43 protein-coding genes and 1 other RNA gene (2 of these 44 running past the window's edge) are annotated in these 57671 nt (G+C 59.6%); 20 read left to right on the top strand and 24 right to left on the bottom strand.

From position 1 onward, the window contains the following. From CXU21_RS08290 to CXU21_RS12390, 4 genes are all read left to right on the top strand, one after another. Window positions 1-288 carry the 3' portion of an MmcQ/YjbR family DNA-binding protein gene (locus CXU21_RS08290; protein WP_180972731.1) on the top strand. It extends 414 nt beyond the left edge of the window, so only the last 288 of its 702 coding nucleotides appear in the window; its start codon lies beyond the left edge, outside the window; its stop codon occupies window positions 286-288. A gap of 138 nt (window positions 289-426) precedes the next feature. Next, complete coding sequence (locus tag CXU21_RS08295) at window positions 427-753, top strand: hypothetical protein (RefSeq protein WP_146017022.1); 327 nt, start codon at window positions 427-429, stop codon at window positions 751-753. Between the two features lie 78 nt (window positions 754-831). Beyond that, window positions 832-1161: a hypothetical protein gene (locus CXU21_RS08300; protein ID WP_102714885.1), complete on the top strand. Its 330-nt coding sequence runs from the start codon at window positions 832-834 to the stop codon at window positions 1159-1161. 55 nt (window positions 1162-1216) lie between these two features. Further along, window positions 1217-1393: a hypothetical protein gene (locus CXU21_RS12390; RefSeq protein WP_180972473.1), complete on the top strand. Its 177-nt coding sequence runs from the start codon at window positions 1217-1219 to the stop codon at window positions 1391-1393. Window positions 1394-1480: 87 nt separating this feature from the next. On the opposite strand, the gene CXU21_RS08305 is transcribed toward CXU21_RS12390, so the two are convergent. From CXU21_RS08305 to CXU21_RS08320, 4 genes are read right to left on the bottom strand one after another with little or no spacing between them, the layout of a single operon-like run. Then, window positions 1481-2344: an LpxI family protein gene (locus CXU21_RS08305; RefSeq protein ID WP_102725702.1), complete on the bottom strand. Its 864-nt coding sequence runs from the start codon at window positions 2342-2344 to the stop codon at window positions 1481-1483. A 32-nt stretch (window positions 2345-2376) separates the two neighbouring features. After that, window positions 2377-3645, bottom strand: a complete 1269-nt coding sequence (locus tag CXU21_RS08310) for a 2-oxo acid dehydrogenase subunit E2 (RefSeq protein WP_102725703.1) — start codon at window positions 3643-3645, stop codon at window positions 2377-2379. Window positions 3646-3663: 18 nt separating this feature from the next. After that, complete coding sequence (locus CXU21_RS08315; protein WP_102714891.1) at window positions 3664-4638, bottom strand: alpha-ketoacid dehydrogenase subunit beta; 975 nt, start codon at window positions 4636-4638, stop codon at window positions 3664-3666. A 21-nt stretch (window positions 4639-4659) separates the two neighbouring features. Next, the gene (locus tag CXU21_RS08320; protein ID WP_257997377.1) at window positions 4660-5661 is read right to left on the bottom strand and encodes a thiamine pyrophosphate-dependent dehydrogenase E1 component subunit alpha; all 1002 of its coding nucleotides are present in this window, start codon (window positions 5659-5661) and stop codon (window positions 4660-4662) included. Window positions 5662-5704: 43 nt separating this feature from the next. Here CXU21_RS08320 and CXU21_RS12585 point away from each other — a divergent pair, with 43 nt between their 5' ends. After that, the gene (locus CXU21_RS12585) at window positions 5705-5833 is read left to right on the top strand and encodes a hypothetical protein (RefSeq protein WP_257997378.1); all 129 of its coding nucleotides are present in this window, start codon (window positions 5705-5707) and stop codon (window positions 5831-5833) included. A gap of 24 nt (window positions 5834-5857) precedes the next feature. On the opposite strand, the gene CXU21_RS08325 is transcribed toward CXU21_RS12585, so the two are convergent. Further along, complete coding sequence (locus tag CXU21_RS08325) at window positions 5858-6670, bottom strand: MerR family transcriptional regulator (RefSeq protein WP_102725705.1); 813 nt, start codon at window positions 6668-6670, stop codon at window positions 5858-5860. Window positions 6671-6963: 293 nt separating this feature from the next. Between CXU21_RS08325 and CXU21_RS08330 the strand changes: the two genes are divergently transcribed. Both CXU21_RS08330 and CXU21_RS08335 read left to right on the top strand, forming a co-directional pair. Then, window positions 6964-8121, top strand: a complete 1158-nt coding sequence (locus tag CXU21_RS08330) for an efflux RND transporter periplasmic adaptor subunit (RefSeq protein ID WP_102725706.1) — start codon at window positions 6964-6966, stop codon at window positions 8119-8121. A gap of 6 nt (window positions 8122-8127) precedes the next feature. Then, window positions 8128-11232: an efflux RND transporter permease subunit gene (locus tag CXU21_RS08335; RefSeq protein WP_102725707.1), complete on the top strand. Its 3105-nt coding sequence runs from the start codon at window positions 8128-8130 to the stop codon at window positions 11230-11232. 197 nt (window positions 11233-11429) lie between these two features. Here the strand turns inward: CXU21_RS08335 and CXU21_RS08340 are convergent, their stop codons facing one another. Both CXU21_RS08340 and CXU21_RS08345 read right to left on the bottom strand, forming a co-directional pair. Then, window positions 11430-12101 (bottom strand): zinc metallopeptidase, encoded by a 672-nt coding sequence (locus CXU21_RS08340; RefSeq protein WP_102715973.1) that lies wholly within the window; start codon window positions 12099-12101, stop codon window positions 11430-11432. 202 nt (window positions 12102-12303) lie between these two features. After that, entirely contained in the window at window positions 12304-12762 is a 459-nt protein-coding gene (locus CXU21_RS08345) for a PepSY-like domain-containing protein (protein ID WP_102725708.1), read from the bottom strand. Window positions 12763-12839: 77 nt separating this feature from the next. Here CXU21_RS08345 and cobA point away from each other — a divergent pair, with 77 nt between their 5' ends. Further along, window positions 12840-14423, top strand: a complete 1584-nt coding sequence (gene cobA, locus CXU21_RS08350) for a uroporphyrinogen-III C-methyltransferase (protein ID WP_257997379.1) — start codon at window positions 12840-12842, stop codon at window positions 14421-14423. A 62-nt stretch (window positions 14424-14485) separates the two neighbouring features. Here the strand turns inward: cobA and CXU21_RS08355 are convergent, their stop codons facing one another. Beyond that, the gene (locus CXU21_RS08355; protein WP_102725709.1) at window positions 14486-14923 is read right to left on the bottom strand and encodes a hypothetical protein; all 438 of its coding nucleotides are present in this window, start codon (window positions 14921-14923) and stop codon (window positions 14486-14488) included. 242 nt (window positions 14924-15165) lie between these two features. Between CXU21_RS08355 and topB the strand changes: the two genes are divergently transcribed. Together topB and CXU21_RS08365 are read left to right on the top strand one after the other, a co-directional pair. Next, window positions 15166-17814: a DNA topoisomerase III gene (gene topB, locus CXU21_RS08360; RefSeq protein WP_102725710.1), complete on the top strand. Its 2649-nt coding sequence runs from the start codon at window positions 15166-15168 to the stop codon at window positions 17812-17814. A 149-nt stretch (window positions 17815-17963) separates the two neighbouring features. After that, entirely contained in the window at window positions 17964-19142 is a 1179-nt protein-coding gene (locus tag CXU21_RS08365) for a hypothetical protein (RefSeq protein WP_146017023.1), read from the top strand. A gap of 34 nt (window positions 19143-19176) precedes the next feature. Here the strand turns inward: CXU21_RS08365 and CXU21_RS08370 are convergent, their stop codons facing one another. The 3 genes from CXU21_RS08370 to acnA form a co-directional block, all read right to left on the bottom strand. Beyond that, window positions 19177-20040 (bottom strand): aldo/keto reductase, encoded by an 864-nt coding sequence (locus CXU21_RS08370; RefSeq protein WP_102725712.1) that lies wholly within the window; start codon window positions 20038-20040, stop codon window positions 19177-19179. Between the two features lie 94 nt (window positions 20041-20134). Next, window positions 20135-20800, bottom strand: coding sequence for a peptidoglycan recognition protein family protein (locus CXU21_RS08375; protein ID WP_102725713.1), 666 nt, complete (start codon window positions 20798-20800; stop codon window positions 20135-20137). A 188-nt stretch (window positions 20801-20988) separates the two neighbouring features. Next, window positions 20989-23742 carry an aconitate hydratase AcnA gene (gene acnA / locus CXU21_RS08380; protein WP_102725714.1) on the bottom strand — a complete coding sequence of 918 codons (2754 nt, stop codon included), beginning with the start codon at window positions 23740-23742 and terminating at the stop codon, window positions 20989-20991. A 318-nt stretch (window positions 23743-24060) separates the two neighbouring features. Here acnA and CXU21_RS08385 point away from each other — a divergent pair, with 318 nt between their 5' ends. From CXU21_RS08385 to CXU21_RS08395, 3 genes are all read left to right on the top strand, one after another. After that, window positions 24061-24267 (top strand): hypothetical protein, encoded by a 207-nt coding sequence (locus CXU21_RS08385; protein WP_102714921.1) that lies wholly within the window; start codon window positions 24061-24063, stop codon window positions 24265-24267. A gap of 68 nt (window positions 24268-24335) precedes the next feature. Further along, window positions 24336-24674, top strand: a complete 339-nt coding sequence (locus tag CXU21_RS08390) for a DUF2752 domain-containing protein (protein ID WP_180972732.1) — start codon at window positions 24336-24338, stop codon at window positions 24672-24674. Between the two features lie 233 nt (window positions 24675-24907). Continuing rightward, the gene (locus CXU21_RS08395) at window positions 24908-25357 is read left to right on the top strand and encodes a L,D-transpeptidase (RefSeq protein ID WP_180972733.1); all 450 of its coding nucleotides are present in this window, start codon (window positions 24908-24910) and stop codon (window positions 25355-25357) included. Window positions 25358-25862: 505 nt separating this feature from the next. Here CXU21_RS08395 and msrB read toward each other — a convergent pair. Then, on the bottom strand, window positions 25863-26975 hold the full coding sequence (msrB, locus tag CXU21_RS08400; protein ID WP_102725717.1) for a peptide-methionine (R)-S-oxide reductase MsrB: 1113 nt from the start codon (window positions 26973-26975) through the stop codon (window positions 25863-25865). Window positions 26976-27001: 26 nt separating this feature from the next. Then, a complete protein-coding gene (locus CXU21_RS08405) occupies window positions 27002-27607 on the bottom strand; it encodes a hypothetical protein (RefSeq protein WP_146017024.1) in 606 nt (201 codons plus the stop codon). Window positions 27608-27825: 218 nt separating this feature from the next. On the opposite strand from CXU21_RS08405, the gene CXU21_RS08410 reads away from it, so the two are divergent. Further along, window positions 27826-30018, top strand: a complete 2193-nt coding sequence (locus tag CXU21_RS08410; RefSeq protein WP_180972734.1) for a M60 family metallopeptidase — start codon at window positions 27826-27828, stop codon at window positions 30016-30018. A gap of 74 nt (window positions 30019-30092) precedes the next feature. Here CXU21_RS08410 and CXU21_RS08415 read toward each other — a convergent pair whose 3' ends face one another. Beyond that, window positions 30093-31208, bottom strand: a complete 1116-nt coding sequence (locus tag CXU21_RS08415) for an RtcB family protein (protein WP_102725914.1) — start codon at window positions 31206-31208, stop codon at window positions 30093-30095. A gap of 129 nt (window positions 31209-31337) precedes the next feature. Between CXU21_RS08415 and CXU21_RS08420 the strand changes: the two genes are divergently transcribed. Then, entirely contained in the window at window positions 31338-32255 is a 918-nt protein-coding gene (locus CXU21_RS08420) for a LysR family transcriptional regulator (protein WP_102725720.1), read from the top strand. Window positions 32256-32266: 11 nt separating this feature from the next. Here CXU21_RS08420 and CXU21_RS08425 read toward each other — a convergent pair whose 3' ends face one another. Both CXU21_RS08425 and CXU21_RS08430 read right to left on the bottom strand, forming a co-directional pair. Beyond that, window positions 32267-33499 (bottom strand): MFS transporter, encoded by a 1233-nt coding sequence (locus CXU21_RS08425; RefSeq protein WP_102725721.1) that lies wholly within the window; start codon window positions 33497-33499, stop codon window positions 32267-32269. Between the two features lie 101 nt (window positions 33500-33600). Further along, window positions 33601-34215 (bottom strand): hypothetical protein, encoded by a 615-nt coding sequence (locus tag CXU21_RS08430; RefSeq protein ID WP_146017025.1) that lies wholly within the window; start codon window positions 34213-34215, stop codon window positions 33601-33603. Window positions 34216-34548: 333 nt separating this feature from the next. Here CXU21_RS08430 and CXU21_RS08435 point away from each other — a divergent pair, with 333 nt between their 5' ends. Beyond that, entirely contained in the window at window positions 34549-35106 is a 558-nt protein-coding gene (locus CXU21_RS08435; protein WP_180972735.1) for a cob(I)yrinic acid a,c-diamide adenosyltransferase, read from the top strand. Window positions 35107-35185: 79 nt separating this feature from the next. Here the strand turns inward: CXU21_RS08435 and CXU21_RS08440 are convergent, their stop codons facing one another. Further along, window positions 35186-35563 (bottom strand): hypothetical protein, encoded by a 378-nt coding sequence (locus CXU21_RS08440; RefSeq protein ID WP_146017026.1) that lies wholly within the window; start codon window positions 35561-35563, stop codon window positions 35186-35188. Between the two features lie 434 nt (window positions 35564-35997). On the opposite strand from CXU21_RS08440, the gene CXU21_RS08445 reads away from it, so the two are divergent. Together CXU21_RS08445 and CXU21_RS08450 are read left to right on the top strand one after the other, a co-directional pair. Next, on the top strand, window positions 35998-42195 hold the full coding sequence (locus CXU21_RS08445; RefSeq protein ID WP_102725725.1) for an alpha-2-macroglobulin family protein: 6198 nt from the start codon (window positions 35998-36000) through the stop codon (window positions 42193-42195). A gap of 31 nt (window positions 42196-42226) precedes the next feature. Further along, complete coding sequence (locus tag CXU21_RS08450) at window positions 42227-44512, top strand: transglycosylase domain-containing protein (RefSeq protein WP_180972480.1); 2286 nt, start codon at window positions 42227-42229, stop codon at window positions 44510-44512. A gap of 19 nt (window positions 44513-44531) precedes the next feature. On the opposite strand, the gene CXU21_RS08455 is transcribed toward CXU21_RS08450, so the two are convergent. From CXU21_RS08455 to CXU21_RS08480, 6 genes are all read right to left on the bottom strand, one after another. Continuing rightward, window positions 44532-44870, bottom strand: a complete 339-nt coding sequence (locus CXU21_RS08455) for a cupin domain-containing protein (RefSeq protein WP_102714947.1) — start codon at window positions 44868-44870, stop codon at window positions 44532-44534. A 263-nt stretch (window positions 44871-45133) separates the two neighbouring features. After that, window positions 45134-47449, bottom strand: coding sequence for a ribonuclease R family protein (locus tag CXU21_RS08460; protein WP_180972736.1), 2316 nt, complete (start codon window positions 47447-47449; stop codon window positions 45134-45136). A 126-nt stretch (window positions 47450-47575) separates the two neighbouring features. Further along, window positions 47576-50089, bottom strand: a complete 2514-nt coding sequence (locus CXU21_RS08465; protein WP_102725727.1) for a U32 family peptidase — start codon at window positions 50087-50089, stop codon at window positions 47576-47578. 16 nt (window positions 50090-50105) lie between these two features. Beyond that, window positions 50106-51320, bottom strand: coding sequence for a bifunctional folylpolyglutamate synthase/dihydrofolate synthase (locus CXU21_RS08470; protein WP_180972737.1), 1215 nt, complete (start codon window positions 51318-51320; stop codon window positions 50106-50108). Window positions 51321-51384: 64 nt separating this feature from the next. Next, an RNA gene (gene ffs / locus CXU21_RS08475) (signal recognition particle sRNA small type) lies at window positions 51385-51478 on the bottom strand. Between the two features lie 51 nt (window positions 51479-51529). Then, window positions 51530-52546: a hypothetical protein gene (locus CXU21_RS08480; RefSeq protein WP_102725729.1), complete on the bottom strand. Its 1017-nt coding sequence runs from the start codon at window positions 52544-52546 to the stop codon at window positions 51530-51532. 165 nt (window positions 52547-52711) lie between these two features. On the opposite strand from CXU21_RS08480, the gene CXU21_RS08485 reads away from it, so the two are divergent. Then, on the top strand, window positions 52712-54133 hold the full coding sequence (locus tag CXU21_RS08485; protein ID WP_102725730.1) for a Gfo/Idh/MocA family protein: 1422 nt from the start codon (window positions 52712-52714) through the stop codon (window positions 54131-54133). Between the two features lie 127 nt (window positions 54134-54260). Next, entirely contained in the window at window positions 54261-55538 is a 1278-nt protein-coding gene (locus tag CXU21_RS08490; RefSeq protein ID WP_102725731.1) for an MBL fold metallo-hydrolase, read from the top strand. 64 nt (window positions 55539-55602) lie between these two features. Here the strand turns inward: CXU21_RS08490 and CXU21_RS08495 are convergent, their stop codons facing one another. Beyond that, on the bottom strand, window positions 55603-57671 hold the 3' portion of the coding sequence (locus CXU21_RS08495; RefSeq protein WP_102725732.1) for a DEAD/DEAH box helicase. It continues 619 nt past the right edge of the window; 2069 of the gene's 2688 nt are visible here — the last part of the coding sequence; its start codon lies beyond the right edge, outside the window; it ends in the stop codon at window positions 55603-55605.

Consider the following 57671-nt stretch of genomic DNA (forward strand, 5'->3'; position numbering starts at 1 on the left):
AAGTCGCCGGGGAGCGCCATCGTACGCCGGAAGGACACGGAAAAATGGTATGCCGTTTTCCTGGCCGTGCCGCGGTTGAAACTGGGCGGCAGTTCCAAGGAAAGGGTGGAGGTGCTGAATTTGCGGGTTTGCCCCGGCGAGCTTGACGGCCTTGTGGACCATCGCAGCCGTTTTCCGGCCTACCACATGAATAAGAAAAACTGGGTAAGCCTCTGTCTGGACGGCGCCGTTCCTTTTGAGGAACTGGCCGCGCGCCTGGAGACCAGCCGCCGGCTTGCCGGAAAGTGAGCGCCGCTGCCGGCGGTTTCCCGGACGGCTTATGTTTTCCGCACCCGGAATCCGTCTGGAATACGGCGGCGTGGCTTGCGGGTGGGAAGGCAGGACGGGGCTCTTGACCCGGAAGGGGGCCGGGCCTACAGTGGGGGCATGAACATTGAAGAAAAGGCGCTGTCCACATTCCGCACGGAACCCTGGCGCCACAACTGCGCCCAGGCCGTTTGCGCGGCCCTGGGAAGGGAGGATTTGCTGGAAGCCGTCTCCGCGTGCGGCACCGGAAGAGCTCCTGACGGAGTATGCGGCGCCTTATATGGAGCGCTTCTGTGCACGCCCGTGCAGTCAAGGGAGGAGCTGAAGCGGCGGTTTGTGGAAAAGCTGGGTTATTTCCATTGCAGGGAGCTGAAAAAAGAAGGCTGCGTTCCATGCCGGGACTGCGTTGCCTCCGCGGCGTTTATGGCTTTTGATTTGCAGGAGTGAACGCAGAATGACACGACTGTATTCATAGTTTTTCATGAAGAAAGAGTCTATTGGAATGAATCCAAATAGAACAACGTCATGAAAAAATTGATATATGCTATAGCAGCGGTAGCCGTTGCAGTTCCCGTCGTGGCCCTGGCCCAGAGCGCCTGTAACAGCGATTCCTGCACCAAGGGTGACAAGGACATGGCCGAAGCCAAGGACCACATGAAAAAGGGCGCCAAAGCCGCCAAGGACGCCGCTTCTGAAAAAATGAAGGAAGGCAAGGAAGCGGTGAAGGACGCTTACGAAAAGAGCAAGGAAGCCGTGAAGGATACTTACCAGGACAGCAAGGAAGCCGTAGACCATGCGGCGGACAGGGCTGCCGATAAGGCCGAAGCCATCGGCGACGCTGCGAAAAACGGTTAATTCAAACAATTAAAAAGCAAACCATTTAATTATTATGTGTGACTCCAAAGATCATATGAACCATATGCATGAAGGCTGTGGATGCTCGAAAGATGCCGCTTCCGGAAAGATGGAAGAAGGCAAGAAAGCAATGAAAGACGCCTACGAAAAAGGCAAGGAAGGCGTCAAGGATATGGCTTCCGGGGTAAGCGACAAGGCCAAGTCCATGATGGACAAGGACAAAAACGCTTAATTCCGGCGGTTGAATAAGCCGTTTTTTATTCCGCATCCCGTATGCGGAATGATTTCCCCTTGTCCGGGTTTCCGGGCGAGGGGATTTTTATGCAGGCCGGTCTGCCGGGGAAGGGCCGCCCTGTTCCGGGAGCTGGAGGGCGTGCAGGCTGATCTTGTGCTTTTTGCAGAGCTGCTCCACCCTGTCACGTTCCAGCAGGATGGTTTTTCCCGCTTCCAGGGCGATTTGCCTGATGCCGCATTCCGCGCACGTCTGGATGGTGACGGGGCCGATGGTGGGAATGTCAAAGCGCATGTCATGCCCCAGGCGGGCCACTTTGGCCAGCGTAGCGGGTTTGCCGTTGCCCAGCTCGCCGCCGCGGCGGATGCAGTTGTTGGTGCCTTCAATGGCTTCCACGGCCACCACGGTGCCATGGTGCACAATGACGGACTGCCCGATGTGGAGGCGCGTGATTTCCTTGGCCATCTGCATGCCGAAGACGGCGTCCTCCCATTGTTCGGGCGTGGGCCGCGGTCCGGCGATGTGGCCCGGCTGCGGCATGTGCTCTTCCATGTACGTGAAGGCGGGCAGGATGGTGAAGCCTTCCTTTTCCGCCTCCGTGATGACGGCCCCCAGCAGGGAATCCGCATTTTTCTCCGGCATGCGCATCAGTACGGAAAGGGCGCGCAGGTCCGGACGGAGGGAAAGAATATTCTTCGGGTTGATGCCTCCGGCCATGATGACGTTCTGCACGCCGTTCTTTTTCAGGAAGGAGAACGGCTTGCTGAGCTGCCCCACGCTGAACTCCTTGTAGACATCGCACAGGGGGATGACGGCGGGATTGGTCTCCCCCTTGAAGCCCACGGCCACAATGCGCAGCTCCGGCGTCCGGCGGCGCGCCCCCCGGACAATGTATTCCGGGTAGAGGCCGTCTCCGGCTACCAGGCCTAATACGGGCGGGTCTGTCGTCATGCGGCGTGAAGCGTGCGGGAACGTGGGGCTGGTTACAGGTATTCCGGGCGCTGGAGAAGTTCCGCCACGCGCTTGAGCAGGCGGCCGATGTCCGCGCCGTCCACCACGCGGTGGTCCCCCGTAGCCACGATGTTGGCCTTGGAAATGGGAATGAACGCCTCCACCTCGTCGCTCCAGACCGGAGTCTTGGTAACGGCGCCCACCCCCAGGATGAGGGATTCGCTGGGCATGGGCATGGGCGCGGCAAAGGTGAGGCCGAAGCCGCCGAAGTTGGTGACCGTGGCGATGCCTCCCGTGCTGTCTTCCGGGGCCAGCCTGCGGCGGCGCGCCTGAGCGATCAGCCGATTGTAGTCTTCCAGAAGTTCTTCCATCGTCCGTTCGTTCACGCGGCGGAGTACGGGAACCATGACGCCGTCCGCCACCTGCGCGGCGATGCCGATGTCAATGGTCTTGGGGGAAAGGATGTTTTCCCCCACCAGGTAGCCGGCGCATTCCGGGCTTTCCGCCAGGGCCAGGGCCAGGGCGCGGGCAAAGTACAGGGTGATGCCGGGCCGCAGCGGGGAATGCTGCCTGTGCTTGATCAGGGGGTCCATGAAGACCGGGCGCCCGGCGGAAGCCAGGGGGCGCGTCCAGCTCCGGCGCATGGCGTCCGCCACGGCCAGCCGCATGGATGAGGCCTTGCGGTGCGGCCACTGGCTCACGTATTCCAGGAATTCTTCCAGATCGTCAATGGTGACGCGTCCTCCGGCTCCGGAACCGGAGATGAAGGCGATGTCCGAGGCGCTCATGCCCAGTTCATCCATGCGCGCCTTCATCCGGGGGGACATGTAGTGCGCGCCTTTCATGCCGGCAGGCACCGGGAGGCCGCGCACACTGGGCTGGACTTTCAGGTCCGTGCCGTTTTCCTGGTAGGATTCCCCCGTCACGCCGAAGTGCACCCCGGCGGGCTTGTCCTCCTGGCTGGCTGGGGCGGGCACGGGCTGAGGCACGGATTCCGGACTGGCCGGAAGGGAAGGCGATTCGCCGGCGGGAGTAGCCCCGGAACGCTCAATCTCCTCCTCCGTGGCATCAATCATGGCCATGCAGGCGCCGACCACGACGGATTCCCCTTCCTTGATAAACACATCGCTCAGGACGCCGCCGCACATGGTGGTAACGCCCATGGTGGCCTTGTTGGTCTCTACCTCAAAGATTTCCTGGTCGGCTTCTACGGTATCGCCCTGGGCCGCCAGCAGGCGCAGCACGGTGGCTTCCGCAATGGAATCCCCGAGCTGGGGCATCAGAATGGGTACTTTAGGCATGGTGGAAACTGGGTTGGATCAGATGGATAAAAGGTGACGGATGGAGGCCGCGATGGATTCCATCGTGGGGCGGTGGGCCTTCCAGAGGTTGGGATGCTGGGGAATGGGGGTGTCCCTGGCGTTGAGCCGCTGGGGCGGGGCGTCCAGCAGATGGAACCCCTCCGCTACAATGCGGGAAACCACTTCCGCCGTGACGCCTCCCCACGGGAAGTCTTCCCCGATGACCAGGACGCGTCCGGTGCGCGCTACGGAGGCGATGACGGTATCCATGTCCAGCGGGCGCACCGTGCGGAGGTCCACTACTTCCACTTCATAACCGCTCTCCTTGGCGAGCAGGTCCGCCGCACGCACGGCTTCCGGCACCATGGCGCTGTAAGCCACCACGGTGGCGTGCTTTCCGGTGCGGGCGATGCGGGCCATGCCGAAGGGGACGACCGGGGCTTCCCGGTAGTTGTCCTCCGCCTTCAGCCAGCGGTACAGGAACTTGTGTTCCAGAAAGATCACGGGATCAGGCACTTCCACGGCCTGGCGCAGCATCCAGTAGGCGTCGGCCACCGTGGCCGGGGTCATCACGTGCAGGCCCGGATAATGGGCAAACAGGGCTTCCAGGCTCTGGCTGTGGAAGGGGCCCGTGCCGGGCGTTCCGCCGCAGGGCAGGCGCACCGTGATATTGGCCGGAATGCCCGTGCGGTAGTAATGGGTGGCCGCCATGTTGACGATCTGGTTGAAGGCGATGGTGCTGAAGTCCGCAAACTGGACCTCCATGATGGGCTTCTTGCCCATGACGGCGGCTCCGGTGACCATGCCGGCCATGGCGTCCTCACTGATGGGGGCGTCAATCACCCGGTCCGGGAAGAGCTCCTTGAGGCCCTTGGTCGCTTTAAAAGCGCCGCCGAAAACGCCTATGTCCTGCCCGTACAGGAAAACGTCCTTGTCTTCCGTCAGCAGGTCTTTCTGGGCGTCGTGAATGGCATCAATGTATGTTACGCTCATGGGAATATTCCGTTTGCAGGCTTAATAAGGTCTCCATACCGTGGCGTTCCAGTCTTCCCGGAAGGGGTCCGGCTCCGGTTCCCGCTGGGCGGTAGCCACGGCCAGCTGCACTTCATCGGCATACTGCTTTTTCAGGTCCGCCACTTCTTCCGGCGTCAGCCATCCGGCTTCCAGAAGCTGGCGCTCCGCGACGAGCACGGGGTCTTTTTTGTTATACTCCTCCTTCAGCTCCCTGGGGATGTAGGAGGCGTCGTCATGTTCGCCGTGGCCGCACATGCGCAGGGTCTTGGCAAGCACCCACTGGGGGCCCAGGCCCTCCCTCGCGTTGCTGACGGCGGTGCGGAACGTTTCCAGCGTGGACATGAAATCCGTGCCGTCCGTTTCATGCACGGTGAAGCCGTAGCCGCGGCCCCTGTCCGCCAGGGAGGCTTCCCCGAATTCCCGGACATTAGGCGTGGAATAGGCAAATCGATTGTTGGTCACCACGAGCACCAGCGGCAGATGTTCCACGTTCGCCATGTTGGCCGCTTCATGGAAGGCCCCGGTGGAGGTGGTGCCGTCTCCGCAGAAGGCCACGCCCACGGGGCCGGGCAGCTTGCCGTCCAGCCGCTTGGCAAACAGGCAGCCGATGACGAAGGCAACCGTGCTGCCCAAATGGCTGATGGGGGCCATGTACCCTTCCGCCGGGAGCCCGCGGTGCACGTTCCCGTCCCTTCCCTTCATGTAGCCCAGGGCGGAGCCCAGGTAGGAGCGCGCCGCTTCAATAATCGGTTCCCCCCAGGCGATGCGCGCCGCCTGTTCCCGGATGAACGGGGCGATCACATCATGCCCGGCAGTCAGGAAAACGCCGCCGCAGGCGGCAATCGCTTCATGGCCGCGGCCCAGGTAAACGCCGCCCGTGATTTTGCCCGCTTTATACAGGCTGGAAATTTTCGTGTCAAAAGCCCGCGCCAGCAACATGGCCTTGTAAGCCTTGACGGCGCTTTCCTTCAGGTCCGGTTGTTTAGTGTCGCAATGTGCCACCCCATTATTTTATATGCTGAATGGGGAAATGCAATGCCATTTCATGAAACTTCCGGAGACTCCGTGCCTGTGGGCCTGGACGGGCGTTCCGGCTCCCCCGCAGGGCGGCGGGAGCGCGGACCGGGGACCCCGGGACGCCAAGGGCGCTTTTTACATCCCCTTCACCCGTTGACTGTTCCGGAAAAATCTTTCCGTTTCACTTCTCTTCCGGGGGGAGGGAGCATCTCAGTTCGAATTTGGGGTGGACCACATCGTAATCTCCGGAAAACAACTCCGTTTCCATGATGATTTTATCATACCCCAGTGCAAAAAGTTCCGGAAAGACGAGAGGGGCTTTTCCGATGCCGCTTTCCTGCGTGATGGCGCAGAGGAAGGAGGCGGCAGGCAGGCGCATGATTTCTTTCAGCTGCCGGGCGTCTTTCTTTCTCGCCTCCACCTCCACGTACAGGAACTGTTCCGTTCCTGCGCTCCGGTGGAAGGAAAGGAGCCCGGCTTCCGCGCCCAGACGCAGGTTATTGCGGCTGATGTCTTCAAACATGCGGGTAATGAGGATATTGTAATCAGGGCTGTGCTGTTTCCCGGCATAGGGCACCGCCCAGCAATATTTTTCCGGCAGTGCGTGGACGGTCTGCCCCTCGCTGTGCTGGAAGCCTTCCATCCGGTCCATCTGCTTCTGGAATTTTTCCAGCAAGCGCAGTTTCTCCTGAATGTCCCTGATTTTCTGGTGCGCCAGCATGGTGCCGTGGGAAATCAGCTTTTTGTAGTGGATTCTCTGCTGGTCCTTGGTCAGAAAGGTGGTGAACTCCTTCAGGGGAATATCCAGAAAGATGCAGGCGCGGATGGCGTCCACCACGGGAATCTGGGAAAGGGTGTAATAACGGTACCCGGTATCCGGGTCCGTATGGGCCGGGCGCAGAATGCCCAGCTGTTCGTAATACCGGAGGGATTTGATATGCACGCCGGTCTGTTTGGACAGGCTGCCGATAGTGAGTAAATTCTGCTTGTCCATCCTGTATCGCGGTTGGAGGGAAACGGATTTCCTTCTTCAGGAGCATTCCCGGCGGGAACCGCTTCTACATGTAAAAGAAATCTTTATGAAGACGAAATCTCTGCGTCTTCATTTAAATTTTTCTGTCAATGGCTTACAACAAATGATAAAAAGCCGTCCCTCTTAATCTTTTCATTACCTCTTGACTCTCCCATTATGGGATACTTTACATCATATGGCAATTGAAAAATCTCCGGTCTTGTCGGAAGTGCGGTTCCGGGATCTCTTGAGGCTTAATTACAGTATTATTACTTATGAAAACGACTTGTCTTCTCTTTCTCTGCTCCTCTCTTCTGGCGGTTCTGCCCTCCTGCCGTCAGGAGGATGAAAACCAGGCCGCCGGACCTCCCGCAGGCATGGTGCCGGAAGTAGCCGTGCTGACGGCTCACGGCACGCAGGTCCCCGTAACCGCCAATCTTCCCGGCCGCATGGAGGCCTACCTGCAGGCGGAAGTCCGCGCCCGCGTGACCGGAATCATCCAGGAACGCTGCTACCAGGAAGGGCAGACGGTCCGGCCCGGCGATCTTCTCTTCAAAATAGACCCCGCGCCCCTTCAGGCCGTTCTGGATGAATGCAAGGCAACGGTGGCCCGCGCCAAGGCGGTGCTGGCGGACGCGGAGGACAAGGCCGCGCGCTATTCCTCCCTTGTCGCCAAGGGGGCCGTCAGCGTGCGCGAGCACAAGCAGGCCAGGGCGGAGGAAGACCGCGCCAGGGCGGAGTACGCCGCCGCCGCCGCATCCCTGGAGCAGGCTCGCCTGAATCTGGAGTACACCCGGGTGGAGGCTCCCATCTCCGGCCGCGTGCGCCGCGCGCTGGTGACGGAAGGGGCGTTTGCCAACCAGAATGAATTCACGCACCTGACCACCATTGAGCAGATAGACCCCATTTACGTGCGGTTCAGCCAGCCGGCCTCCCAGTACAGCAGCCTGCGCCGGGCCGTGGTGTCCGGCCTGTGGAAGGGGGTGCCGCTGGAGGACATCAAGGTGCGCCTGTTGCTCTCCAACGGGGAGGAATACCCCCATTCCGGCAAGATCATCTTCTCCGACATGGCGGTGGATCCGAATACGGATACCATTGAAATGCGCGCCCAGTTCCCCAACCCGGACTATGAGCTTCTTCCCGGAGCCTATGTGCGCGTGGTATTTGACAAGGCGGTGCGCGACAACGTGTTCGCCATCCCCCGTGACGCCGTCATCCGCACCGCGCAGGGCGCCTCCGTCTTTGTGGTGGGCCGGGACGGCGCGCTGGAAATGCGCCCCGTCAAGGCGGATACGCTGAATGGCCGGGAATGGCTGGTTTCCGAAGGCCTCAAGGACGGGGACAAGGTGGTGGTCAGCCACATCATGTCCCTCAGGCCCGGCATGCAGGTCCGCACCGCCGCGCCCCAGCCGCAATCCAACTCCCAGCAATAAACCGTCATGCCTGACTTCTTTATACGCCGCCCCATTTTCGCGTGGGTAGTAGCCCTGCTGATTTCCCTGATCGGGCTGCTGGCTATTCCCAGCCTGCCGATTGCCCAGTATCCGGACATCGCGCCGCCGGTCATCTCCCTGCGCACCACGTATCCGGGGGCCTCCGCCCAGGACACGGAAGAAGCCGTCACCGCCGTCATTGAAAGGGAAATCAATGGCGCGCCGGGGCTCCTGTACATGTCCGCCAGCAGCAGCTCCAGCGGCATGGTGGAAATCATCGCCACCTTTGAGCAGGGTACGGACCCGGACATTGCCGCCGTGGAAGTCCAGAACCGCCTGAAAATCGTGGAATCACGCCTGCCGGAATCCGTCCGGAGGGAAGGGGTGTTTGTGGAAAAATCCTCCAACAACATTCAGGCGATGATCTCCCTTTCCTCCACGGGGGCCCTGAATGATACGGAGCTGGGGGAATGGGCTTCCGCCCGCATCATCCCGGAGCTGAAGCGCGTGAAGGGCGTCGGGCGCGTGGAGCAGTTCGGCGCTGAAACGTCCATGCGCATCTGGCCTGATCCGGAAAAGCTGGAGGCGCTGGGGCTCACACCCACGGACATTGTAAACGCCGTAGCCGCCCAGAGCGAGCGCATCATCATCGGCGACATCGGCGGAGCCGCCGTTTCCGACTCCGCCCCCATCAATGCCACCGTGGTGGCGGAGGAAGCCTTCCGCACGCCGGAGGAATTCGCCTCCATTGCCCTGAGAACGCTTTCAGACGGTTCTTCCGTCAAGCTGGGGGACGTGGCGCGGGTGGAGCTGGGCGCCAACAGCTACGCCTTCTTCTCCCGCTGCAACGGGCAGACCGCCACCGGCATGGCCATCAAGATGGCTCCGGGGTCCAACGCCGTGGAAACCATGGGCCTGCTCAAGGCCAAGATGGATGAACTGGCCCGGGACTTTCCGGCCGGCGTTACCTACCAGATTCCGTATGAAACGACCCATTTCGTGGAAATCTCCATCCAGAAGGTCATCTCTACCCTGGTGGAAGCCATTGTCCTGGTGTTCCTGGTCATGTTCCTGTTCCTCCAGAACTTCCGGGCCACCCTCATCCCGACGCTCGTTGTTCCCGTAGCCCTGCTGGGAACCTTTGCCGTGATGTGGCTCTCCGGCTTCTCCATCAACATGCTTACCATGTTCGGCATGGTGCTCAGCATCGGCATTCTGGTGGATGACGCCATTGTGGTGGTGGAAAACGTGGAACGCATCATGATGGAGGAAGGGCTGGATGCGCGCCGCGCCACGGTCAAGGCCATGAAGCAGATCGGCGGCGCCATCGTGGGCATCACCACCGTGCTGGTGGCGGTCTTCATTCCCATGGCGTTTTTCAGCGGGGCGGTGGGCAACATTTACCGGCAGTTTGCCGTAACGCTCATTGTCTCCATCTCCTTCTCCGCATTCCTGGCCCTTTCCCTGACTCCGGCGCTCTGCGCCGCCATGTTGAAGGCTTCCTCCGTGGAGCATCAGGAGAAAAAGGGATTCTTCGGATGGTTCAACAGGACAATCCACCGGTCCACGGACCGGTACGGCAGCGCCGTGACCGGAATTATCAAGCGCCCCGTGCGCTCCCTGTTCCTGTATGTGCTCATCATTGCGGGAGCCGGGTACCTGTACATGACGCTTCCCACCTCCTTCCTTCCGGAGGAAGACCAGGGCAACTTCATGACGATGGTGGCCCTTCCTGCCGGAACGCTCCAGGAGGAAACGAGCACCCGCCTGCGCGAGGTGGAGGAATACCTGATGAAGCATGAACCCGTGGAATATGCCTACTCCGTGGGCGGCTTCAGCTTCATGGGGTCCGGCACCAACATGGGCATCCTGTTCATCGGCCTGAAAAAATGGGATGAACGCACCGGGCCGGGCAACTCCGCCCAGGAAATCATTGACCGTGTCAACATGCGCTTTGCCGGGGACCGCCAGATGCTCGTCATGGCCCTGAACATGCCCGCGCTGCCGGAACTGGGCAACACCTCCGGGTTTGACTTCCGTCTTCAGGACAGGGGCGGCCTGGGCTATGACCGGCTGGTGGAAGCCCGTGACGAACTTCTGGCCCGCGCCAATGCGGACCCCAATCTGGCGGGCGTTTACTTCTCCGGCCAGGCGGATACGCCGCGCTTGCACGTCTCCATTGACCGTGAAAAAGCCTTCTCCATGGGGGTGCCCATCACGGAAATCAGCAACTCGCTGGCCGTCATGTTCGGCTCCAGCTACGTGGGGGACTTCATGCACGACAGCCAGGTGCGCCGCATCATTATCCAGGCGGACGGAAAAAGCCGCCTGAACGGTAATGACATTGAAGACCTGCATGTGCGCAATGACCAGGGGAAGCTGCTGCCCCTCTCCTCCTTCGTCCGGCTGGACTGGACGGCGGGCCCTCCCCAGCTCACGCGCTACAACAATTATCCCTCCTTCACGATTAACGGCTCCGCCGCACCCGGCAAAAGCAGCGGGGACGCCATGAAAGCCTTGGAACAGATTACCGCCACCCTGCCGCAGGGCGTGGGCTTTGAATGGACGGGGCAGTCTTATGAAGAACAGCTGGCAGGCTCCCAGGCCACCCTCCTGTTCTCCCTGTCCATCCTGATTGTCTTCCTGGTGCTGGCGGCGCTCTATGAAAGCTGGTCCATTCCGCTGGCCGTCATCCTGGTGGTGCCTCTGGGGCTGCTCGGGGCCCTTCTGGCCGTTTTCCTGCGGGACATGCCCAATGACATCTACTTCAAGGTGGGCCTGATCACGACCATCGGCCTTTCCGCCAAGAATGCCATCCTCATTGTGGAAGTGGCCAAGGAATTCTACCGGGAGGGAATGGGCGTGATTGAAGCCACCGTGACCGCCGCCAAACTGCGCCTGAGGCCCATCCTGATGACCTCCCTGGCGTTTGGCGCCGGGGTGATTCCGCTGGCCTTCGCCCACGGGGCGGCGGCGGGCGCCCAGCGCGCCGTGGGCACGGGGGTGCTGGGCGGCATCATTACGGCCACGCTGCTGGCGATCTTCCTGGTTCCCCTCTTCTTCCGCCTGACGGCGGGAAAGAGGAAACCGAACCACCCGGAAGAAGCATAAGGCAGCACGATTGCAAAAAAGCGGCCGGAATGGCCGCCGCGAAAAGGCGCGGGAAGACGGAACCCCATGCGGGGCCGCTGCCCGCGCCTGATGCGTTAAAAAAGGGGAACACGTTTCCGTGCTCCCCTCCTTTCGGGAAAAAGTCCTGTTATCCGCATCGGCTGGAACCCCGTATACCGCTGCGCCCGTGCCCCGGGTTATTCCCTTCCGCGCGCGTTCAGGAAGATGAACACGTAATACAGCAGCATGGCCAGGGAGGAAAGTGCGCCCACCACGTAGGTCATGGCCGCCCAGAACAGGGCGCTCTTGGCCTTTCCGTGGTCAAAGTAATTCATCAGGTGGGAGCGGTCCAGCCACTTCAGGGCCCTGGCTGAAGCGTCAAACTCCACCGGAAGCGTGATAAACGCGAAGATGGTAGTGATGGCAAACAGGCCGATGCCCAGCCCCAGCACCCACGGTGAACCGCCCATGGCCAGCAGTACAATGCCGATGATCAGCACAAAGCTTACCATGTTGGAGGAGAACTGGACGATGGGAACCAGCGCGGACCGCAGGCCCAGCCAGTGGTAGGCCTGGGCATGCTGCACGGCATGCCCCACTTCATGGGCTGCCACGGCCGCGGCGGCGATGCTGTTGGAATTGTAGACGGATTCGCTCAGGTTGACGGTCTTGTCCGCCGGATTGTAATGGTCCGTCAGGTGGCCGGGCGTGGAAATCACCTTCACGTCCGTAATATGGTTGTCCTTCAGCATTTGCTCCGCCACTTCCCGCCCGGTCACCGGAATGGGAATCTGGGAATATTCGCTAAAACGGCTCTTCATGCGGGCGCTGACCAGCCAGCTCAGAAGCATGGAGCCCAGCAGAATCATCCAGTAAATGGTGTAGGAATGCTGCGGGGCGTTTTCCGCCGCCTGGGCCGTGTAGGAAAGGAGGTCTATATTGAATAATTCAATCATTGCAAGTTTGACCTTATATCATAAGGCTTTGTTGAATCCAGAGGATGCCGTGTCAGCCTCCGGGGGATGGCCCCCCGGCTTCTGTCATACGGAAACATGCGGAAGAACGGCGAATTCAATCGTCCGCCTTCCGGGAGAGAAGCTTGCCGTCCGGGGCATAATAAAGCTCCAGTTTGCGGACGGCGGCGGACTCGGACCGGCAGTCCACCCGGTACTTCATGGCGCCCCTGGCGGTGATCTGCTTGGCGCGGCGGGGAGCGTACCCCGGGAAATCGCGGGCGATAGCCGCCGTAACGGGGGCGGGAAGATCCTGAAGGCGCATATCCGCCTTAACCAGGCAGACAGTGCCGTCAGGATAAAGCTTTACCTCGTATTCCAGGCCGTTGAGGCGGAATTCCGCTTCATAAATATCCTCGTCATTGTCGAAATCCCATTCGATGGCCCCGGCGTCCGGGTATTGCTTCTGCACCTGCTCCTTCACGGGGGCGGGAACGCTGGAAGCCGGAATATCCGCTAAAGCCGGGAGAGCGAACGCGGCGGCAAGAGTGGTCGTAAGTATACGTGAAATATTCATGAATACGTGATAATTGTATTTATTCAAAAACCAAGAAACTTTTGCGGATGCTCTGTGACAATTTAGCCATAAATGGAATGAATCCGGACATGGCGGGGTTTATTGTCGCCAAAAAGAGGGTGATGGAGTTGAATGGCAGCATGCAACAGGGTATTGTTTATTTGCTTGGAGCGGGTCCCGGAGACCCCGGCCTGATGACCGTCCGCGGCCGTGAGCTGGTGGAAACGGCGGAAGTGCTGGTGTATGATGCGCTGAGTTCCGCGGAGATGCTGAACTGGGCCCCTGCCGCATGTGAACGGATTTTTGTGGGCAAGCGGGCTTCCCGCCACGCCCTGCCCCAGGAGGAAATCAACGCCCTGCTGGTCAAGTTGGGGAGTGCCGGAAAAAGGGTGGTGCGCCTGAAGGGTGGAGACCCCTACGTCTTTGGACGCGGAGGGGAGGAAGCGGATGCCCTGCATGAAGCGGGCGTGCCGTTTGAGGTCATTCCGGGCATTACCTCCGCCATTGCGGGGCCGGCTTACGCGGGCATTCCGGTGACGCACCGCAGGCACTGCACGCAGTTTACCGTGTTCACGGGCCATGAGGACGTGAATAAAAAGGAATCCTCCCTGGACCTGAAGGGCATTGCCGGAGCGCAAGGCACCAAGGTCATGCTGATGGGCATGCGGAAGCTGGCGGAGGTGTGTGAGGCCCTGGTCGGATTCGGCCAGGACGCGTCCACTCCCGCCGCGGCCATCCAGTGGGCCACCACGGGGCTTCAGCGGACGGTCACGGGTACGGTGAAGACCCTGCCCGCCAAGGTTCTGAAAGCGGGCCTGGAGGCCCCTGCCGTGGTCGTGATCGGAGACGTGGTGAAGGAACGGGAGCAGCTGGACTGGTTTGAACGGCTTCCCCTCTTCGGAAAACGCATCGTGGTGACGCGCACGCGCTCCCAGGCGGGGGAACTGAGTTCCCGCCTCCGCAGGCTGGGCGCGGACGTGCTGGAAATGCCCACCATCCGCATTGCCCCCCCCTCCAACAGGCGGGAATTTGCGGAAGGCGTGGTGCACGCCCACACCTATGACTGGCTGGTATTCTCCAGCCCCAACGGAGTGGAACGCTTCTTCCAGGCCTTCTTTGCCGTGTACAAGGACATCCGGAGCATTGGCGGGGCCAGGATTGCGGCCATCGGGCCAGGCACGGAAGCCAAGCTCCGGGAATACGGGCTGGCCGTGGACGTAATGCCTAAAAAATACGTGGCGGAAGGCCTTGTGAAAGCCTTCAAGGACGCCCGCAAGGAAATCGGCGGCATTGAACACAGCACCTTCCTGTGGGTCCGCGGAGAGGAAGCCCGCCGGGTGATTTATGACGGCCTCACCTCCCTGGGGGCGATCGTGGATGAATGCGTTGCCTACAAGACGGAAGCGGAAACGGAGGATGTGGCGGGCGCCCAGGCGGCTTTCCGTGAACGGGGTGCGGACATCGTGACATTTACCAGCTCCTCCACCGCGGAAAACTTCTTCCGCCTCAACCTGCCTTGGCCTGACGGCTGCAAGGCTGCCAGCATCGGGCCCGTGACCACGGATACCCTGAAGGAACTGGGCCATGCTCCCGCGATTACGGCAAAAACGCATGACATCAACGGCCTGGTGGAAGCCATCCTCAAGGCCGGGAGGAGGTAGGCACCCCGGTTAATGGAATACAGAACCACGGGGGCTTAGCCCCCAATGCCGCATGCTCCGGGTCAGAAGCCGTTGACGGCTTCCCAGCCGACTACCTTTCCGTTCTCAAACAGGACATTATAGGAAACGGGCGGGCGGCTGCCCAGAGGCATCGTGACGCCTATGCCCGTTCCCACGCCGGAATCCCGGCTGCGGAAGCCTCCCCCGCCCAGGCCCACGGCCCAGCCCGTACCGCTCTTCGTATAAATCCACCGTTCCGTGTTCCTGCCGTCCATGCGGCCTGTCATTTTCTGCTCAGGCTCCCCCCATGCCAGCAGCACCGCCATGGGAGACATGCCTTTTTCCAGCTCTCCGCGCGCCACTTTGACCTGCTGCTCCCGGGGCAATTGTTCATAGGCCGGCATATTCTTCGCGATGCGGTCGGACGGGGTGGGGGAGCAGGCCGCCAGCAGGGCGGCGCAGGCGGCAACAAGGACGCGGGAAAGGCTCGTTTTCATCATCCCATGGAATAGCACGCCCCCGTGCGGCTGACAAGGGGGCAACGCGGCTTTTTCGGCAAAAGAAGGGAGGAAAACCCGCATCCTGGCATAAAAAAGGATGCTTTTTCCGTGAATACATAATTGGTTATTGACAGGGATGGGGGGTAGGGGAGTAGGAATTCACCTCCAAATGCAACGCGCCGCCATGATGCGGATCGTGCTGCAGCCACTGTTTACCACATTTATTTTTCCGAGCCGCCAATATGTCCAAAACTTTAATCATAGCAGAAAAGCCGAGCGTCGCCACTGATTTGGCGAGGGTGCTTGGCAAGGAGCTTGGAAAATTCACCCGGGACAAGTCCGGGGCGTATTACCAGAATGACCGCGCGATCATCACGTCCGCCGTGGGCCACCTGCTGGAGCAGAAAAAACCCATGACGGAGGGCGGCAAGTCGCTCCCCTGGAAGTTCGACTACCTGCCCGTCATCCCCAACGCTTTTGAACTGGAACCGATCAAGCAGTCTGAAGACCGCCTGAAAAAGGTGCTTCAGCTTGCCAAAAGCAAGGACGTCACGGAAATCGTCAACGCATGTGATGCGGGCCGCGAGGGGGAACTGATTTTCCACAACATGGTCCGGTACGGAAAATGGACCAAGCCGACGCGCCGCCTCTGGATGCAGTCCATGACGGATGAAGCCATCCTGAATGCGTGGCACAGCATGCGCAGCGAGGCCGATATGGAGCCTCTGACGAATGCCGCCGTCTGCCGTTCCGAATCTGACTGGCTGGTGGGCCTGAACAGCACCAGGGCGCTCACCATCCTGCAATCCCGCGGCGGGTTCAACGTGACCCCTGCCGGACGCGTCCAGACTCCCACGCTGGCTATCCTGACGCAGCGGGAACTGGAAATCCAGGCGTTTGAACCGGTGCCTTACTCGGAAGTATGGGCGGAGTTCGACGTGAAGGCGGGGTCCTACGCCGGACGGTGGATTGACCGCGACTGGAAAAAGAGCGATGACGCGCAGTCCCGCCCGGAACGCATCTGGGACTCCGAGCTGGCAACCGTCATCCGCGACCGCTGCCGTGGAAAATCCGGTACCGTGACGGAGGAAAAGAAACCCGTCACCACCATTGCCCCGCTGCTGTATGACCTGACCTCCCTCCAGCGGGAAGCTGCCAACCGCTACGGCTTCTCCGCCAAGCGCACGCTGCAGCTTGCCCAGGAATGCTATGAAAAGCACAAGGTGCTCACCTATCCCCGTACGGACTCCCGCTACCTGCCGGAGGACTACCTGGGCAAGGTATACGGCATCGTGGGCACCGTGGCGGAGCAGGACCCGGAATTCGCTACCTTTGCCAGGGACATTCTGGACAACAAGCGCATCAAGCCCAACCGGAGGGTGTTTGACACCAAGAAGGTGAGCGACCACTTCGCCATTATTCCGACGGGCAAGATTGAAAAGCTGACCGGAGACGCCCAAAAACTTTTTGAAATGGTCATGGCCCGCTTCCTGGCCGTCTTTTTCCCCGCCGCCGTCTTTGAAGACACGCGGAGAACCACGCTCATCTCCCACGGGGGCAACGTGACGGACGCCTTCCTGACCACGGGCCGCGTGCTGGTGGAACCGGGCTGGCAGGCCGTGTACGGCCGCAAGGCCGGAGCCTCCGGCAAGGAGGAACTGGTGCCCGTGCAGGACGGTGAGGAAGCCGCGGTGCGTGAAATTGAAATCCGCAACGCCATGACCAAGCCGCCCGCCCGGTACAATGAAGCCACGCTGCTGGCGGCCATGGAAGGCGCCGGGAAGCTGGTTCATGACGAAGAACTGGCCGCCGCCATGAGCGAGCGCGGCCTGGGCACGCCCGCTACGCGCGCCTCCATCATTGAAGGCCTGATCTCCCAGGAATACATTGTCCGTGACGGCAGGGACCTTCTGGCGACGCGCCGCGGCATTGAGCTCATCGGCCTGCTGGAACGCATCGGGCTGAAAACGCTCACCTCCCCCAGCCTGACCGGGGAATGGGAATACAAGCTCAAGCAGATGGAGCAGGCCGCCCTGCAGCGGGACTCCTTCATGGAAGGCATCAAGACGCTGACCGGGGAAATCGTGAAAAGAGTGAAAGACTTCCGGGAGGCCCAGCAGCAGGTGGAACTGCCGGAAATCGAACTGGACTGCCCGTCCTGCCACGCCCACGGCCTGAAGAACACGCTGGATGCAGTCTCCTGCCGTTCCTGCAAGTTCAGCATCCGCAAGGTCATCTCCGGCCGCGACATGACGGATGAAGAACTGAAAACTCTCATTGTGGACGGCAAGACGGGAATCCTCCACGGGTTCACGTCCCGGTTCGGCAAGCCCTTTGAAGCGGGGCTGGAGCTCAATGACAAATTCCGCGCCACGCTCTACTTCCCGGCCCGGGAGGAAGAGGACGCCGCCGGAACGGAGGAAGCCGTGAAAGTGGCCTCCGTAACCATTCCGGACCTGGGGGAACACGATGTGATGGAAACGGCCAAGGCCTGGAAGGTTCCCTCCCTGACGATCGGGAAGGAAAGTGTCTCCGTCTCCGTATCCCGGACCATTCTGGGCCGTGAAATCCCGCTGGACCAGGTATTGAAGATTTTGGGGGAAGGCAAGTCGGATCTGCTGAAGGGCTTCATCTCACAGCGCACCAAGCGCCCGTTTGACGCCTATCTGGTTTTCAACGCGAAAACGGGTAAGATAGGCTTTGAATTCCCGCCGAGGGAAAAGAAATATCCCGCGAAAAAAACCGCTTCAAAGGCGGAAGACAAAAAGGAAAAGGCGGTGAAAACGGGTAAAACCGCCGCTGCCAAAGCCACGGGTAAAACAACTGCGGCCAAGGACGCCGGTAAGAACGCCAAAACCGGAGCCGCTCCCAAAAAGCCCCGCAAACAGTAGGAACGGTGCACAAAAGCTGCCGGCGGAAGAATGCCGGCAGCCGTAGAAGGGAGGGGGGCTTTCCGTCAAGGGATCAGGGAAGGGCCGGGAAAAAGCTTTTTCCCAGGCGTTCCCGTATGTTAGGGTGCAACCGCAACCCTGTGTCCCTGATGATGAAACTGCTTCTGATTGCTGTGCTGGTATGGTGCGGTGCTGTAGGCGCGCCGGCGGAGGAATATGCCTTTCCGGGTGAACGGGAATGGATTTCCAAGCTTGGAGACGTGGTAAAAGGCAGCTTCCAATCCTGCACGGGAAGCAAACTGGCTCTGAAAACGGGCCGGAAGCGTGTGGAAATTCCGTTGAACCGTCTGGATGAGGAAGACGCGGCGCTGGTAACTTCCCTGACGGGAACGGCGGCGCGCCGGGACCTCAAGCTGGCCGCGACGCTCTGGCCGTTCCTGATGAAAGAGCTGGAAAAAGTAACGTGGACGACGGTAGAAAAGGACATCTCCCCCCGGTACAATGAAACGGCCCGGAAAAACCCCGGCGGAACCTTGACCGGAAACAGGAAAATTGACGGCCTGGCCTGTACCTCCTCTCTCTCCGCCATCAAGGGGCCTCCGTTCCGCATCCAGGAATATTACCGTCCGCAGAACCGGCCGGAAAGCGCACGGGGTCAGAAAAGCTTTGACATGGTTCTGGACCAGGGGAGCCTTTCCGTTTACTACGATGCCGGAACCGGTTTGCTGGCCCCTTCAACATACATGCCCGAAGAACGGACGGAAATGCGCGGCCCCGTTTCATCTCTGCTTCCTGCGGGTGAAAAAATCGCCGCAAGGGAAACGAAATCCTACAGCAACATGGACTATTCCCTAGTCATGGAAGCCCGCCCCGTCAAGGGAGCTTACGAGACGTGCAAACCCAACTCTTTGGGAAGAAAGAAACTGGCCATGTACTGGAATACGGAGGGTAAAATGGTCTGCGGCGTCATCAAGCTGGAATACGACAACATGTGCGTGGCCGCCCTGTTTGATGACCAGCGGAAGCTGATGAACGCTCCGGGACTGGGATATGCCGTGATTCTCTCCCGCCTGGACAAAAAGGGCAGGGATTCCAAGGGGCAGGACGGTCACTACTATCACGTGGCGCTGGCCGCGGACGGTTTGCCCGTGTACCACCATGAAGGCCCGGAGACTGAGGCGGACCTTGATCCCCTGCATTACGGAAAACTCCGTGATTCAGAAAAGAAAGCGGCGCTGGCGGAGGAAAGAAAACGTGAGCGGGCATTACGCGCCAGGCAGGAAGCCCGTCAGCGCCTGGTGGAGTCCGCCAGAAAGCGGAGGGAATAGGCCTGCGCTTCCGGCGTCTGGCGGCCTGTTGAATTTACTCCTCGGAAAGATGGTCCGGATGGATGGAGTAGTGGCCGGGGGCATCCAGCGTTTCAATGAGGGCCATGTCTTCCCCGTCCAGGGAGAAGTCAAAGACGTCTAAATTAGCACGGATTCTGTCCGCATGCATGGATTTGGGAAGGGGCACGATGCCGCGCTGCAGTTCCCAGCGCAGGCATATCTGGGCCACGGATTTTTTATGCTTGTCCGCAATGCGGCGCAGAACGGGTTCCTCCAGTACTCCGCCGCGGGCCAGGGGGCCCCATGATTCCACCAGAATTCCGTGTTCCCGGCAGAAGGCGACCGTTTCCGTCTGGTGGTACCTGGGATTGATCTCCAACTGGTTCACCATGGGCATGATGTCGGCTTCCTCCATCAGGGCTTCCAGATGGTGGGGGAGGAAGTTGCTGACGCCAATAGCCTTTACCTGGCCTTCCTTGTATAGCCGCTCCATGGCTTTCCAGGTTTCCCGGTTGAGTTTCCGGTAGTCTTCTTCATAGCCGGCGGGGATGGGCCAGTGAATCAGGTACAGGTCAAGGTAATCCATTCCAAGACGGTTCAGGGAGGCGTCAAAAGCCCCCAGCGTAGTGTCATAGCCCTGGTCCGTGTTCCAGACCTTGCTGGTGATGAAAATTTCCTCCCGCGGGACGGAGCTTTCCCTGACGGCGCGGCCCACTGTTTTTTCATTACCGTACACGCTGGCCGTGTCAATGAGGCGGTAACCCGCTTCCAGCGCGTCCAGAATGCTTCTGGCGCCCGCCGTGTCATCCGGGGCCAGGTAGGTTCCGTAACCGATGACGGGCATGGGAAGCCCGTTGCTCAGCCGCTGGGTATCTCCGGGGGAAGTAATGGTTTTCATACCCTTCATGAAGCACCCTCCGCCGGAAACGGTAAAGAGGGCGGCTTGTCATGAACGCGGCATGCGCGGCAGTGCTGCGGAAGGCGGCAGGGGGTTATTTCGCGGCCTGGAGGCAGCGGTAGTAATAGTCCACCCGGGAGATGAACCAGCTCCATTTGTAGCCGGGGCGGCCGTTGGTCATCAGCGGGGCCGGGCAGTTCTTGCCGGACCAGTAGTTGTGGGGCACCACGTTGCGCAGGGGAACGTTGTAACGCAGCATCAGCAGGGCCGCCAGCTTGGCTGTTTTATTATAGATGACCACGGGGTTGTGCGTGGTGCATTCACACATTTCAATGGCTACGGAGTATTGGTCTCCCGGCCCGGAGTGGTCCGCGTGGTGGCCCGTTTCCGTCGTGGGAATGTGCTGGTACGCGCCGAACTGGTCCACCGTGAAGTGCCAGTTCAGGCTGCGGGATTTGCCGCTGTTCAGGTAGCGGGAATGGGCGTTGGCGTCTCCCTTGGGGTTGGCGGTACTGTGGATGGTGATGAAGCGGGGCTGCATGGAAGCCGCATGCCTGCGGGCGTACGTGTTTTTGGGCATGTAGGAGACGCGGATGCCTACCTCACGGCCCATCTGGCTGGTCGTGCGGGGGACAACGGGAGCTTTTTGAATTTTAAAGGAGACGGCAGGCGGTCTCATTTTATCGTTCTGCGAGCAGCTGCAAAACGTCAGGGCGGCGAATACGGCAAGAAAGCCCGTCCAGACAGATCTATATTCCATGTGTTTGTTCTAGAAACAGCCCGGAAGGATTGCAAGCAGAATTTGGAATTAGTTCAACTGAACTAATCAAGCTGTGTCATGCTCTGCCGGTGTGCGTTGTGCGGAGTACGCCAAACGGGCCGCGCCTTCAGGGGAAGGGCGGCCCGTTTGGAAAGGATGCGGCGCCGGAAAAGTCCGGCCACGCTGCGTTATTTGAGGATTTGAGTGAGGACGTATTGCAGGATGCCGCCCGCCAGGTAGTATTCCTTTTCAATGGGCGTATCAATGCGGACGATGACGGGCACGTCAAACGCCTCCGCTCCTGCGGGCTGCACGCGCAGGGTGACCTGCTGGCGCGGCGAGATGCCGCCTTCCAGGCCCAGGATGGAGAACGTGGCGTCCTTCAGCGTGGCGACGCGGTCATAATCCGCCTTGTCCGCAAAGTTGAGGGGGAGCACGCCCATGCCGATCAGGTTGGAGCGGTGGATGCGTTCAAAGCTCTTGGTGATAACGGCTTTAACGCCCAGCAGGTTCGTTCCCTTGGCCGCCCAGTCCCGGGAGGAGCCCATGCCGTAGTCCTCCCCGCCGATGACGATGAGGGGAACGCCGTCCTGCGCGTAGGCCATGGCCGCATCGTAAATGAAGGCGGGGGCTCCTGCGGTTGCGGCTATCTTCTTGTCCGGGGCCGGAATGGCCCGGTTGCCGAAGTACAGCGTGTAGCCGCCTTCCGTACCGTCCACCATCAGGTTCTTGATGCGGACGTTGGCGAAGGTGCCGCGGGTCATGACGCGGTCATTGCCGCGCCGGGAACCGAAGGAGTTGAAGTCTTTTCTGTCAATCCCCATGCCTTGCAGGTAGAGCCCGGCGGGACCGGTTTCCCGGATGGCTCCGGCGGGGGAGATGTGGTCCGTGGTCACGGAGTCGCCGAAGATGCCCAGGGGCCGGGCGTCCCGGATGTCCGCCAGCGTGCGGGGCTGGCTGTTGAAGCCGCAGAAGAAGGGCGGGTTCTGGATGTAGGTGGAGTTTTCATTCCACTGGAAGACGGAGCCTTCCGGCGCGTACACGGCCGCCCAGCGCGGATTTTTTTCCGGCGTGATGGTGTAAAGTTCCCGGTACGCTTCCGGATTGCGGGATTTGGCGACGGCTTCCGCGATTTCCGCGGCGCTGGGCCAGATGTCTTTCAGGAAGACGGGGTTTCCGCTGCGGTCCGTGCCCAGCGGTTCCGTCTGGAAGTCAATGTCCACGCGGCCGGCCAGCGCGAAGGCGACGACCAGGGGGGGGGACATCAGGAAGTTGGTTTTAATGGAGGCGTGGATGCGGGCCTCAAAGTTGCGGTTGCCGGACAGGACGGAGGCGGCCACGATGTCATTGTCCCTGACGGCCTGTTCCAGTTCCGGATTCAGCGGACCGGAGTTGCCGATGCAGGTGGTGCAGCCGTAGCCGACTGTTTCAAAGCCGAGGGCGTCCAGGGAGTCCTGGAGCTGGTTGGCGGCAAAGTAGTCCGAGGCGATGCGGGAGCCTGGCGCGATGGACGTTTTGACGTGCGGCGGCACTTGCAGCCCCAGGGCGACCGCCTTTTTGGCCAGTAGCCCGGCAGCCAGCATCAGGCCCGGATTGGAGGTGTTGGTGCAGGAGGTGATGGCCGCGATGAGGATGCTGCCGTCTTTCAGTTCCGCCTCCTGGCTGAAGCCTTCCACCGGAACGGGAACGCCCGCCGGGGAATGCATGGCGACCTTAACGGAGGGGGATTCCTTCTTTCCGTAGCCGCCTTCCGCCGCGGGCATGCTGACCAGCTTGCGGAAGCTGTCCCTGATGGAGGTCAGGGGAATGTGATCCTGCGGGCGTTTGGGGCCGGAAACGGCGGGGTCTATGGCGGACAGGTCCAGTTCCAGCTGGTCCGTGTAGTCCAGTTCCCCGTTGCGGGGCATTCCCCACAGGCCCTGGGCCTTGAAGTAGTTTTCATACGTGGTGATGGCTTCCTCGCTCCTGCCGGTCTGGCGCAGGTACTCGGAGCAATGCTCGTCCATGGGGAAGAAGCCCATGGTGGCGCCGTATTCCGGAGCCATGTTCGCCACGGTGGCGCGGTCCGCCAGCGGAAGGGCCGCGGCGCCTTCTCCGAAGAACTCCACAAACTTGCCCACCACGCCGTGGTTACGCAGCATCTGGGTGACGTGCAGGGCCAGGTCCGTGGCGGTCACCCCTTCCCGGAGTTCTCCCGTCATGTGGACGCCCACCACTTCCGGCACCAGGAAGGTAACGGGCTGGCCGAGCATGCCGGCTTCCGCCTCAATGCCGCCCACGCCCCAGCCCACCACGCCGATGCCGTTGATCATCGTGGTGTGGGAATCCGTCCCCACTAGGGTATCCGGGAAATAAACGCCGTCCTTTTCCATGACGCCCTGCGCCAGGTATTCCAGGTTCACCTGGTGGACAATGCCCACGGAGGGCGGCACTACGGAAAAGGTATGAAAAGCCTGCTGGCCCCATTTCAGAAACTCGTAACGTTCCGCATTGCGCTGGAACTCAATGTCCAGGTTCTTTTCCAGGGCATCTGTACGGCCTGCCCAGTCCACCTGCACGGAGTGGTCCACCACCAGGTCCACGGGGACCAGCGGTTCAATGACGGAGGCGTCCTTCCCCAGTCCGGCCACGGCGGAGCGCATGGCTGCCAGGTCCACCAGCAGGGGCACGCCCGTCAGGTCCTGAAGGACGATGCGGGCCACGGTGAACGGGATTTCATAGGAGCCGGGGTTTTTGGCGTTCCAGGAGGCCAGATTGTCCACATCCTTTTCCGTCACCTTCAGGCCGTCGCAGTTGCGGAGCAGGGATTCCAGAACAATCCGGATGGAAACGGGGAGGCGGTTCAGCCGGGAGTAACCGTTTTCAGCCAGGGCTGGCAGTGAGTAAAACTGTCCCGGGGTTCCGGCTCCCGTGGTGAACGTGCTCTTGGCAATCTTGGTCATGATGCGGAATAGAGGGTTAACTGTAAACAGGCGGCTGCCCTCCTGGCAGTCGCGGGTACTATACAGTTCAAGCCTGATAAGGCAAGGACTCTGTGTGACGGGGACGGATTTTTCCCGTTCGCGCCGGCATCGGGAATTCCTTTTCCTGCCGCCCGCAGCCGTGCTTCTCCGTCATTTTATCGGTGAGGGGAGCCCTAACTGCCGGAAGAGACAGGAAAAACTTGTACACGCATGCGATTTTGTTTAGATAGGAACGAATAGCGTGCGGCGTTCCGTCTGTTCGCACCCCCCAATACGAATCAAACTGAATTGAAAAATATGCCTGAATCACAGCAACCAAACAATACACTTGCCATTTTGGCCCTCGTTTTTGCCGTTTTGTGCAGCCTCGTGGGTCTTATTCTGGGCATCATCGGCCTCAACAAATATCCGGACAAGAGCAACGGCAAGACGATGAGCCTTATTGCCGTAATCGTCAGCGTCGTTCTGATGCTGATTGGAGCGGGGACGGCGGTAGCCCGCTAAAAGTCCTCACCAGTCTCGTGAATTCAAGGCTTGCGGAGAAAGGAATGTCCGCAGGCCTTTTTCATGGCATGAAACTGTTCCTCCTGTACCTGGCGCTGCTGGCTGCGGCGTGCGCGGTGCTCCTGCTGGCGGGTGATTCGTCCCGGTCCGGCTGGTTGCCGGAGTGCCTTTTTTATAAAACGACGGGGTTTCTTTGCTACGGCTGCGGCTCCACCAGGGCCCTGTACGCCCTGCTTCACGGCCATTGGCTGGATTCCCTGCGGTACAACGTGCTGCTGGTCCCCACGCTCGCCTGGCTGGGAACGCTGTTCTTCATCCGGGACAGAGCCCTGTTCACCAGGGTGCTGGTTGCGGGAGCGGCCGTGCTTGTTTTGTTTACCGTGGTACGCAATATTCCCTTGGGGTGAGAGGTTGTTTTTTTCTTTATTTTTCATCTCTTCCGCCCATGCCGTAAGGATGGAGAATGCGTCATGAAACATTGAAAATAAGTTCGCGGCATTGTCCAATCCTGTGAAAGGGATGAAAGATAATGAATGCGAAAAAAACCTTGTCAATCATGGCCGGGGTGCTGGCCCTGGCTTCCTGTGCAGGACCGCAGGAAGAAAATTTGCGGATGGTGCCTTTAACCGGATCTACGACGATGCCCATGACCTCTTACGGACCCCGTACGAGGGTGGTGGTGGCCGGAGTGGATTATACGGAAGTTCATGACGAGTGGATGAACCAGGACATCATGAAAAAGGCCACGTCCGGCAACACGCACGTGGTGATCAGCAGGGCCCGCCAGAGGGGGCAGCTCATGGTGGGGGATGAAGTGGCCATGGATTTCCCCGTCTGCCTGGGTATGCCTTCCCACCGGACTCCCGTAGGGAATTTCCGTATTACGGAAAAGGCGGTGCATCACGTTTCCAATTTGTATGATGCCTCCATGCCCTACTTCATGCGTCTGACGGACGGCGGCATCGGCATGCATGTGGGCCCCGTTTTCATGACGCCGCAATCTCACGGATGCATCCGCATGACCCGCTCTTCCTGCGTGCCGCTTTTTAAAACCGTTAAAGTAGGTACGCCTGTCAAGATTGTGCCGTGACGCGGAGGCTGGCTGAGGCGCCCGGAGCATTTCCGGCTGGATGGCGGAATTTCTACATTCTTTTTGGAAGTGCGGAAAATCCTGTCAGGAAAAAATGTTATGTGTCTCCATTATAATTTTTATTATAAGTCTAATATAATAAATTTCATGGATGAATGGGACCGTTAAAATAAAAAACTCATTTTTTTACACAAAACGGGTTTGGCTGCCGCTATCTCACATGAAAGGCACGAAGATGAACGGCCATTCCCGCAAGTCGTATTGCCCCAACAACCCAAACCTTCCATGTTTTGCTGCCGGTTGAACGGTTTCCGTCTCCCGGCAGCGGCATGGACGGAGGGCGCGCCGTTTTGGTACGCAGAAAGGCCGCGGCATGAATGCGCTGCTGTTCAGCGTGTGACGCCCCGGCCATGGTGAACCGCCCGGCTCTTTAATATCTTATAATACTGGCCCTTTCCCTGTTGCGGGCGGGGCAGGTGGGGTGCACTGGCGGTTTTCCCGCAGGCTACCTGCCTTTTTCTTCCCTGCGCAGTTGAGGGAGGTACTTCCCGTAGCCCTGTGCCTCCATGTCCTGTTCGGGGATGAACTTCAGGGAGGCGCTGTTAATGCAGTAGCGCAGGCCGCCGCGGTCCTTCGGTCCGTCCGTGAAGACGTGGCCCAGGTGGGCGTCCCCCGTGGCGCTGCGGACTTCCGTACGGCTCATGCCATGGGAAAGATCCTGCTTTTCCTGAATCAGTTCTCCCTTGATGGGCCGGGAAAAGCTGGGCCAGCCGCAGCCGGAATCAAACTTGTCCGTGGAAAGGAAAAGGGGTTCCCCGGTGGTGATATCCACATAAATGCCGGGCTTGTCATTATTGAAGTATTCATTGCGGAAGGGGGCCTCCGTGGCATTCTTCCGCGTGACTGCAAATTGCTCCGGCGTCAGGGTGCGGCGCAGCTCTTCGTCAGATTTTTTCCGGTAGGCGGGCGCGGCTTCCCGTGCCTGGGCGGCCTGCTGGAACTTGGCGGGCGGAATGTGGCAGTAGCCGCCGGGGTGGTTGTCCAGATAGCGCTGATGATAATTTTCCGCCCGTGAAAACTGGCGGAGGGGCTGGGCTTCAATAGCCAGGGGCTGCTTGAATTGCTCCTGAAGCCGTTTCAGGGACGCTTCTATTACCGGCTTATCCTTCTCATCCGTGTAATAAATGCCCGTGCGGTATTGAACGCCCCTGTCATTCCCCTGCCTGTTGACGGAAATGGGGTCAATGATGGAGTAATATTGTTCCAGCAGGAAGGGAAGGCTGACTTCTTCCGGGTCAAACACCACTTTCACCGTCTCCGCGTGGCCCGTGCCTCCGGTACAGACTTCCTCATACGTGGGGGCGGCTGTGGAGCCGTTGGCATATCCCACCTCCGTTTCCTTGACGCCGGGAATCAGGGAGAAAAACTTTTCCACCCCCCAGAAACAGCCTCCTGCCAGATAAATCGTCTTCAAATCCTTATTGTCCATATGATGTCTGTTATTGTTGGCTGCCCGGCCGCTTTCTCCGCAGGAAAAAAGGGCCAGCATAGCTGCTGCGGCCAGAATGGCGCATGCCAGTCCGGCCAGGGTCCATGGTCCGTGGTAAATACGTTTCATAAACGCTGTATAGAGTCGCCTTCCGGTCAGGGAGCATCCGGCTCCCGGGCTGAAGAACCTGCCGGTCCACAGCTTTTCAGGGAAGATGAAGGATTAGACAATGCAGGGCCTGTTCCGTTCGATGGTTGTGTCAACGCCGTCTCCGGCTCCGCAGGTTCTTCCGGCTGCATCGTGTTTTTCAGCCACTGGTAAACCGCCCGGTCGGCGGCGTCCGGTTTTCTGCTCGTCTGCATGCGGAACCCGTACCTGGTCTCAAAATTGAAAACCGCCAGGGAAGGACTCAGGCCGATAGAAAGTCCGTCCATCCGTATTTCCACTTCCTGCGGGGCATGGGTAGTGAAGTCAAGGCGCCCGGCATTACTGACGGAGCCCGCATAGTGCTCCAGGAAAGGCTGGATGCCGGACAGGAAGGAGGAGTCCAGGGCCATGGGATGATTTTCCGGGGAAGAAGCTTTCCTGATAAGAATTGCGGGAGGCGCTGTGTCGGAATGAGCGGCTCTCAGCGTATTCAGCGGAACGTTCCACAAAAAGGAGAACAGTCCCGTGCCCAGGAGAAAGAGGGGAACGGCCAGGACGGCAATCCATTTGCCCGGCTTGTTTCCTGGTTGTTGACGGGACCGTCTTCCGCTCATGAAGGATAACATGACATAATGTTCCATGGGGGTCCATGAAAGAATTGAACCGTGGAGCAGAGGAAAAATCCCGTCCTTGCATCAGGGGATTTTGCGCCATCACAGGGATAACATGAAAAATGCACGTTGGAAATCCTGTATAATATCATCAGGGCCCAGTACAATTTATGAAAAGAGAGCCGATTTTATCTCCGTTTTTTTTATTTTTCATTTTTTTAATGTTTGCCGCGAATTTGTCCCTTGCGGAAAAATATCCTTCACTGGACGTTCCGGAGGACATCCCTCTTCAAGTAAGGGAGGCTTCTTCCCCTCAGTCCCCCTACTCAGGAGGCCATTCCGTAAAGCAGGCTGTGGACGGTTCTCTGGAATCCGCTAACTGGCATGTTCCCGGAGCACGGCATGTGGAGGGGGAATTTGTATTTGAAGTGCCGGACACCATTCATTACATCACCTTTTCCGGAGCCAATTTCAATGAAGTTTCCGTGTCTGCCATGTCCGGCTCATCGTGGAAGAACCTTGGAAAGTTTGATATGGGCGGCTCCAAAATGATCAGGTTTAAAAACCCTCTTCAGAAAGTTCAAAAAATCAAGATGGAGGTTGATTACCCTGAAGGAGCTTCCCCGGCGTTTACCGTACGGGAGATCAGTTTTTACAAAAAGGCGGAATCCACGCTCAACCGGCAATTGCTGAAGGTGTTCAGAGACACGAGCTGTTCCTCCATCAATCCCCGGTGCACTCTGGCAGACCTTAAGGCGCTTCCGGAGTTTTTGCAGCTTATTGCGCGGAAAGTGAAATCCGGCGCCTATGAAGACAAGGAATTCCGCATTGCATCCTACAAGGCTTACAGCCATCCGGAGTTTGCCGCCAAGGTGAGAAATATCAATGCCCTGAACAAATTTGACAATCCCACCGGAATTGTTGCGGAGAAAGGAGACGAAATTCTTGTATTCGTGGGCCCCACCCATGGAGAGGATATTGGACTGGCTTCCGTTTCCCCGGCGGGAATCGAATCTTCCACCTATCCCCTGAATGAAGGAGTAAACAAAATCAAAATCAACCGTTCGGGGTTGCTTTATGTGATGTACCACACTGATATCAGCACGCCCAAAAAGCCTGTGACGGTGCACATCCCCGTGGGCAGCGGGATGGTGAACGGGTATTTTGACGTGGCGAGGCACACGGACAAGGACTGGAAGCGTATGATCGGCAAGGCCCCCCACAGCATGTTCGACATCGTGGGGCGGTATTCCATGATGATCCTTCACACGGAATATCTGAAGGCTTACAGCCCGGATTCCATCGCGAAATCCGTCAGGGTGTGGGATGAGAGCGTCAGGGCCATGTGGAAAATCATGGGCTTTGACAAATATCCCCAGCCGCATAACAACCGGCAGCTTGGAGTTTCCGTGGAAGGCGGAGCCCATATGTTCGCCACTTGGTATTACTGCGGCTACAGCGTCGGAGATCAGGGAAATACGTTGAAAAATGAAGTGATCTCCCCCGGCGTCCTTCAGGGGAACCGCCTCTGGGGATTCGGGCATGAAGTCGGCCACTGCTACCAGCATCCGTTCAACTGGCGCAGCATGTCTGAAAGCTCCAATAACTTCTTCGCCCAGTTGATCCTGGACCAGGTGACCAACCCCATTAACGGCAATGAACTGGCCTCCGACATGGAAAACCCGTGCAAGTACCTGCTGTCAGAGGCGGTAAAGGGCCTGCCGTTCCATGATCTGAACGGCTGGGCCAAGTGGGGTTTTGCTCAATATTCCTTCTACCTGTATTTCCATAAGCTGGGCATCAACCCGGAATTTTATCCTGCGCTGTTTGAATCATTGCGCCGCAAGCCGCTTTCCAGGCAGGCGTATGAGGTTTCCGAGGCCCATCTGGCCCTGTATGAACGCATCTGCAATGTCAGCAGGACGGACTTTACTGATGACTTTGAAATTTTCAATTGGTTCGTTCCGATTGACCACAAAGGGAACCAGTATGGGGAATACAGCTTCAAGATGACGGAGGAAATGGCTCGCGCCTCCAAGGCCCGGATCGCCGCCAGGCGGTACCCCAAGCCGAAATTCCGTATCGCCTTCCTGCACCAGCATGGGAAAACGGTCGATTTGTGGGGACAGAACCTGCATGGTTCCCAGCTCAACGGGTATTGGACCAAATACAAGCAGAACGCGAAGCTCAGCCCGTCCGTGAGCGCCTCCAAAAAGGACAGCATGATTATCGTGCGGAATGGGGAAAATGCGGCCGCTTTCTGCGTAGTGACCAACGGAAAGGTGGTGGGTTATTATGACCGCCAGAAGTTTGACGTTTCCGGCGTGGATTGGAATGATACCTCCAAGGTGTACGCCATTCCGATTCAGACTGCGGAACCCTATAAGCTGATTTATTCCGCCACGCGCTCCTGACCTGGTTCCGGAGATTAGCGAAAGCCCCTTCCGGAAAATCTTTTCCGGAAGGGGCCGGGCGTTGGGGCGTCCTGTTATTCGGGCGCCTTGAAGTTGTACACGGGCCTGATGCGTTCCACGATTTCCGCCGTTTCATGGATGTTGCCCAGCACGCTTTCTCCATCCTTGTAGGCCATCGGCGCTTCATCCAGCGTAGCGCGGGAGACGCAGGTGGAGAAAATGCCCTGCATGGAAGCTTCGAATTCCTCTAGGGAAAGGTTGGCTTTGGCCTTTTTGCGGGACATGCTGCGGCCTGCGCCGTGCGGGGAGGAGGAATTGAATTCCTCATTCCCCCTGCCAATGCAGATGACAGAGCCGTCCCGCATGTTCAGGGGAACGATGAGTTTTTCTCCAAGTCCGGCCCGGACGGCCCCCTTGCGGATGACGTTGTCTTCCGCAATGTAGTTGTGCACGGTGTCGAAGATTTCAAGGTCCGCGGCATCGTCCAGCAGCTCATGCAGCATCACGCGGCGGTTCAGGGCGGCGAAGCGCTGGGCCACCTTCATGTCCCGCATGTAGTTCAGCGTATCTTCTCCCTGCAGGTAGCAGAGGCCTTTCTTGCGTTCCTTGAGATAGGCGTCCGGGCAAGTGGCCACGGCAATCTTCTGGTAGCGTTCCGCAATTTTCAGGCCGAAGTTGCGGGAACCGGAGTGGATGCACAGGAAGGCGTGTTCCGTACCCTGCGCTATTTCAATGAAGTGGTTGCCGCCGCCCAGGGAACCCACGGAGCGGCGGTGCCTGTCTTTCTCCGTTCTCAGCACATCCACGCAGATGCGGGAGATTTCTTCATCCAGTTCCGGATCGTCCAGCAGGGCTTGGTGGACGGAAGAGCGGGCGTGCATGCCGGACGGGATGCGTTCGCGCAGCCGCGCGTCAAACCGGGAGAAATCCGGCACGCCTGCCAGCCTGGCCGTAAGCACCCCGCAGCCGATGTCCACGCCGATCAGGTTGGGAATCACCTTGTCCGTTTTCAGTTCAGCGGTGAAGCCGATGACGCAGCCGGCTCCGGCATGCACGTCCGGCATGATGCGCACCCGGCTTCCTTCAAAGGCGGGGTGGTTGCAGACGTCCCTGATCTGGGTGCGGGCCAGGTCTTCCAGTTCATCCGTGAACACGCGGGCTTCCGTGTATTTTCCGTCGATGGTGATCATGGTTTTATTTTCTTTTGGTTGAAGGGCGGGGGCCGCGGAAAGCGGCGCTGCGCCCTGTGACTCCGTTACCATAGCGCATTTACTGACTCTTGCATTATGCAAGTATTCATATAATATGACTTTAAAGTTATGTTTGAGCACCTTTTCGCAGAACGGGGGCTGTCCCTGGACCGCCTGAAAACCCTGATAGAAGTGGCCAAGGCGGGGAGTATTGCCGCCGCCGCGCGCGGGGACAGTGCGCGGCAAAGCCTGTATTCCCGCCAGATCAAGGAATTGGAGGAATTCTTCGGCGTGGAGCTGGCGGGCCGCCGCGGGAAAGTGCTGGCGCTTACCAGGTCCGGCTGGGAGCTGGTGCGCCTGGCCAGCGAAAGCCTGTGCCTGCTGGATGATTTCAAAAGCCGGAGCCGGAACCTGCCCTACCGGTTCACCATCGGCGCCGGGGACAGCCTGCACGCGTGGGTGGTTGCTCCCGTGCTTGCGGACATCCAGCGGAGCGGCCTGCCGTGGCTGTTCGCGCTGGAGAACCTCCGCAACAGTGAAATTCCCCTCAAGCTTCAGAACATGGATGTGGACTTCGGCATCGTGCGCACCAGCGCGCTGGCGGCGGAAGGGCTGGAAAGCCGGGCCATCTGCTCCATGGATTATGCGCTGTACGTGCCTGCGGCCCTGGCCGGAAAAAAGGTGCGGGGAAGGGATGAGGATTTTTCCCTCCTGCTGGGCATGTTCCCCCTGGCTACGCTGGGGAGCGGTTCCGGCTTCCATGCCTCGCTGAAACGGAATTGCGCGGAATTCGGCATCAGTCTGCGGGTGCAGTGTGAAACGCAGTCCTTCCCCTTTGCGGCGCGCATGCTGAAAAGCGGGGCGTTCATGGCGGTTCTCCCCTGCATGGCGGAGGCGGAGCTGGGCGGGGGATTCGTCAAGGTCACCCATCCTGCGCTGGACAGGCTGTCCCGCAGTATTTCCTTGGCCTGGAATCCCCGCCTGCTGCGCGTGAGGCCTTCCGCCCGGCGCGTGATTGACGTTTTTTCCGCTCCGGAACGGAAATAGCGGAAGGAAAATCAATCCGAATCCACGCCAAGCTTGTTCTTCCGGTAGTGGTCCAGGGAAATGCGGTAGAAGTACACGATCGCCAGCAGGTTCAGCAATGCTCCTGTGCCAAAGGCCCAGTTCAGGTTCAGGTACGCGTAAATCTTGCCCCCGAAGAACATGCCCGTGCCCACCCCGATGTCAAAGGCCGTGAAGAACGTGGAATTGACGGCTCCCCGGTGCCCGCGGTCCGCCATGTTCAGCTTCATGGTCTGGAAGGTGGGGATAAAGATGCCGAAGCCGAAGCCGATGAGGATGGCGGACGTGTAGTAAACCCATTCCAGCGGAGCGAGCGCCAGCGCGCCGAAGCTGACGGTCAGGATGCTCAGGGAGATGACGGAAAGCTCCGCTACGCGCCCGCGGTCGATTTGCCTGCCCACCATGAACCGGGAGACCAGCATGCCCAGCCCCATCAGCGCGTAAAACAGCCCGGCGTACTTGAAGCCGTACATTTTCCCGTACAGGGCGGAGTAAACGGCCACCACCCCGTAGGAAAAGGAAGCGATCATCACGTTCACCGCCAGCGGAATGCCCACGCGCAGCACCAGGCGGTCCAGCACCTTTTTGGGCGTTTCCTGCACGGGTTCCTGGACGGGGCGTTTGGGCGCGCGGATGAGGGAGGCGATTCCAGCCCCGGCCAGGCACAGCACCAGGGAGCTCCACGTAATTACGTAAAAGCCGTATACCTGGTATACCTGGAGGCCGATGACGGGTCCCAGGCACATGCCCAGCGTCATCGTCATGCCGAAAAAGCCCAGGCCCTCCCCGCGGCGGGAAGGGGGGATGATATCCACGGCCATCGTCGGACCGGAGGTGGTCATGCCGCCCCAGATCAGGCCCTGCACGAAGCGCGTCAGGAAAAACGCCAGGGCGGTGGCGGCCACGGCATACCCTGAAAAGGACAGGGCCAGCAGGATGTAAACCGTGATGTAAATCTTCTTGCGGTCTCCGGTGTCCACCCGGTGCGCGAACCAGGGGCGGGAAATGATGGCGGCCAGCACGTAAATGGACATGATCCAGCCCAGCCAGCCGGAGGAAACCTGCAATTGACCCGTCAAATACAGCGGGAGCACGGGCACCAGTTCAAAAAAGGCCAGTCCCATCATCAGGTTGGCGCAGCAGGCCAGGATGTAGTCCCGCGTCCAGAGAGGCACTTTGATGGGCGGTGCGGTTTCCGCCGCCAATTCATCTCTGGTCCGGGTCATGCAGGGGTTGTACAGCCATCGGCAAAAGTTTCAAACGGTTGACGTGTCATGCCGCTGGGGGAAGTGGGGAAAGGCGCTTCGCGGATTCCTTTTTTGAAAAATTATCTGTCTTTACAGGAAAAGCTTACACCAAGCAGGGTGCCTCTTCCGTCAATAGCGTCCAGATAATCAAACACCTCTCCGCAGGGAGTTTCATCCTCAACGAGGAAAATGAACGCCCTGTGCTGGCGGATATCGGCATTTGCCATGCGGGCAAAGGCTTGAACATCGTTTTTCCGGCGTTCATCGTTGCCCTCGTCACGGATATGCCAGTGAATGAGCGGGTAGGGGTCTCTTCCCGAACAAGAGGATTGGATAAATTCCACGAAGGGATAGGAAGGTTCGGTGGAGGGAGCTTTTTTAACAGAAATAGAGACATTTTCCCGGCAAGGATGTTCCATAATGGAGCCTTCCGGAAGGCCCAGAATAGTGCAATCAATGTCTTTTAGACATTCCAAGTCAATACTTTCAGGCGTAATTGCAGTTCTGGGATAGTCACAGCAAAGAACATTGGCGAACGCAGGCGCCACAACATCGTCCTTGCGCAGGCGGATATCATTCACGCCGCGTTCGTAAGCTTCTTGCAACCCCTTGCGGACACAGGACCAGGGAAGAAGAGGATTGTCCAGATTGATCGTCAGTATCCGTTCAGAGGCCGGTTCCATTTTCCATTCCATGACGGAACCGGGCAGTTCCGAAGCGTTCAGGACGATTTCTCCAGGCAATAAGGCAGGTTCCTCTTTGGAACACGTTCCAAGCAAAAGGCAGGCACAGCATGAGAAAAGGAGGGGAAGATGGCGGAACATCAAGGAAGGAGTTGGGATTAAGGGGCATGGGAAATGTATGTCCTTGTTTAGATAAATTCATATTCCGTTGAAAATCAAGTTAATTCGTTAGAGAAAAATAGTTCTGGACCGATGGCAGCCGGAACCCGGATGCTCTGTCGCTCCTTCCGGAACATGCCTTCTTTTTTGCGTGCAGGGCCGCGCAGGAGTGGTAGGGTACAGGGTATGAGCGTAATAACCAAGCGTGGAGACAGCGGAGAAACGGACCTGATGTTCGGCAAACGGAGCCCAAAGACGGCCCCGCGCATTGAAGCTTACGGAACGGTGGATGAACTGAATTCCCTGATCGGCGTGGTGCGGCATTCCGGGGTGAGTCCCCGGACGGTGGAGATGCTGGACGGCGTTCAGGCGCGCCTGGTGGGCGCCATGGGGGAACTGGCCACGCTGGAGGAAGATCTTCCCAAGTATGATGAAAAGGGCTATGCCCGCATTACGGCGGAGGACGTGGCCTGGCTGGAGGAACAGGCCCACCTGCTGGAGAAGGAATGCGACATCCGTTTCAAGGGGTGGGCACGTCCCGGCAAGGAGGGTTCCCTGGGCGCCGCGCAACTGGACCTGGCCCGGTCCGTCTGCCGCCGTGCGGAACGCCGGGTGGTGGCGCTGAGGCTGGATAATGCCTTGAGCAACGTGAACACGGCCCTCTTCCTGAACCGCCTTTCCGACCTCTGCTGGGTTCTAGCCCGCTTTGAAGCGCTGGACGCCGTGGAAAAGGCGGAAGACTGAACAGGATATTTCCGCCATCCTCTTTTGCCGGGAGAGCGGAAGATTGAAAAAGGGTGTTTGCGGAGTAGGCCAGAAGCTTTTATTCCTTGAACTTCTGCCTATGCAGAAATTCAAGGAAGGAGGGATTTGTGGCGGGAAGTTTGTCCCTTTCCTGGATTTTCTCGTATATGCGCATATACATTCCCAGGCCGTCTCCGCCGCATATATGGCCGCCTGTCATGCGGCGTTTTGTCCCGCTGCCGTCCAGGAGAACAATGGTTCCGCTCAGAGGATGAAGGATGCTGTAATGGCTGTCAAACCCGATACCGTATGCGGCTGTTCCATCGGTGAATTCCAGCGTGGATACGTTAAAAAATGTTTCCTGATGGTTTTTTGCGAGGTCCAAATCTCTGTCGCATCTCCAGAGGAGGGCGGGAATGGAAAGAAAATAGAGTCCGGCGGCGGCCAGAATCAGCACGGAAAGAAGCAGTTTATATCTTTTTAAAAATTGCATGGCTGGAAGAATTTCTTGCTATGTCATTCGCGCAAATCCGTTTCACCTTGAAGGCTGGCGGTGCGAATCATCTCCACGGTGGCAGATGGAGTTAAACGCCCCTGTTTCATTTTAAGCGGGGTAATACTGTTTTTTGTTGAGAGAAGCCGGATTCCCGAATGCGGACGGTTAACTGAAACAGGGAACGGAATTTCTGTTCTTCATTCAAATTACATTAAGAAGGCCAGCATTTTATGTCAAGTCCGCATGGATATGTTTCTGCCTCTTTCCTGTCCGGAACGGAAGAGGTTCAATAAGCGCATCCGTACTTCCGCCTTATTTTTTGACGCTTGCGGAATTTCTGCTTGTGTTGAAGACTTAAAAGGGAGAGAAGATGGGTACATAGAATTGCCCCTCCCATGAAATCCTATTCTTTTGCTATTGGCTGCTTCTTAGGAATTTGCAGTATTTGTTCATCCCTTGCCGCCACTACGGTGGTTTATCCGCCCCCCTCCCCCACCCATCTGGAAAAGGGGAAACCGTTTCAGCTGGTCTTTGACAAGGCCGTGGTGCCCGCTTCCGAGGTGGGAAAACCGGCAGCCCCGGAACTCATGTCCTTTTCCCCGGAGGAGAAACCGCTGGAACTGGCATTGGACAAGTCCGCCGTACCGGGCGCCGGGCTGACGGGACTGGAGGAGGCAGGGCTGACGGTTCTTTTTCCTTCCTTGAAGTTTTCTTCCAAATGGATTACTCCCAACGTGCTGGAGTGCGTTCCGCTGGAGGAGGTCCCCTTCCGGGCCTCCTATTTATGGAAACCGGCGGAGAATGCCCGTTTTCTGGACGGGTCCCCGGTGCCGTCCGTTCCGCTGCGCCTGGCGGGACGCATGACCTGGAATTTCTTCCTGTCTTCCATGGACAGGGGCTGGCAAGGGAGTGAAGTTTACCCGTGGGAAAGTTTTTTCCTGGTAATTCCCGACGCTGTTCCGGACAAGGGCAATTCCTCGGACAGCTTGTATGGCAACGGCAAGGGGTTCCTGATGCTTCCGGGTTATTGCTCATGGAAGGAGGCATTGGAAAAGAACCTTCGTTTTGTCGGCGTTTTGGAGGCAGATCAGTTGAAGTCCGCAGATTTTAAAGAGCAGTTCAAGGCCGCCGCCGGGGAGAATAATATGGGATTCCGGTTAAGACCTGCCACGTTGAAGGAAATAAGAGATGCAAAATCCTACCGCGTGAGAAATATTGCAGGGGAGGGAAGATTCAGAGGCAGTCCGGAGAGCATGGCCGTTCCCGGCGTGTATGTCATTCAGCCGGAAGGGATGTTCCGGTATGGCAGGGATTATTACCTGGTCAGTTTGGATGCTTCCTTCCTGTCCTCCCGCGGACGGGAAAGAAAAACCGGATGGGATGAGATCAAGCTGGGTACCGTGCCCCGCTTTTCCGCCTCCGGCTATTATCATGCGTTTTCCGGCAGCGGAGGCCGTTTAACCCTTGAATGGACCCTCCCTGTGCAGATTGGGGATTTGGCGCAATTCTGCCGGGACCATGTGGAGTTGTTCATGGAGGGCGACAAGAAGCCGATGGCTTACGATGAACAGGAGGGAGGCTTTACCGCATCCCTTGGTGGAGAAGAAGGGGAGGCCGCCCGGAACGTAGTGATCCGCCTAGACAGGGAACGGCTGGCGGACATGAAGCATATCCGCCCCCAGTGGTATTCCTCCCTGCCTTTCCTGGTGAGCGGAGAGGCCGCCGTGTTTAAACTGAAATGGAAGCTGAAGGGCGTCCGTTCCGTGGACGGCCAGGAATTGTCCCGGAAGAATGCGGAAGATTCCGTAGAGGTGAGGCCGGAGGCTCCCTCCCTGTACCTGGATGCGGGCAATAACGGCGTCATGTACGCCGGGTCCCGCAAATTGAAGGCTTCCGTCAGCAATTTGAAGGATTTGACCGTGCGCGGCTACCGGATCAGGGATGGCTACCAGCACCAGACGATGGCGGCTTACAGGAAGATTTATGAGCGGGACCAGGAGGCGCCGCTGGCCCGTACCGTGACGGACCGCGACCAGAGGCATTTCCTCCCTGCGGAGCTTCTTGCTGCGGATAAGAAAGGGGAGCTGGCCCTGGACGTCCGTGATAAAACGGAAGCGTCCGTCAGCCTGGACGGCCTGTTCGGCGGGTCCGTGGAGCCGGGCATGTATTTCATTGAGGTGGAAGGCCGCGTCAGTAATCCGGTGCTGGAGGCGTACAGGCTGTTTGGCGCGCCGTCGGAGAACGGGGGCAGAAGGGATTTCAGCAGGGATGAGGCTTCTTATGCCGTGCAGGCCGTCGTCCAGGTGACGGACCTGGGCGTCCTTCACAAGAAGACGGCGGATGACATGTTTGTGTACGTGTATTCCCTGGCTACCGGAAAAGCAGCGGAGAAGGCGCAGGTCCAGTTGCTGGACGACGGGGGCGCCGTGCTGGCTTCCGTTCCCGTGGAGCAGGGCGCCGTGCGGCTGCCCATGACCGGAATGGACAAAAAGGCCGCTTACGTGCGCGTCCTGTCCGGGGCGGACAGCTACCTGAGCCCCCTGAAAGACTGGCCGGGGAAAGTGAGCACGTGGTCCTTTGACGTGAAGACGCTGCCTTATGAGTGGGAGGCCCTGGGGCTGAATCCGGCCTCTACCGCGGAAACCAGGCTGTTCATGTTCTCTGACCGGAACCTTTACCGCCCGGGAGAGACGATGCACCTGAAGGGAATCGTGCGGTCCCTGCTGGATAACCGTCTCACCCTCGCTCCCGTGGAGGAAGTCAAACTGACTATCCGGGACAGCCGGGACCGGGAAGTGGCCGTCAAGCAGGTGAATTTGTCTGATACGGGAACGTTTGACCTGGATTTCACCTTCCCTGATGAAGAGACGGGAACTTACGCCGTCCTTGCCAGCCTGCGGCTGAAAGGGGATTCCGCCCAGGCGGGGAAGGAAGATGGTTCCTCCGAAGACGGGTATGATTACAAAAAATATTACCGGGAGGAGGTCTACAAGAGCAACCGGGAATTCCGGTATCCTGTGGAGGTGGCCGAGTTCAAGCGGAATGAGTTTGAAGTGGAGGAGAGAATCCATAACTTAAAGCCGGGCGCCGCTGTCCTGAAGGCTGACGTGAAGGCCACCAATTTCACCGGAACCCCCGTTTCCGGCGGCAAGGTAAATTGGTCCCTGCGCAGCGTACCGTCCAATTTCTATCCTGCCGGATACAGGGATTACCGTTTCGGGGATTACCGGGATGAGGACGCGGGCTACTGGGAGGCCTATTACGGTTATTCCGGCGGCGGTTCTTCTTCCCATATGAAGCAGCAGTCCGCCGTGCTGGACGGAGAAGGCAGGAATACGGTGGAGTTTTCCCTGGACGGCCAGTCCTTCCCCAGAGCCAGGCGGCTGTCCCTCCAGGCCTCTGTCGTGAACGGGAATGAGCAGCTGGTCAAGACTTCCCGGAGCGCCGTCTGGAATCCGGCTTCCGTTTTTGTGGGGGTGAAGAACAGCTCTTCCATCTGCCGCCAGGGAACGCCCCTGGACTTGCGCCTGATTGCGCTGGGGCTGGACGGAAAGCCCTATGCGGGAAATGGCCTGGACCTGAACATGACGGTGACGCGCACCGCCTTCCGGCCTGTGCGGTATGAAAGCGATGATGCCACGACCGTGCGCAATGACGAGGTGACGAGCACGGTGATGGAGAAGGCGCTGACTGTGACTCCGGCGGATTCCGCCGATATACGGACGGGAGGTAAGGCCGTTTCCATCCCCACCGCCCAGGATGGCATTTACGAGGTGGCTTTTTCCGGACGTGACGCGGATGGGCGGGAATTCCGCACCGCCGTGAAGTACTGGGTTTACGGCAGTGACGTTTCCCCGTGGGAATACCATGACGGCCTGAAGGTAAAGATTATCCCGGACAAGCAATTGTACAAGCCGGGAGAAACGGCCCGCCTCCTGGTCCAGACTCCCATTGAGGGGGAAGTGATGGTGACGGTGGAACGGGAGAAGGTGCTGCGGAGTTTCGCCAGAAAGCTGACGCTGGACAATCCCGTGATTGAGGTGCCGCTGGAGGATGCGGACGCTCCGAATGTTTATGTCTCCGTTTTCCTGGTGAAGGGGGCGGATTTGAGCGGGCGTAAAGCCCGCAATCCCCAGTTGAAGCTGGGATACGCCGCCCTGAAGGTGCAGCCCATCCGGCACATCCTGAATGTGAAGGTGTCTCCCCCCGCCGGCATGTCCCGGCCCGGTTCCCTTGCCGTGGTCAGAGGCGTGGTGACGGATTATTCCGGAAGGCCGGTGCGGAATGCGGAGGTGTGCCTGTTTGCGGAGGATGAAGGCACCCTCCAGGTCATCGGTTACAAAACGCCCCGGCCCATCCGTTATTTTTATGCGGACCGCCCCCTGTCCGTGGGCACGTGGACTACGCTGGAACAAATTCTGGATGAAGACTGGGGCGGCCGCTCCACGGACAACAAGGGCGTTTTCATCGGCGGCGGGGATTCCTCAGACGGTTCCCGGAAAGCTCCGGAAAACCTGGATTTAAGGAAGAATTTCAACCCGTGCGCCGTGTGGCTGGCTTCACTCCGCACGGACGGGGAGGGCCGTTTCAAGGCCGAATACAGGAATCCGGATACGCTGACCCGCTACCGGGTGATGGCGGTCGCCCTGGCGGGAGCTGCCGATTTTGGAACCGGGGAAAGCGCCTATGTGGTCAACAAGCCCGTGATGCTGGAACCCGCTCCCCCCTTCGCCGCAACGGAGGGTGATTCCCTGAATATTCCGGTGACGGTGAGCCAGACGGGTGACAGAAAAGGGCCGTGGGTGGTCACGCTGAAGTCCGGTTCCGCCGTAGCCTCCGTGTCCCAGCCCGTGCAGACGCTGACTTTGAACGGGAACCAGCCGAAAACGCTGGTGTTCAACGTGAAATTCACGCAGCCCGGAGAAGCGCGGCTGACCTGGGACATACGTGCCGCTGATGGCAGCGGCGCGCCTTATTCCTCCGGGGTTTACTCCCTGCTGAAGGATACCGTGGAGCATGCGTTTGAGGTGGTGCCTCCCTTCCCTGACCTGCGGGAGCTGCGCTGCTTCTCTCTTTCCTCCGGGAAGACGCTTGATCTGCCGGAATTGGTGACTACGCCTTTTCTGAAGGGAACGCCCATCCGAGTGACGCTCGGCACATCTCCCCTGCTGTATGCGGACGGCAGCGTGAATTATCTGTTGCGTTATCCGTACGGTTGCCTGGAACAACTTTCCTCCTCCACGCTCCCGTGGCTTTATGAGCCGCTTCTGGCCAAATTCCTTCCCGGCTTCAAGGGAAAATCTCCGGAGGACCGTTCGCGGGCCCTGCGGAGCGGCGTGTACAAGATTATGAAGAACCAGCTTTCCTCCGGTGGCCTGGCCTACTGGCAGGGAGGCACGGAGGTGAGCGAATATTGTCCGTATGCCGCGCTGGTGCTGACCCTGGCGCGGGAGCAGGGAGTTTACGTTCCGGAGCATGATCTTGACAAGCTGTACGCCTATCTGGGGCGGCAGCTGTCCGGAAATCCCCGTGAGGAGCTCCTGGCGGCCTGGGCGCTGGCCCGCGCGGGGCACATGCCCGCCTCCCTGCTCAACCGCCTGCTGGACCATGCCCGCGAGCTGAAAGCGGAAGACCGCCTGTACCTGGCGCTGGCCGCGGCGCTTTCCCCCCGTCCGGAGGCGAAAGCCCAGGCCCGGAACCTGGTGAAGGTTTCCGCAGAGGAAATGAAAGAGCCCCGCTGCCGCCTTCTGGCGGCCCTGGCGGAGATGGCGCTGGCTCCCGGTGACGAAGCGGTCCGGGAAAGGCTGGAACGCCTGGTTGTGGACAGGATGTCCGGCTCCTTCGGGGGGCGGGCTCCGTACTCCACCTGGACTTCCGGCTGGGATGTCCTTCTGCTGGGGGAATACCTGAAAGGCTTGCAGACGGCGCCCCTTTCCGCCCCCTTCCGCGTGGAGCGCGGCGGGCGCACGCTTGACGGCGTATGCTCCGTGTCTTCTCCGGCCCGGTTCCTCACCGCAGTGGGGGAGAAAGCCGTGCTCAGCCTTCCGGAGGCCGGAACCAGGGTGTACGGCATGGCGGAGGCCCACGGGCGCAGCAGTACGCAGCGTGACGGCGCCGCCGTCAACAGGGGTTTTGCCGTTTCACGCATTTATGAAAAGCTTTCCCCGGAAGGCACGTGGACGCCCGCGGCGGAGTTCGCCGTAGGGGAGCTGGTTAGGATCACCCTTCAGGTGGACAAGGCTCCGGACCCGCTGACGTATGTGGTGATGGAAGATTACCTGCCCTCTGCCTTTGAAGCCCTGAATCCGGCCCTGCTTTCCCAGATGCCGGGGGGCCGGGAGAGTGAGGCGGGGGACGAGGGAAACCGGTGGTTCTACTGGAGCGGGTGGGTGTCCCACCGGGAATTCCTCAAGGACCGGGTGCGCTTCTTCGCCAATTCCTGGAGGGAGGGCCGTTTTACGGCGCGCTATCTGGCGCGGGTGACCAAGTCCGGCGCCGTCATCGCCCCCTCTGCCAAGGCGGAACTGATGTACAAGCCGGAAACCTACGGACTGAGCATTCCCCAGAAGCTGACCGTCTCTCCGGGGCAGTGACCACGGTTTTATTCCGATGCGGAGCAGATTCATGACCAGGGCGTTTCTCAAGGGACTCTTTAAACGGAAAAACCTCCTTCGGGCTGCGGGAGGGCTGGCCGTGGCGTGGCTGCTTGCATGGTATGCGGTTCCCTGGCTGTTTCCCCTGCCGGAAGGGCTGCTTCATCCGGAAGAACGGGGCGCCCTTGTCCTGGACAGGGACGGCGCAAGGATCGCCACGCTGCCGGGACCGGATTACTACCACACGGAACCCGTCCGGCTACAGGAGGTGCCGGACATGCTGCTGAAGGCCACCCTGGCGGCGGAAGACAAACGTTTTTTCAGCCACGGCGGGGCGGACTTCCTGGCCCTGGCCCGCGCTGTGGCGGCGAATGCCGCGGGCGGAGAGGTTGTGTCCGGCGCGTCCACCATCACCCAGCAGCTCGCCAAGAATGCCAATCCTCCGGTTCCCAGGAGTCTCCCCGCCAAGGCCAGGGAATTTTTCCAGGCCCGGCGCATGGAGATGAGCATGAGCAAGGAGGCTATTCTGGAGTCCTATTTCAACCGCCTGGATTACGGCAATCTGCGCCGGGGGCCCGCCGCGGCGGCGCGTTTCTACTTTGGCCGGGAAATGTCACGCCTGTCCCTGGCGCAGTGCGCCCTGCTGGCCGGGCTGCCGCAGGGGCCTTCCTTCCTGAACCCCCTCCGGCATCCGGAACGCGCGCTGCAACGGCGGAACCTGGTGCTCCGGCGCATGAGGGAGGAAGGCTGGGCCACCGACGGCATGGTGGACCGCGCCCTGCTGGAACCCCTGTTCAGCGTGGGGGCGGAAGAAGACCGCCGGCCGCTGGCCCCCCATGTGACCGCCGCCCTGATGCATGCGGGCCGCACGGGAGAGGTGCGCACCACGCTGGACGCCTCCCTGCAGCGCGGCGCCCTGGAGATCGTGAAGCGTGAGCTGGAGCGCCTGAAAGGCCACCATGTGACGCAGGCCGCCGTGGTCGTGGCGGAAAACGCTACGGGAAACATTCTCTGCCTGGTTGGGTCCGCCGACAGGAGCCATCCGGCGGGGGGATTGCTGGACGGCACTACGCTGCGGCGCTCCCCCGGCTCCGCCCTGAAACCCTTCGTGTATGCCCAGGCGTTTGTCCTGGGGGCGTATCCGGGGACGGTGTTGCCGGATGTCCCCACTACATACCGGAGCGCGCACGGGCTGGAAGCGCCGCAGAATTATAACAGGGCCTACATGGGGCCCATTTCCATCAGGCAGGCGCTGGCCTGCTCCCAGAATATTCCGGCCATGAGGGCGCTGGGCACGTTCGGCGGTGCTGCCCGGCTGCTGAAATTGTTGAACAATCTGGGTATCCGGGGCATTCAGGGGGACGCCTCGCATTACGGCCTGGGGCTGGCCATCGGCAATGCGGAAGTCTCTTTGCGGGAGTTGACGGGGGCGTATGCGTGCCTGGCCCGCGGAGGCGCCTTTTTACCCCTGAAGCTGGAACAGGGGCCTTCTGTGCCGGAGCGGCCCGTACTTCCCCCGGAGGCCTGCTTCCTGACAGCGGATATTCTGGCGGACCGGGAGGCGCGGCTGGCTGCGTTCAGCGATGCGGAGGTGATGAACCTGCCTTTCCGGTATGCCTGCAAGACGGGCACTTCCTCTGATTTCCGGGACAATTGGTGCATAGGCTTCACCCGTGAAATTACCGTGGGCGTGTGGGTAGGCAACTTTGACGCCTCTCCTATGAAGCAGGTAGGGGGCATGGCCGGGGCCGCTCCCATTTTTGCCGGGGTTATGAAGCTGGCGCACCGGAATCTTCCTCCTTCCTTCTCCCGCGCCGTTCCCGGCATGGTCCGCATCCGCATTGACGCCCGCACGGGCAGGCGGGAAGGTGCGCTGCGTGTGCCGCAGGCCCATGCCAGGGAGGAATGGACTTCACTGGAGACGATGCCGCAGGAGGCTACAGCGGGGGATTATGACGCGGCAGGCCGCGCCTTCCTGGACAGTCGTTACACGGAATGGTTCACCAGTCCTTCCTGCACGGCGCGGGACGCTTATTGCCTGCTTCCCGGGACCTGGTCCGGGGAAACTCCGCGCATCCTGGTTCCGGCGGATGGTTCACGCCTGGTCCTGGATCCGGAAATGCCGGGAATGGGGCGGCGGCTTAAGCTGCGCTCCAATCTTCCGGCCGGGGCCGTCTGGTCCTCCCCCACCCTGACTATCGTGCAGTATGGGGATGAGGCTACAGTCCTGCTGGAACCAGGGGCGCACGTCATTACCGTGCGCCATCCGGAACTGAATCTGGAACAGCGCGCATCCGTTACCGTCAGGGAACTGTAACAGTGGTGGAAGTTCCGGGTCAGTCCAGCGGGAGGATGGACGTGACCAGCATTTTGAACCTTCCCTGGGCGATTACGGAATGGGGCACGCCTGCGGGGATCATCAGGGTCTGGCCCTGCGGCACGTTCATGGAATCATTGCCCACAGTAAAAAAGGCGGTGCCGTCCAGCACCTGCACCAGGGCGGGGCCCGGCGTCTGGTGGGTGGGAAGGAGCTGCTCGTCGTCAAAGGCCAGAATGGTCATATTGACGCCCTTGGAGCGCACAAGGGCCAGGCTGGTGATTTGCCCTTCGCGGTATTCAATCAGGTCCGCGTAAGTAAAAGGCGTCCGTTCGGGGATGTGCTGGATTGCTGTCATGCAGGTTGGACACCCTCATTTCCCCCTGCCGTTTCCGTCATGACAGGCTTCCGGGAAAAAGGCCCGCTCCAGACCCGGGAGCGGACCTTGGCATTCAGCATTCATATCGCGCTTACTTACGGGTTCAACGTCCTGGTTTCATAGGCGTGGGGTCGGTTTCACAAGTAAACAGCAACCAGTCTATACACGAAAAGGGCAATTTACTTCAAGAAAATTTTTAGCAAAAAAGCCCGGAGATGATTCTCCTGCAAGGAGAACCGCGGTTAGTGACCTTTCCGGCGCGTTTCCGCTGCGTCTCCCTTGCGCGCCTGGCGGGGGCGGCGCTTGTGCCCGGTGGAGCGGTTTTCCCTTTTGCCTGAGGCGGCCGTCTTTTCCGGCTTCCCTCGTTCACCGCGGGAGGCGATGGTGAAATCAGCCCACTGCTGGTCCCGGTCCACTTTCACGGGGATGACGGGAACGCGCAGCCCCGCGCACAGCACGGAACCGTGATCATTCTTCCAGCGGTTGGCAAAGGCCTCATACACCCAGCGGCCGCCGGGAAGCTGGTCGGGCTTGATCAGTCCCTTGATCTGGAGGCGGGGGATTTCCAGCATCACGCCGAAGTGGCGCGCTTCCGTAATCAGGGCCTCGTGCACTTCCGGATGGTCCGCGAAGCACTGGCCTTCCAGCCATTCAAAGAGTTTCATCCGGTTGGCGTCCTTTTCCGCACTGGCTGAGGTGCGCTCCGTCTCGGAAATGTGCTCTGCATCTTCCTCCAGCCTGCTCACGCTGCCGGGGCCTTTGGCGCCCTTGGGGGGATTGGCCAGCAGGGGATCCAGGGAACGGTGCACCACCAGGTCCGCATAACGGCGGATGGGGCTGGTGAAATGGCAGTAATTGGGGGTAGCCAGGCCGTAATGGCCCAGGGGCTCCGTATCGTACCTGGCCCGCATCAGGCTTTTCAGCAGGGCCAGCTTGAGGAGCTGTTCGTCCGGAGAACCCTTGATGGATTTCATCAGTTCATTCAGGTACTGCCGCTGGCTGATGTCATGGACGGGGTGCCCGTATAGTTTGCATAGCTGGCCGAACTCGAACAGCTTGGCGGAGTCCGGCTCTTCATGGACGCGGTAGATGGTGGGGCGGTTCTTGTTCTTCAGCGTCAGGGCCACGGCCCCATTGGCCGCCAGCATGCATTCTTCAATAAGCTGGTGGCTCTCGTCATACTCTTCCGTGATGATGTCCGTCACGCGGCCGTCCTTGTCCATGACGGCGCGCACTTCCGGAAAGTCCAGGTCCAGGGCTCCCTTGGCATAACGGTTGCGGCGCAGGATGGAGGCGAGCTTCCAGGCTTCCCGGACCATGGAGGGAATTTCCCCCTTGTCATGCCCCTTCATCATGGTGAAGGCCTCCTGGTAGGTCAGGCGCGCCTTGCTGCGGATGTAGGCGTCCGCAAAACGGGAGCCGAGCAGCTTGCCCTTTTTATCAAACTTCATTTCACACACCTTCGTCAGGCGGACGACGTCCGGGCGCAGGCTGCACAAATCGTCGGAAAGGCGGGGAGGCAGCATGGGGAGAACGCGGTCCGGCAGGTAAGTGGAATTGCCGCGGCGCAGGGCTTCTTCATCCAGCGCGCTGCCGGGCTTCACGAAGTGGGAGACATCCGCAATATGGACGGCCAGCGTCCAGCCCTGCGGAGTGGCCTTGATGGAAATGGCGTCATCAAAATCCTTGGCGCTCGCGGGGTCAATGGTGATGACGGTGCGGTCCGTCCAGTCCTCCCGGCGGGCAAGTTCCCCGGAAGAAGGGTCTTTGGGGAGGTTTTCCAGTTCCCGGAGGACGGCGGCGGGGAATTCCACAGGCAGGTCATACTTCCTGATGACGGATTCCATGTCCACATGGGGATCATCCGGGTAACCGAGCACCTCCACGATTTTTCCGCGCGGGGCCTTCTTTTCTTCTCCGCGGGACACAGGCTCCACGGAAACCAGTTGGCCCGGGAGCACCTCCATGGCGGGTTTTTCCACCAGTTCAATATATTCCGGGGAGCCAATGCCGTCCCCCAGCACGCGGCCCAATTTATTCTTTCCGGCGCGGAAAACCCCCAGCCAGCGTGAGCGGGCGCGTTCCGTCACTTCCTCCACGCGGGCTTTCATGCCCGTATCCGGCCTGGCAAAGCGGTCCCGGCGGTCGTTCCGGCGTGCCTTGGACGCCTTGCGTTCCACACGCACGGCTACCCGGTCCCCGTCCAGGGCGGTTCCCAGATGGTTGGGCTTCAGTTCCAGTTCCGGAATGGCCTCCAGGTCCCAGCCCATGGCCGCGGCGGCGGGGTCTTCCTTTTTGGGGATAAAAAGAATCTTCCCGGAACGCAGGATGCGGATCATGCCGTGCACCAGGTTCCGGGGTTCCCGCTTCAGGGCGTACCTTCCTTTTTGCAGGCGCACAAGCCTGCCTTCCTCTTCCAACTGGTCCACCAGGGCGCGGAAGTCCTGTTTCTGCCGGGAATCTACATTCAGGGAGCGTGCCAGCTCAGACTTGCTCTGGGGTTCGTAATGTCCGTCTTCCATGTGACGGATCAGGCGGTCTTTCAGGGAGGTATTCATCTTGCGGAAGTTCCGGGAAAGGTCTCTTCCATTCCCATTGAAGCCATAATAAAGCGGTTTTTGCGCGGCTTCAAGGCGCGGGCGGTGCATTTTTGCCCGTGCCTCCTTTTCCGGCGCCTCCCTGCGTCATCTGGGCCGGAGCGTGCCTTCCGTAGTACCCAGCTGTTCCGCAACGTCCAGTTCCCGGATGAGCCGCGCCGCCGTGCAGGAGCCGTCCAGAAGCCCCCGGTAGCAGGAAACCAGCAGGCGCGTCTTGTCCGGGGAATCATCCAGCAGCTCCACGCGGAAGCGGGAAAGGCCCAGGCGGCGGAAGTCCCGGAAAAAGCCGGCTCCCGTCTGGGCGCGTCCGTTGAACAGCGTATTCCGGCAGCCTGCATCCGCCAGCAGGGGATGGAGCTGCCCCACGCGGTCCCGCAGCTGCACCCGGTATTGCTCGCAGGGGCGGCCGCAATTCTTATAACTAGTGCCGCCGGAAAGGAAGGTGCAGAATACGCAATGCTCCATGTGGAACATGGGCATATGCTGGTGCAGGGTCAGCTCAAACCATTCCGGCGGGGCGCTGCGGAGCAAGTCCGCCACCTGCCCGGCATTCAGGTCATAGGAGATGGTGAGGCATTCCAGATTCCCCTGTTCCTTCAGGATGGCCGCGCTGTAAGGATTGGCGACGTTCAGGGGAAAGTCTCCGATGCGGCGCAGGGGGGAATAGCGGAAGTACTGGGCCGCGCCCAGGTTGCGGATGAGGACGCCGTCCGGCTCCGCCCGTTCCATGAGCTTGAAATAGCCTGTTTCCGACGGTTTCTGGATGCGGGGCGTCGCCAGGAAAACGGGAGCGTCCTTTTCATTTTTCCGCACGGCTTCCACCCCTGCCGCATAATCCCGGATGTCTTCAAAGTCCAGGTACACGGCGTCCGCGCCGGAATCCAGCGCGGCGGGTATCTGTTCCACTCTGCGGCACAGCACGGACAGGAGCGGGGACGTATCCGGAGCGGCGGTTCCCGTCGGGAGCGCGGGAAGGGCGAACGGCGCCGGAAGGCGGGGAGGGGGAGCGGATGCCGCCTTCTCCTGCCGGACGGCCTGAATCCGTTCCACCAGCGCGCGGCGCGTCTGGTTGAGAACGCTCAGCGGGAGCATCAGCCCCTGCGGCAGGCGGCATTCACAGGAAGCCAGGCGGAACCCCGTGCCCCCCAGCCTGCCGAGCTGCTGCTCCAGCGTTTCAGGAGTCAGCGGGCGTTTCTCCGCCGTTTGAAGGGGCTGGGCGGACTGCACGGAACACCCGTATTCCGGGCATGAAACCGTAAGGGGTTCTCCGGCGGCTCCCGTGCAGGTCAAATGAAGGGGGGTGGCCGCTTCCGGCAGGTGCTCCCGCATCTTCTTCAGCTCTGCATTCAGGGCCGGATCATCCGTTTTCCAGAGCTTCTGCCCCGGCTTTACCCGGTTCCAGTCAATGCGGGAAGCTTTTCCGTGGAAGAAAAGGCGGTTTCTCTGCACCTTCCAGATGCGGCCCCCCTGTTCTTCATTCCGGTCTTCCCCTGCATCAATGACAAAGCCGTCTCCGGGCGCGAGCGGCACCTCTCCTTCCGGCCTGATGTCCAGCCAGCCCTGGCCGCTATCCACAATGACGCCCGCATAAGCGCCGCGCTTTTTGCCGTGGCGTCCATGGGTCAGGCGCGGGTGGTCCGTGCCGTCCAGCCAGCCTGTGGAAAAGCCGCGTGAAAATACCATTTCCAGTGCATAGCGGTCCCGTGCGGTAACCATGCCGTCCACGGGCAATCCGGCGCAGGCGGCATCCAGGGCCTTCCTGTAGGCCGCTGTCACCGCGGCAACATATTCCGGGCTTTTCAGGCGTCCCTCTATCTTGTAACTCTTCACGCCCAGGCGGACCAGGTCCGGAATGCGGTCAATGGCGCACAGGTCCTGCGGGCTGAGCAGGTAGCGCTTTTCCCCCAGAGGGACCTGCTTTCCGTTCACAATCAGGGTATACGGCAGGCGGCAGGCCTGCGCGCATTCCCCCCGGTTGGCGCTGCGCTGGCCCAGGCTTTCCGACGTGAGGCACTGGCCGGAGTAGGCCACACAGAGCGCCCCGTGCACAAACACCTCAAGAGGGATGTCCGTATGGCGCGTGCATTCCCCAATCTCCTTCAGGCTCAACTCCCGCGCCAGCACGGCCTGTTTCAGGTCCAGAAAGCCGGAGGCGAAGTCCAGCCCGGCGGGGGAGGTGAGCGTCATCTGGGTGGAGGCGTGCAGCTCCAGCTTCATGGCGGCATCCTGCCTGCCCCATTCCGTCAGGCAGCGTGCCAGCCCGATGTCCTGCACAATGACGCCGTCCACTCCGGCGGCATTCAGGTGGCCCAGGTAATCCAGGGCGTCCTTCAGTTCCGAGGTGAAGATGAGCGTGTTCATCGTCACGTACCCCTTCACGCCGTGAGCGTGGAGGAAGCGCATCAGCTCCGGAAGGGAATCCAGCGTGAAATTGTCGGCGCGCAGGCGCGCGTTGAAGCGGTCCAGGCCAAAATAGATGGCGTCCGCGCCATTGGCTACGGCGGCGCGGGCGCACTCCATGTCCCCGGCGGGGGAGAGCAATTCCGGGCGCAGGTCTCCGGGCCGGAGGGAGGAAAGGGTGATGTCGTCGTCAGGAGTCACGGGAAGGAAGAAGAGGTTATTGAACGGTGCTGCGTTTTTCCGCGTGGAGGAGCAGGGCTTTCAAATCCCCCAGCAGGAACAGGGAGCCTGCCGCCAGGGCCGGCAGGGGGGAGGCCAGGGCTGCATGCAGCCCCTCCGGAAGGGAGGAATGGATGAATACGGGCCCCGTTTCCAGTTCAGCCAGCAGGACGGACAGTTCTTCCGGCGGCATGATGCGGGGGGAGGTGCACGGCACCAGGTGCCATTCTCCGGCAATTTCCCGTAAAACGGGAATCATGTCCCGGATGTGCTTGTCCGCGGAGGCGGCAAAAACCAGGGCCGCCTTTTTCCCGGGGAATTCTTCCCGCCAGGTGGCCGCCAGCACGCGAGCGGCATGTTCATTATGAGCTCCGTCCAGGACAAGCGCGGGAGAGGCCAGGCGTTCAAACCGTCCGGGCCACCGTACGCCGGCCAGGGCCGCTCCGGCGTCCGCCGGGGAGGAGAGGGCATGGAGCTGCTTCATGGTTTCCAGCGCCAGGGCGGCGTTTTCCCGCTGATGGGCTCCGGGCAGGGAAGGCCGGGGCGTTTCCCGACTCATCCGGGCGACTGTGAGGGGGGAATGGCGCTCCCGCGCCGTCTGTTCAATAACGGCCATGGCTTCCGGGTGCTGGGCGGCGGTGACGGCCGGCTTGCCGGGGGCGATGATGGCCGCCTTCTCCGCGGCAATCTGCGCCAGCGTGTCCCCCAGGTACTGCTGGTGGTCCAGCCCGATGGGGGCCAGCACGGCGATGTCCTTGGGAACGGCATTTGTGGCGTCCAGCCTGCCGCCCAGGCCCGTTTCCAGAATGATGAAGTTCACGCCGCTTTTGCGGAAGTGGCGGAGGGCAACGGCAAGCGCCAGTTCAAAGAAGGTGGGCGGCTGTTCCCAGGCTTCCGCCAATTCTTTCAGGAAGGTGATCTCCTCCGCCAGCGCCTCCGGGGAAATCATGTTCCCGTTCACGCGGATGCGTTCTGAAAACTCCACCAGATGGGGGGACGTGAACAGGCCGGTTACGTATCCCTGCGCCCTGGCCAGGGCCTCAATCATGGCGCAGGTGGAGCCTTTGCCATTGGTCCCTGCTACGTGCACCACCGTGGCCTCCGGGCGGTCCGCCCCGGCTGCCGCCAGCAGCTTTTCTGTATTCTCAAGCCCCAGCTTGATCCCGAAGAATTGAGTGGAGAAAAGCCAGTCAAGGGCGGCGGACACGTTCATGGGCGGTATTCTACCATGAGAAGGCCCCGGTTCAATCCCGGTATGGCGGGGCATTAATAAAATACCGCCGGGAACGGACGCGGCAAACACGAACAAGCTACCGTTGCTACCTCTCGGTCCTGGCGGGGTTTGCCAGTCGTGCCTCCACGGGTTCCCGGCGGCTCACACAGTAAACTAGGTTTGCCGCGCACTGTCAACCATCAAAGAGATCATCTCCTTTTGCTGAAAGAGAGCAGAATGGAGATGAGCAGAACCACGCCGATGACGGCTGCCGCGGTGAAGAAAATCTCTTCTTCCTGCTTTAACCGGCTCCGTTCCCCTTCTATTTTTCCGTCCCGGACGCGCTGGAGCCCGTGCAGGACCTTGGCCTGCTCCTCTACATCCGCCTCCGTGCGCATGGCGAGCGTTTCCTCATGGCTGACCGCCTGGTCATAAGGGGCGATCAGGGTGCGGAACTGCGGGTCTTCCGAAAGAATCTCCGTTTCATCATACTCTTCCGCCAGCGGGGAGTTCATGGAATCCCGCAGGCTGGCTATCTGCCGGTCCACCTTGTTCTGGAACAGGGTCAGCTCCCTTTTGGCCTTCTCATAGGCTGCCGTCTGTTCACGGACCAGGGCTTCCCCCTTGCGGTTGACGCGGTCCAGTTCCTGCGGGAGGCTGGCCTGGAGCTTGAGCAGGTCCGCCCGGTTCTCCGTCACCTTGAAATCCCTGCTCTTCGTGTTGGAAGCTTCCGCGCGCTGGATGCGGTTGATGTCCAGCCGGGTTTCCACCTGGCGTATCTGCTCTTGAAGCCTGTCCCGGGCGCTGGCGAGCTGCTGGCGGGTGGTGTCCAGTTTGCTCTTGAGTTCCTCCACGTCCGCGGAACGCTGGTCATACTGTTCCAGAAGACGGGCTATCCGGCTTTCCACGGAACGCGCATTGGGCTTTCCCTTATCCGCCGGCAGCGTTTTTTGCCCGGCAGCGGACTGGTCCGCCTTTTCCATCTGGGCGTCCCAGTACTTGCGGATGGCCTCCTCCTTCCGCTGGATGGCCGCCTGAAGCCGTGCGGCCTGCTGCTCATGAAGTTCCGCCGCCTCGTCAAACCGTTCCCGGGCCGCATCCAGTTCCGGGTACGGCTCCTGCTCCATGGCTTTTATGGCTTCATGCTGCGGCGCGAGTCCGGTTTGGTAATAATCCCAGCCGTAATAGCCGCCGGCGAGCAACAGGATAAGAAGGAGATAACGCATAAGTGGAAGGAGGGTAGAGTCAGAAGTTAAACTTATAGTGGAAGTTCCGCCGGAATTTGCAAACTATAAAATCAGCCATCCGGAGCTTTTTCCCTCCGGAGGCGGAATAATGATAAATCCGCGGTCAGGAGCCCGTAAAGTTCTTTGAAGCTATACTTTCAAACCATGTCTATTTTTTCATCACGCAGGCAATTTCTCAAATCCCTGGGGCTGGCGGCCGGAGCGGCTGCCGCCGGAAACGTTCTCCCCGGGCAGGCCCTGGAGATACCTTCCGGTGACAGCCTCTGGCACTCCGGCGCCAAGGCGTCCCCGCGGCCTTCCGGCTCCATGTACATGGGGGGCTTCAAGGCCCCCAAACTGGGCCGCATCAGGCTGGCCTTTATTGGCGTGGGAGGGCGCGGATTCTCCCACCTGGCGCAAATGTGCGTGATGGACGGCGTGGAAATTGTGGGCGTGTGCGATTTAAAGGAAGACCTGACCAAGCGCGGCGTGGACCGCGTGCTGACCAAAATGGGAAAAACGCCGCTGGGTTATTCCGGCGGGGACACGGCATACCTGACCATGCTGAAGGAGCTGAACCCGGACGCCGTCATCATCAGCACGGACTGGAGCACGCATGCGAAAATCGCCTGTGACAGCATGAAGCACGGCGCGCACGCCTTTGTGGAAGTCCCGCTGGCCGTTTCCATGGAAGAACTCTGGAACCTGGTAGACACCAGCGAGGCCACCAGGAAGCACTGCATGATGATGGAAAACGTCAACTACGGGCGGGATGAACTCATGTTCCTGAACATGGTCCGGCAGGGCGTCATCGGCGAGCTGCTCCACGGGGAGGCCGCCTACATCCACTGCCTGGTGACGCAGCTGGGGGATACGCGCGGGGAAGGAGCCTGGAGGCCTGAATACCATACCAGAATCAACGCCAACCTGTACCCCACCCACGGACTGGGCCCGGTGGCGCAGTACATGGGCCTGGCCCGCGGGGAAGACCATTTCAGCCGGGTGGCGGCCTTCGCCTCTCCCGCGCTGGGACGCAACGCGTACGCGAAGAAGCACCTCCCCGCGGACCACCGCTGGAACCGCACCCCCTTCATTTGCGGGGACATGAACACGGCCATCGTCAAGACGCAGCTGGGGCGCACCATCGTCGTCCAGTTGGATGAAACCTCCCCCCGGCCCTATTCCCGCGCCAACCTGATCCAGGGCACGGAGGGAACGCTTGCCGGTTTCCCGACCCGCGTGGCCGGTGAAAAGCTGGGCAACGGCAACTACCATGAATGGATTGAAGGCAGGGAAAAGCTGGCCGCCATTTATGAGAAGTACGACCACCCGCTCTGGAAGCGCATCGGGGATCTGGCCCAGAAAATGGGCGGGCACGGCGGCATGGACTTCGTGATGCTTTCCCGCATCGTGGAATGCTTGCAGAATGGCGAACCGATGGACCAGAACGTTTATGAAGGCGCCGCCTGGTCTTCCCTGCTGCCGCTGACGGCCCATTCCATCGCCCAGGGCGGCATGCCCGTGGAATTCCCGGACTTTACCCGCGGAGACTGGAAAACCACGGCGCCGCTGGCCGTGATTTCCTGAATGGATTCCAGGTCTTGATGAAGTGAAAGGCGCGTTTTCAGGGACGCATAGGCAATAATCCAATTAAAATATTGAAATGAAGTGGTTTTTTTGAAATAAACAATCCTGAACGTTTATTACAGAATAAATGGAAAAAGATAGGATATACTTGTTCCGAACCATACATCCTGTAGGTCAGGGAGGATTTTATACAGAGCGGTTTAAAGAAATTTCATCTCTCAAAAAGAAATCATACAATGTAGTCTATGATTGCGGAAGCGACACTGGAAAAGCCGGAAACGGAATATCCAGGTACGTGCAAAGGGAAATTGATTCTGTCTTTTCCAAGAATGAAAAAATAGATATTGTCTTCATTTCCCATTTGGATAACGACCACATCAATGGCGTGGAGTATTTGATGAGGGAGCATGATGTACGGAATATTTGTATTCCTCTGCTCAATAGTAACGAGAAATTGCTGGCCTTGGTAAAATGCGCTGTTGAAGGCCTCAAGGAAACCTCCTTTGTGTACAAGTTCATTCTTGACCCGGTGGAAAGTGTGAGCGGACTCCCTAAGCCTCCGCGGATTATTTTCGTGAGTCCTCTGGGGGAAAATTTCGAAAACAGAGAAAGATCAATCCTGCCTATTAATCAATTTCCGGATAATTTAAAAACCGGAAACCAGATCGTTTTAGAGAATTCGGAAAGTATAGGAATTCCCCGCCTTCATGGGAAAAGGGGGTATTTCTGGATCTATTTACCTGTGAATCTGGATGGAGCGGAGCTTTCTGAAAAGCTGGAAGGGTATTTAAATGAAGAAAAAATTCCTGTTCCGGCGAATTCGGAGGAAATAAAAATGTTGCTGAAAAAAAGAAGTGCTTTTAAAAAATTAAAAGCATTCTATCAGGCACTTCCGCATGGTGGAATAAACGCTCATTCAATGATGGTATATTCCGGTCCATGCGAAGAAGACAGCTGCCGCCTGGCGGATTTCCGGAGGCTTGCATATGTGGATTGGCCTCCCAGCCTGTATACTCATTTTTATTATGAAAAATTGTATAGATACCCCAAATATTCAGGGTGCATGTATACAGGGGATTTTGCCGTTGATAAGATAAAATGGTCCAGAGTAAAAACATACTGTGCTCCCCTGACCGACCATGTAGGAGTGTTGCAGATACCCCACCATGGTTCCAGGCATAATTATGATCCCTGCATGCTGAAAAGTAATCCGGTTTGCTTTATTTCTGCCGGAAGGTCTAATAAGTACGGGCATCCGGACAGAAGTGTGATGGAGGATGTATTTATGGAAACACAAGCGTTTCCCCTGCTGGTAACAGAGTCCAGGTGGGACCAGGTTAATTTCATTTATGAAATAGAGCCACAGTTTCTTCATTGTCCCCAACGTTTTGGATGGGATAGGTAATCGCAGGGATTCAAGAGAAGAGCTGTTAATTACTGAACTTCCGTCCGGTTTCCGTGCTGAAATATCAGGAATGGTAGCGGGAAAATAAGTTATTTAATTCTTCCGCACTCATGTTCATGAGCCATTGTTCCGGGCCTCCGGAGAACAGGTCGTCCGCCATGCGGCGTTTTTCCGACAGCATGGCGTCAATGCGGTCCTCAATGGTGCCGCGGCAGATCAGGCGGTGCACCAGCACGTTCCGGTGCTGGCCGATGCGGTAGGCCCGGTCCGTGGCCTGGTTTTCCACGGCGGGGTTCCACCAGCGGTCCACATGGATGACGTGGGAGGCCTGGGTGAGCGTCAAGCCGGTTCCGGCGGCTTTCAGGGACAGGATGCAGAAGGGAGGCCCGGATTCCTTCTGGAAGGCGTTTACGATGCCCTGCCGTTCAGGAATGGGGGTGCCCCCGTGCAGCGTGAGTCCGGAACGGCCGAAGACGGAGGAGAGCAGGTCATGCAGGTGGGGGATGATGGAGCGGAACTGGGTGAAGAGGATGGCTTTTTCCTGCCGGGCGGCAATGGAGGCGCACAGTTCCTGAAGGCGCAGGAACTTTCCGGAGCGTTCCGGAGCGTAGTCGTCCGTGCCCTGGAACTGGGCGGGATGGTTGCAAATCTGCTTGAGGCGCGCCAGTACGGGAAGGATCAGCATGAGGCGCGTGGCGGGATCCGGTTCATCCAGCATGGCGTGCAGGGCGTCTATCTGCGTCTGGTACAGGACGGCCTGCTCCGGCGTGAGAGGGCAGTAGGCGGGGATCTCCGTCTTGTCCGGCAGGTCCGGGACCAGAGCCGGGTCCGTCTTCATTCTGCGCAGGATAAAAGGGCGCACCAGGCGGCGCAGCGGGGCATAGCCGCGTTCCAGGGTGCGGGTGAAGGCTTCAAAGCTTTTCCTGTTTCCCAGCAGCCCCGGATTCAGGAATTCCATCAGGCTCCATAGCTCGTTCAGGTTGTTTTCCACAGGCGTGCCGGACAGGGCGGCGCGCCGTTCCCCGTGCAGGGCGCGGATGGCGCGGGAGCGTGCGGAGCCGGCGTTTTTAATGGCCTGGGCTTCATCCAGAATGATGGCGGGGAAATACAGTTCCGCCAGGCTGGGCGTGCGCGCCGCCATGCCGTACGTGGTGATGACGGCGTGGCAGTTTTCCCGGCGCGGGCTTTCTCCCGGCTGCCATGAGTCCGGTGCGGAGGGGTGCATGATGCGCAGCGCGAGTTCCGGAGCGAAGCGTTCCGCTTCTTCCTTCCAGTTGGACAGGAGGGAGGCCGGAGCCACGATCAGTGCCGGGAGGCCGTCCAGCCGTCCTTCCCTGCGCAGGGCATCCAGCCACGCAATGGCCTGGAGGGTTTTTCCCAGTCCCATATCATCCGCCAGGCAGGCGCCGAAGCCGCGTTCCGTGACCCGGTACAGGAAGGAGAAGCCCTCTTTCTGGTAGGGCCGCATCAGTGCGTTCAAATGGGGCGGAAGCGCCGGCACGGATGAGGGAACCTCCCCCGCCAGAATGTCCAGCGCCTGCCGGAGCCCCGTGCCCGGTTCCATCACGCAGTCTTCATCCGGTTCCGGAAGCTGCGCCAGCTGGCCGGAAGGGCCGTTGACAAGCAGTCTCAGCCCCTGCACCAGGGGGATGCCCAGGGAGCTCATCATGCGCGCGGCCTTGTTCCACCGGTCCATCAGGTCCCGGACCTTTTGGGCGTCCACGCGCACCCATTCCCCTTTGAAGCGGATCAGGCCGTCCCCGTTATTAAGCAGTTCTTCCAGTTCCTCCGGGGGCAGGTCCCGGCCTCCCAGCGTGGCGGAGACGGAGAACCTCAGCAGGCTGTGGACGGAAAGGCCGGAGGAGTGGGCCGTTTTTTCTCCGCCGGGAGCATCCGCCGTGACTTTCACCTGCAATTTGGGAGGGGCCTTTTTCCACAAGTTTACCATGCGCACGATGATGCCCGCGCGTTCATACGCCGGAGAGTCCTGAAGGAAGTCCCGCGCCTCCGTGGCGCTCCAGGCCAGCGGGGCATAAATCTTCCCGTTATCCAGCAGGCGCTGGAGCAGGGGGCTTTCCTGCGCCGCTTCCTTCAGCGGCTGGAGCACGGCCAGCAGGGCCGTATGGTTCCCTT

The organism is Akkermansia muciniphila (genome assembly GCF_002884975.1).
Classification (GTDB): domain Bacteria; phylum Verrucomicrobiota; class Verrucomicrobiia; order Verrucomicrobiales; family Akkermansiaceae; genus Akkermansia; species Akkermansia muciniphila_C.

Excerpts from the sequence above, each read along its gene's own strand:
- CXU21_RS08295 (WP_146017022.1), top strand. The coding sequence starts at position 427 with ATGAACATTGAAGAAAAGGCGCTGTCCACATTCCGCACGGAACCCTGG.
- CXU21_RS08300 (WP_102714885.1), top strand. The coding sequence starts at position 832 with ATGAAAAAATTGATATATGCTATAGCAGCGGTAGCCGTTGCAGTTCCC.
- CXU21_RS12390 (WP_180972473.1), top strand. The coding sequence starts at position 1,217 with ATGAACCATATGCATGAAGGCTGTGGATGCTCGAAAGATGCCGCTTCC.
- CXU21_RS08305 (WP_102725702.1), bottom strand. The coding sequence starts at position 2,344 with ATGACGACAGACCCGCCCGTATTAGGCCTGGTAGCCGGAGACGGCCTC.
- CXU21_RS08310 (WP_102725703.1), bottom strand. The coding sequence starts at position 3,645 with ATGCCTAAAGTACCCATTCTGATGCCCCAGCTCGGGGATTCCATTGCG.
- CXU21_RS08315 (WP_102714891.1), bottom strand. The coding sequence starts at position 4,638 with ATGAGCGTAACATACATTGATGCCATTCACGACGCCCAGAAAGACCTG.
- CXU21_RS12585 (WP_257997378.1), top strand. The coding sequence starts at position 5,705 with ATGAAACTTCCGGAGACTCCGTGCCTGTGGGCCTGGACGGGCGTTCCG.
- CXU21_RS08325 (WP_102725705.1), bottom strand. The coding sequence starts at position 6,670 with ATGGACAAGCAGAATTTACTCACTATCGGCAGCCTGTCCAAACAGACC.
- CXU21_RS08330 (WP_102725706.1), top strand. The coding sequence starts at position 6,964 with ATGAAAACGACTTGTCTTCTCTTTCTCTGCTCCTCTCTTCTGGCGGTT.
- CXU21_RS08335 (WP_102725707.1), top strand. The coding sequence starts at position 8,128 with ATGCCTGACTTCTTTATACGCCGCCCCATTTTCGCGTGGGTAGTAGCC.
- CXU21_RS08340 (WP_102715973.1), bottom strand. The coding sequence starts at position 12,101 with ATGATTCTGCTGGGCTCCATGCTTCTGAGCTGGCTGGTCAGCGCCCGC.
- CXU21_RS08345 (WP_102725708.1), bottom strand. The coding sequence starts at position 12,762 with ATGAATATTTCACGTATACTTACGACCACTCTTGCCGCCGCGTTCGCT.
- cobA (WP_257997379.1), top strand. The coding sequence starts at position 12,840 with ATGAATCCGGACATGGCGGGGTTTATTGTCGCCAAAAAGAGGGTGATG.
- CXU21_RS08355 (WP_102725709.1), bottom strand. The coding sequence starts at position 14,923 with ATGATGAAAACGAGCCTTTCCCGCGTCCTTGTTGCCGCCTGCGCCGCC.
- topB (WP_102725710.1), top strand. The coding sequence starts at position 15,166 with ATGTCCAAAACTTTAATCATAGCAGAAAAGCCGAGCGTCGCCACTGAT.
- CXU21_RS08365 (WP_146017023.1), top strand. The coding sequence starts at position 17,964 with ATGATGAAACTGCTTCTGATTGCTGTGCTGGTATGGTGCGGTGCTGTA.
- CXU21_RS08370 (WP_102725712.1), bottom strand. The coding sequence starts at position 20,040 with ATGAAAACCATTACTTCCCCCGGAGATACCCAGCGGCTGAGCAACGGG.
- CXU21_RS08375 (WP_102725713.1), bottom strand. The coding sequence starts at position 20,800 with ATGGAATATAGATCTGTCTGGACGGGCTTTCTTGCCGTATTCGCCGCC.
- acnA (WP_102725714.1), bottom strand. The coding sequence starts at position 23,742 with ATGACCAAGATTGCCAAGAGCACGTTCACCACGGGAGCCGGAACCCCG.
- CXU21_RS08385 (WP_102714921.1), top strand. The coding sequence starts at position 24,061 with ATGCCTGAATCACAGCAACCAAACAATACACTTGCCATTTTGGCCCTC.
- CXU21_RS08390 (WP_180972732.1), top strand. The coding sequence starts at position 24,336 with ATGAAACTGTTCCTCCTGTACCTGGCGCTGCTGGCTGCGGCGTGCGCG.
- CXU21_RS08395 (WP_180972733.1), top strand. The coding sequence starts at position 24,908 with ATGCCCATGACCTCTTACGGACCCCGTACGAGGGTGGTGGTGGCCGGA.
- msrB (WP_102725717.1), bottom strand. The coding sequence starts at position 26,975 with ATGAAACGTATTTACCACGGACCATGGACCCTGGCCGGACTGGCATGC.
- CXU21_RS08405 (WP_146017024.1), bottom strand. The coding sequence starts at position 27,607 with ATGAGCGGAAGACGGTCCCGTCAACAACCAGGAAACAAGCCGGGCAAA.
- CXU21_RS08410 (WP_180972734.1), top strand. The coding sequence starts at position 27,826 with ATGTTTGCCGCGAATTTGTCCCTTGCGGAAAAATATCCTTCACTGGAC.
- CXU21_RS08415 (WP_102725914.1), bottom strand. The coding sequence starts at position 31,208 with ATGATCACCATCGACGGAAAATACACGGAAGCCCGCGTGTTCACGGAT.
- CXU21_RS08420 (WP_102725720.1), top strand. The coding sequence starts at position 31,338 with ATGTTTGAGCACCTTTTCGCAGAACGGGGGCTGTCCCTGGACCGCCTG.
- CXU21_RS08425 (WP_102725721.1), bottom strand. The coding sequence starts at position 33,499 with ATGACCCGGACCAGAGATGAATTGGCGGCGGAAACCGCACCGCCCATC.
- CXU21_RS08430 (WP_146017025.1), bottom strand. The coding sequence starts at position 34,215 with ATGGAATGGAAAATGGAACCGGCCTCTGAACGGATACTGACGATCAAT.
- CXU21_RS08435 (WP_180972735.1), top strand. The coding sequence starts at position 34,549 with ATGAGCGTAATAACCAAGCGTGGAGACAGCGGAGAAACGGACCTGATG.
- CXU21_RS08445 (WP_102725725.1), top strand. The coding sequence starts at position 35,998 with ATGAAATCCTATTCTTTTGCTATTGGCTGCTTCTTAGGAATTTGCAGT.
- CXU21_RS08450 (WP_180972480.1), top strand. The coding sequence starts at position 42,227 with ATGACCAGGGCGTTTCTCAAGGGACTCTTTAAACGGAAAAACCTCCTT.
- CXU21_RS08455 (WP_102714947.1), bottom strand. The coding sequence starts at position 44,870 with ATGACAGCAATCCAGCACATCCCCGAACGGACGCCTTTTACTTACGCG.
- CXU21_RS08460 (WP_180972736.1), bottom strand. The coding sequence starts at position 47,449 with ATGAATACCTCCCTGAAAGACCGCCTGATCCGTCACATGGAAGACGGA.
- CXU21_RS08470 (WP_180972737.1), bottom strand. The coding sequence starts at position 51,320 with ATGAACGTGTCCGCCGCCCTTGACTGGCTTTTCTCCACTCAATTCTTC.
- CXU21_RS08480 (WP_102725729.1), bottom strand. The coding sequence starts at position 52,546 with ATGCGTTATCTCCTTCTTATCCTGTTGCTCGCCGGCGGCTATTACGGC.
- CXU21_RS08485 (WP_102725730.1), top strand. The coding sequence starts at position 52,712 with ATGTCTATTTTTTCATCACGCAGGCAATTTCTCAAATCCCTGGGGCTG.
- CXU21_RS08490 (WP_102725731.1), top strand. The coding sequence starts at position 54,261 with ATGGAAAAAGATAGGATATACTTGTTCCGAACCATACATCCTGTAGGT.